This window comes from Bifidobacterium sp. UTCIF-39 (assembly GCF_006408715.1).
GTDB lineage: Bacteria > Actinomycetota > Actinomycetes > Actinomycetales > Bifidobacteriaceae > Galliscardovia > Galliscardovia tissieri.
This window is the reverse complement of the sequence record NZ_JEOG01000015.1, coordinates 1-57,671: the sequence shown is the minus strand read 5'-3', so window position 1 is coordinate 57,671 and position 57,671 is coordinate 1. Positions and strand designations below refer to the sequence as shown.

At 59.6% G+C, this 57,671-nt stretch carries 49 protein-coding genes, 1 tRNA gene, 1 rRNA gene and 1 pseudogene (1 of these 52 running past the window's edge); 16 read left to right on the top strand and 36 right to left on the bottom strand.

Annotated elements, in window-relative coordinates; translation table 11 throughout:
• Positions 1-456, bottom strand: the 5' portion of a protein-coding gene (orn, locus tag EP30_RS07315) for an oligoribonuclease (RefSeq protein WP_140557407.1). Its footprint begins 252 nt before the window's first position; only the first 456 of its 708 coding nucleotides appear in the window; it begins with the start codon at positions 454-456; the stop codon falls past the left edge of the window.
• A 55-nt stretch (positions 457-511) separates the two neighbouring features.
• Positions 512-1,552: a LacI family DNA-binding transcriptional regulator gene (locus EP30_RS07310; protein WP_140557405.1), complete on the bottom strand. Its 1,041-nt coding sequence runs from the start codon at positions 1,550-1,552 to the stop codon at positions 512-514.
• A gap of 530 nt (positions 1,553-2,082) precedes the next feature.
• Here EP30_RS07310 and EP30_RS07305 point away from each other — a divergent pair.
• From EP30_RS07305 to EP30_RS07295, 3 genes are all read left to right on the top strand, one after another.
• On the top strand, positions 2,083-3,840 hold the full coding sequence (locus EP30_RS07305) for a glycoside hydrolase family 13 protein (RefSeq protein WP_140557403.1): 1,758 nt from the start codon (positions 2,083-2,085) through the stop codon (positions 3,838-3,840).
• Positions 3,841-4,008: 168 nt separating this feature from the next.
• Entirely contained in the window at positions 4,009-5,274 is a 1,266-nt protein-coding gene (locus EP30_RS07300) for an MFS transporter (RefSeq protein WP_140557401.1), read from the top strand.
• Between the two features lie 395 nt (positions 5,275-5,669).
• On the top strand, positions 5,670-7,322 hold the full coding sequence (locus EP30_RS07295) for an aryl-sulfate sulfotransferase (RefSeq protein WP_140557398.1): 1,653 nt from the start codon (positions 5,670-5,672) through the stop codon (positions 7,320-7,322).
• Positions 7,323-7,531: 209 nt separating this feature from the next.
• On the opposite strand, the gene EP30_RS07290 is transcribed toward EP30_RS07295, so the two are convergent.
• The 8 genes and pseudogenes from EP30_RS07290 to EP30_RS07255 all read right to left on the bottom strand — a co-directional run bounded on the left by EP30_RS07290 (position 7,532) and on the right by EP30_RS07255 (position 15,372).
• A complete protein-coding gene (locus tag EP30_RS07290; RefSeq protein WP_140557396.1) occupies positions 7,532-7,780 on the bottom strand; it encodes a hypothetical protein in 249 nt (82 codons plus the stop codon).
• A gap of 398 nt (positions 7,781-8,178) precedes the next feature.
• Complete coding sequence (guaB, locus tag EP30_RS07285) at positions 8,179-9,726, bottom strand: IMP dehydrogenase (RefSeq protein WP_140557394.1); 1,548 nt, start codon at positions 9,724-9,726, stop codon at positions 8,179-8,181.
• A 179-nt stretch (positions 9,727-9,905) separates the two neighbouring features.
• Positions 9,906-10,484: a DUF1129 domain-containing protein gene (locus tag EP30_RS07280; RefSeq protein ID WP_140557392.1), complete on the bottom strand. Its 579-nt coding sequence runs from the start codon at positions 10,482-10,484 to the stop codon at positions 9,906-9,908.
• A gap of 2 nt (positions 10,485-10,486) precedes the next feature.
• On the bottom strand, positions 10,487-11,689 hold the full coding sequence (locus EP30_RS07275) for an MraY family glycosyltransferase (protein WP_140557389.1): 1,203 nt from the start codon (positions 11,687-11,689) through the stop codon (positions 10,487-10,489).
• Complete coding sequence (locus EP30_RS07270) at positions 11,686-12,423, bottom strand: L-threonylcarbamoyladenylate synthase (protein ID WP_140557387.1); 738 nt, start codon at positions 12,421-12,423, stop codon at positions 11,686-11,688. The genes EP30_RS07275 and EP30_RS07270 overlap by 4 nt, the downstream gene beginning before the upstream one ends.
• Before the next feature lie 117 nt (positions 12,424-12,540).
• Positions 12,541-13,899 carry a hypothetical protein gene (locus tag EP30_RS07265; protein ID WP_140557385.1) on the bottom strand — a complete coding sequence of 453 codons (1,359 nt, stop codon included), beginning with the start codon at positions 13,897-13,899 and terminating at the stop codon, positions 12,541-12,543.
• Positions 13,896-14,522, bottom strand: a pseudogene (locus tag EP30_RS07260) (ABC transporter ATP-binding protein); the annotation flags it as partial. The gene EP30_RS07265 and the pseudogene EP30_RS07260, both read right to left, overlap by 4 nt.
• Before the next feature lie 121 nt (positions 14,523-14,643).
• Positions 14,644-15,372 (bottom strand): hypothetical protein, encoded by a 729-nt coding sequence (locus EP30_RS07255; protein ID WP_140557382.1) that lies wholly within the window; start codon positions 15,370-15,372, stop codon positions 14,644-14,646.
• A 171-nt stretch (positions 15,373-15,543) separates the two neighbouring features.
• Between EP30_RS07255 and EP30_RS07250 the strand changes: the two genes are divergently transcribed.
• The 3 genes from EP30_RS07250 to EP30_RS07240 all read left to right on the top strand — a co-directional run bounded on the left by EP30_RS07250 (position 15,544) and on the right by EP30_RS07240 (position 18,337).
• Positions 15,544-16,206, top strand: a complete 663-nt coding sequence (locus tag EP30_RS07250) for a response regulator transcription factor (RefSeq protein WP_181160837.1) — start codon at positions 15,544-15,546, stop codon at positions 16,204-16,206.
• Positions 16,207-16,403: 197 nt separating this feature from the next.
• Positions 16,404-17,510 (top strand): histidine kinase, encoded by a 1,107-nt coding sequence (locus EP30_RS07245; protein WP_181160836.1) that lies wholly within the window; start codon positions 16,404-16,406, stop codon positions 17,508-17,510.
• Between the two features lie 227 nt (positions 17,511-17,737).
• Positions 17,738-18,337 carry a sugar O-acetyltransferase gene (locus tag EP30_RS07240; RefSeq protein ID WP_140557424.1) on the top strand — a complete coding sequence of 200 codons (600 nt, stop codon included), beginning with the start codon at positions 17,738-17,740 and terminating at the stop codon, positions 18,335-18,337.
• A gap of 159 nt (positions 18,338-18,496) precedes the next feature.
• On the opposite strand, the gene prmC is transcribed toward EP30_RS07240, so the two are convergent.
• The 16 genes from prmC to EP30_RS07160 form a co-directional block, all read right to left on the bottom strand.
• Positions 18,497-19,411 carry a peptide chain release factor N(5)-glutamine methyltransferase gene (prmC, locus tag EP30_RS07235; RefSeq protein WP_140557376.1) on the bottom strand — a complete coding sequence of 305 codons (915 nt, stop codon included), beginning with the start codon at positions 19,409-19,411 and terminating at the stop codon, positions 18,497-18,499.
• 254 nt (positions 19,412-19,665) lie between these two features.
• A complete protein-coding gene (gene prfA, locus EP30_RS07230; RefSeq protein ID WP_094662987.1) occupies positions 19,666-20,757 on the bottom strand; it encodes a peptide chain release factor 1 in 1,092 nt (363 codons plus the stop codon).
• Positions 20,758-20,903: 146 nt separating this feature from the next.
• On the bottom strand, positions 20,904-21,116 hold the full coding sequence (gene rpmE / locus EP30_RS07225; RefSeq protein WP_093959848.1) for a 50S ribosomal protein L31: 213 nt from the start codon (positions 21,114-21,116) through the stop codon (positions 20,904-20,906).
• A gap of 287 nt (positions 21,117-21,403) precedes the next feature.
• The gene (locus tag EP30_RS07220; protein ID WP_140557373.1) at positions 21,404-22,777 is read right to left on the bottom strand and encodes an aspartate aminotransferase family protein; all 1,374 of its coding nucleotides are present in this window, start codon (positions 22,775-22,777) and stop codon (positions 21,404-21,406) included.
• 307 nt (positions 22,778-23,084) lie between these two features.
• Positions 23,085-24,122: a PotD/PotF family extracellular solute-binding protein gene (locus EP30_RS07215; protein WP_158216838.1), complete on the bottom strand. Its 1,038-nt coding sequence runs from the start codon at positions 24,120-24,122 to the stop codon at positions 23,085-23,087.
• Positions 24,123-24,306: 184 nt separating this feature from the next.
• Positions 24,307-25,281, bottom strand: a complete 975-nt coding sequence (locus EP30_RS07210; RefSeq protein ID WP_140557367.1) for an ABC transporter permease — start codon at positions 25,279-25,281, stop codon at positions 24,307-24,309.
• On the bottom strand, positions 25,278-26,318 hold the full coding sequence (locus EP30_RS07205) for an ABC transporter permease (protein ID WP_140557365.1): 1,041 nt from the start codon (positions 26,316-26,318) through the stop codon (positions 25,278-25,280). The genes EP30_RS07210 and EP30_RS07205 overlap by 4 nt, the downstream gene beginning before the upstream one ends.
• Positions 26,318-27,439 (bottom strand): ABC transporter ATP-binding protein, encoded by a 1,122-nt coding sequence (locus tag EP30_RS07200; RefSeq protein ID WP_140557362.1) that lies wholly within the window; start codon positions 27,437-27,439, stop codon positions 26,318-26,320. The genes EP30_RS07205 and EP30_RS07200 overlap by 1 nt, the downstream gene beginning before the upstream one ends.
• A gap of 239 nt (positions 27,440-27,678) precedes the next feature.
• Positions 27,679-29,298 carry an amidohydrolase gene (locus EP30_RS07195; RefSeq protein ID WP_140557360.1) on the bottom strand — a complete coding sequence of 540 codons (1,620 nt, stop codon included), beginning with the start codon at positions 29,296-29,298 and terminating at the stop codon, positions 27,679-27,681.
• 125 nt (positions 29,299-29,423) lie between these two features.
• A complete protein-coding gene (locus EP30_RS07190) occupies positions 29,424-30,386 on the bottom strand; it encodes a nitrilase-related carbon-nitrogen hydrolase (RefSeq protein WP_140557357.1) in 963 nt (320 codons plus the stop codon).
• 74 nt (positions 30,387-30,460) lie between these two features.
• Entirely contained in the window at positions 30,461-31,504 is a 1,044-nt protein-coding gene (locus tag EP30_RS07185) for an agmatine/peptidylarginine deiminase (protein WP_219846803.1), read from the bottom strand.
• 91 nt (positions 31,505-31,595) lie between these two features.
• Complete coding sequence (locus EP30_RS07180) at positions 31,596-32,396, bottom strand: ABC transporter ATP-binding protein (RefSeq protein WP_140557352.1); 801 nt, start codon at positions 32,394-32,396, stop codon at positions 31,596-31,598.
• The gene (locus EP30_RS07175; RefSeq protein WP_140557350.1) at positions 32,390-33,256 is read right to left on the bottom strand and encodes an ABC transporter ATP-binding protein; all 867 of its coding nucleotides are present in this window, start codon (positions 33,254-33,256) and stop codon (positions 32,390-32,392) included. The genes EP30_RS07180 and EP30_RS07175 overlap by 7 nt, the downstream gene beginning before the upstream one ends.
• Positions 33,256-34,143, bottom strand: a complete 888-nt coding sequence (locus EP30_RS07170; protein ID WP_140557348.1) for an ABC transporter permease — start codon at positions 34,141-34,143, stop codon at positions 33,256-33,258. Before EP30_RS07170 ends, EP30_RS07175 begins: the two co-directional genes overlap by 1 nt.
• Positions 34,140-35,090, bottom strand: a complete 951-nt coding sequence (locus EP30_RS07165) for an ABC transporter permease (protein ID WP_140557346.1) — start codon at positions 35,088-35,090, stop codon at positions 34,140-34,142. Before EP30_RS07165 ends, EP30_RS07170 begins: the two co-directional genes overlap by 4 nt.
• A 47-nt stretch (positions 35,091-35,137) precedes the next feature.
• The gene (locus EP30_RS07160) at positions 35,138-36,640 is read right to left on the bottom strand and encodes an ABC transporter substrate-binding protein (protein WP_158216839.1); all 1,503 of its coding nucleotides are present in this window, start codon (positions 36,638-36,640) and stop codon (positions 35,138-35,140) included.
• Positions 36,641-36,848: 208 nt separating this feature from the next.
• Between EP30_RS07160 and EP30_RS07155 the strand changes: the two genes are divergently transcribed.
• On the top strand, positions 36,849-37,358 hold the full coding sequence (locus tag EP30_RS07155; protein WP_094663016.1) for an Lrp/AsnC family transcriptional regulator: 510 nt from the start codon (positions 36,849-36,851) through the stop codon (positions 37,356-37,358).
• 113 nt (positions 37,359-37,471) lie between these two features.
• Here the strand turns inward: EP30_RS07155 and EP30_RS07150 are convergent, their stop codons facing one another.
• Positions 37,472-38,824, bottom strand: a complete 1,353-nt coding sequence (locus EP30_RS07150) for an NAD-dependent succinate-semialdehyde dehydrogenase (RefSeq protein ID WP_140557342.1) — start codon at positions 38,822-38,824, stop codon at positions 37,472-37,474.
• Between the two features lie 242 nt (positions 38,825-39,066).
• Positions 39,067-40,683, bottom strand: coding sequence for a PucR family transcriptional regulator (locus EP30_RS07145; RefSeq protein WP_140557340.1), 1,617 nt, complete (start codon positions 40,681-40,683; stop codon positions 39,067-39,069).
• A 232-nt stretch (positions 40,684-40,915) separates the two neighbouring features.
• Between EP30_RS07145 and EP30_RS07140 the strand changes: the two genes are divergently transcribed.
• The 6 genes from EP30_RS07140 (at position 40,916) to EP30_RS07115 (ending at position 47,331) form a co-directional block, all read left to right on the top strand.
• Entirely contained in the window at positions 40,916-41,809 is an 894-nt protein-coding gene (locus EP30_RS07140; protein ID WP_219846802.1) for a carbon-nitrogen hydrolase family protein, read from the top strand.
• A 141-nt stretch (positions 41,810-41,950) separates the two neighbouring features.
• On the top strand, positions 41,951-43,345 hold the full coding sequence (locus EP30_RS07135) for an APC family permease (protein WP_140557338.1): 1,395 nt from the start codon (positions 41,951-41,953) through the stop codon (positions 43,343-43,345).
• A 175-nt stretch (positions 43,346-43,520) separates the two neighbouring features.
• Entirely contained in the window at positions 43,521-44,855 is a 1,335-nt protein-coding gene (gene gabT, locus EP30_RS07130; RefSeq protein ID WP_140557335.1) for a 4-aminobutyrate--2-oxoglutarate transaminase, read from the top strand.
• Positions 44,856-44,926: 71 nt separating this feature from the next.
• The gene (locus EP30_RS07125) at positions 44,927-46,066 is read left to right on the top strand and encodes a 4-hydroxybutyrate dehydrogenase (protein ID WP_140557333.1); all 1,140 of its coding nucleotides are present in this window, start codon (positions 44,927-44,929) and stop codon (positions 46,064-46,066) included.
• 191 nt (positions 46,067-46,257) lie between these two features.
• Positions 46,258-46,334: transfer RNA gene (locus EP30_RS07120), tRNA-Ile, on the top strand.
• 196 nt (positions 46,335-46,530) lie between these two features.
• The gene (locus EP30_RS07115) at positions 46,531-47,331 is read left to right on the top strand and encodes a potassium channel family protein (protein WP_181160838.1); all 801 of its coding nucleotides are present in this window, start codon (positions 46,531-46,533) and stop codon (positions 47,329-47,331) included.
• 6 nt (positions 47,332-47,337) lie between these two features.
• On the opposite strand, the gene EP30_RS07110 is transcribed toward EP30_RS07115, so the two are convergent.
• Positions 47,338-48,348: an alpha/beta fold hydrolase gene (locus tag EP30_RS07110; RefSeq protein WP_181160835.1), complete on the bottom strand. Its 1,011-nt coding sequence runs from the start codon at positions 48,346-48,348 to the stop codon at positions 47,338-47,340.
• Between the two features lie 228 nt (positions 48,349-48,576).
• On the opposite strand from EP30_RS07110, the gene EP30_RS07105 reads away from it, so the two are divergent.
• Positions 48,577-48,987, top strand: coding sequence for a peptide deformylase (locus EP30_RS07105; RefSeq protein ID WP_140557329.1), 411 nt, complete (start codon positions 48,577-48,579; stop codon positions 48,985-48,987).
• 50 nt (positions 48,988-49,037) lie between these two features.
• Here the strand turns inward: EP30_RS07105 and EP30_RS07100 are convergent, their stop codons facing one another.
• From EP30_RS07100 to EP30_RS07085, 4 genes are all read right to left on the bottom strand, one after another.
• Complete coding sequence (locus EP30_RS07100) at positions 49,038-49,724, bottom strand: sugar O-acetyltransferase (protein ID WP_258185416.1); 687 nt, start codon at positions 49,722-49,724, stop codon at positions 49,038-49,040.
• 109 nt (positions 49,725-49,833) lie between these two features.
• Positions 49,834-50,493 (bottom strand): phosphatase PAP2 family protein, encoded by a 660-nt coding sequence (locus tag EP30_RS07095; protein WP_140557325.1) that lies wholly within the window; start codon positions 50,491-50,493, stop codon positions 49,834-49,836.
• A 116-nt stretch (positions 50,494-50,609) separates the two neighbouring features.
• Complete coding sequence (locus EP30_RS07090) at positions 50,610-53,132, bottom strand: excinuclease ABC subunit UvrA (RefSeq protein ID WP_140557323.1); 2,523 nt, start codon at positions 53,130-53,132, stop codon at positions 50,610-50,612.
• Between the two features lie 135 nt (positions 53,133-53,267).
• Positions 53,268-53,747 (bottom strand): flavodoxin, encoded by a 480-nt coding sequence (locus EP30_RS07085; protein WP_140557321.1) that lies wholly within the window; start codon positions 53,745-53,747, stop codon positions 53,268-53,270.
• Positions 53,748-54,032: 285 nt separating this feature from the next.
• Between EP30_RS07085 and EP30_RS07080 the strand changes: the two genes are divergently transcribed.
• On the top strand, positions 54,033-54,758 hold the full coding sequence (locus EP30_RS07080; protein WP_140557319.1) for a hypothetical protein: 726 nt from the start codon (positions 54,033-54,035) through the stop codon (positions 54,756-54,758).
• A gap of 26 nt (positions 54,759-54,784) precedes the next feature.
• Here EP30_RS07080 and EP30_RS11145 read toward each other — a convergent pair whose 3' ends face one another.
• Positions 54,785-54,916, bottom strand: coding sequence for a hypothetical protein (locus EP30_RS11145; RefSeq protein ID WP_258185415.1), 132 nt, complete (start codon positions 54,914-54,916; stop codon positions 54,785-54,787).
• Here EP30_RS11145 and EP30_RS07075 point away from each other — a divergent pair.
• Positions 54,915-55,748, top strand: a complete 834-nt coding sequence (locus EP30_RS07075) for a YoaK family protein (protein WP_140557316.1) — start codon at positions 54,915-54,917, stop codon at positions 55,746-55,748. The two genes, EP30_RS11145 and EP30_RS07075, sit on opposite strands and share 2 nt — an antisense overlap.
• A 95-nt stretch (positions 55,749-55,843) precedes the next feature.
• On the opposite strand, the gene EP30_RS07070 is transcribed toward EP30_RS07075, so the two are convergent.
• On the bottom strand, positions 55,844-56,884 hold the full coding sequence (locus tag EP30_RS07070) for a zinc-dependent alcohol dehydrogenase family protein (protein WP_140557314.1): 1,041 nt from the start codon (positions 56,882-56,884) through the stop codon (positions 55,844-55,846).
• Between the two features lie 281 nt (positions 56,885-57,165).
• Positions 57,166-57,282 (bottom strand): 5S ribosomal RNA (rrf, locus tag EP30_RS07065).
• Positions 57,283-57,671: the final 389 nt, after the last annotated feature.

Here is a 57,671-nt window from a genome sequence, read left to right as displayed (position 1 = left end):
GCGGGACAGCTCCTTGAGGGTGCTCACATCGATCACGCGGTAGTGCAGCAGGCTCATCAGGTCGGGCATGTAGCGGTCGAGGAACTTCTTGTCGCTGCCCACGGAGTTGCCGGCGAGATGCGCCTTGCCCTTGGCGGGCAGCCACTGCTTTACGTATTCGACCACCTGACGCTGGGCCTCGTCGAGCGGCAGACCGTTGGCGTTCCATTCGTCGATCAGTCCGGAGCTGGTGTGCATATGACGTACGAAGTCGTTCATCTGGGCGACGGCGGCGTCCGACGGCTTGATGACGAGGTCGATGCCTTCGTCGAGCACGTTGAGGTTGAAGTCGGTGGGCACGACGGATACCTCGCACAGTTCGTCGTGGAAGATATCAAGTCCGGTCATTTCGCAGTCAATCCAGATCATGCGTGATTCGGACGGGTCGAACGTTTCGATGTCGTTATGCGATGCCATATTCAGCCTTTCCCCTATCTATGGAACAGGTAAGCGTACCGCGACCACGGGATTTTCAGTCGTCTTCGGGAGCCGGTCCCGTGGTGCCGCGCAGCACGAGCGACGTGGGCACCACGCCGTACGGATCGGAGAGCGTTTCCCCGCGCATGAGCGCGAGCGCCTTGTTGCCGGCGGAACGTCCAAGTTCGGTGGGGTCCTGATGCACGGTGGTGAGGTCGAGGATCGGGGCGCGGGTGTCGTCGTCGAATCCGATGACCGACATGTCCTCCGGTATCTTCACTCCCACGCGAACCAGTTCGCGCACCAATGCGACGGCGACCTTGTCGTTCTCCACGCAGACCCCGGTCGGACGCGACGGCGAGCCGACCAGCTGGGCGGCGATGCCGGAGTAGGCGTCCATTTGACTGCGCATACCGGTGTAGACGATGGCGGGAACCGTCATGATCTCGTCGTCGGCATAGCCGAGTTCACGCGCGGCGGAAACGAACCCCTGAGAACGGATGCGGGACGAACTGAAGAATGGCGAAGTGTCAGGCTGTTCCACGTAGGCCAGACTGTGGTGTCCCAGCGAATGCAACAGTCGGACGGGCGCATACATGGAGGTGTTGTCATCGATGCGCGCGGTGGCACCGTACCCGTCGTCACTGGGAGTATTGAGTCCCACCACAGGCACGGTGAGTTCCTTGAGCACCTGCTTCTTGGCGTCGTCAAGGTCGAAGGAGAACACGATCACGGCGTCGACGTTCTGATTGCCAGGCAGGGTCTGGAAGAAGTTATCCAGGGACTGTTCGTCCCAGATCACGTAGGGGATCACATCATATCCATGTACGGACAGTGCCTCGTACACACCTTCGAAGGCGTGCGAGTTGAACCATCCACTGATGCGATCGGCCAGCAATACACCCACGCGCATGGTTTTGCCGCTGGCGAGCGATGACGCGCTCTTGGAGAAGGAGAAGTGGAGCTTTTCCGCGGCATCCTCCACTCGTTTACGCGTGGACGGGTTGACCTTGTCCAGTCCGCGCAGTGCACGCGATACGGTGGAGACGGATACGCCAGCCGCTTTGGCCACCTCTGAGATCGTGGTTCGTGCCATAATCGTTCGCCTCCTTATATATATGTCTACCGCCTTCATGGTCATCCACGGATGATGGACCACGGAACGGTCGAAAAGGACGACCGACCATTCGTATGGTATATCACAGACACACGCCCGCCACATCGCGGTCGCATTCACCCTATGGGTACGTTCACATGATCAGTATAACCCATATACAAACGTTTTTGCTCATTTTCATAAAAGCGCTTGCAAGTCATCAAACACTTGTATTTCCAACGATTTCTAGTACTTAGAAATACGACACGCCGATAACGTTTTGACATAGTTAATGCAAACGCTATTATGAATACCAACACAACACCTCATCAACCACGGTGAGGGATGGGATACCACCTAGGCCAACGAGTCAATAGGGAGACAAGGAAGCCTAGGCAATACACGACTTTCAACCGAACGGTCGGTTTGCGCGCATCAAAAGTGCAAGCGCTTTTATAGACCGCTCGGAGAGCGTCAATGGAACAAGCCGGTGCAAACCGACTCGACAATGGGAAACAAAGGAGTATTTCATGGCAGAGAACGCGCTCAACGATCCGGCACTGTGGTGGAAGCAGGCCGTCGTCTATCAGGTCTACCCCCGTTCGTTCAAGGACTCCAAGGGCTCCGGACTCGGACAGATCGCCGGTGTGACCGAGAAGATCGACTACCTCGCCAAGCTCGGCGTCGACGCCATCTGGCTCAGCCCCTTCTACCCCTCCCAGCTCGCCGACGGCGGCTACGACGTGGACGACTACCGCAACGTCGACCCTAAGCTCGGCACCATGGACGACTTCGACGAACTCGCCAAGGCCGCCCACGCCCACAACATCAAGGTGGTCGTCGACATCGTCCCCAACCACAGCTCCAACCTGCACGAATGGTTCCAGGTCGCACTCAAGGCCGCCCCCGGCTCCCCGGAGCGCGACCGCTACATCTTCCGCGACGGCAAGGGCCCCAACGGCGACCAGCCCCCGACCAACTGGGACAACCACTTCGGCGGGCCGGCATGGACCCGCGTCCCCGACGGCCAGTGGTACCTCCACATGTTCACCAAGGAACAGCCCGACTTCAACTGGAAGAACCCCGAAGTGCGCGAGGACTTCATCAAGACCCTGCGCTTCTGGCTCGACCACGGCGCCGACGGATTCCGCGTGGACGTGGCCCACGGCCTGGCCAAGGACCTCGACCGTGACGACCTCGACAACTACGTGGTGTGGTGCACCTCCGACCAGCCCGACGACGGATCCCACCCGGTGATCGACCGTGACGAGGTCCATGAGATCTACCACGAGTGGCGCAAGGTCTTCAACGAGTACAACCCGCCGGCATTCGCCGTGGCCGAGGCCTGGGTGCAGCCCAACCGCCAGTACCTGTACGCCAGCCCCGACGATCTGGGCCAGATCTTCAACTTCGAGTTCGCCAAGAAGGACTGGATCCGCGACGCCATGCACCAGGCCATCGATGAGGGCATCGCCAGCGCCGAGCGCTCCGGCTCCTCCGCCACGTGGGTGATGAGCAACCACGATGTGGTCCGCCACGCCACCCGCTACGGCCTGCCGCAGGTCCCCACCAGCGAATACCACCAGCTGGCCAAGGACTGGGTGCTGCGCGACGGCACCACCTACCCGCTCAACAAGGAACTCGGCACCAAGCGCGCCCGCGCCGCCATCCTCATGGAGATGGCCCTGCCCGGATCCGTCTACGTGTACCAGGGCGAGGAGCTCGGCCTGTTCGAGGTCGCCGACATCCCGTGGGATCGCGTGGAGGACCCGTCCGGCCACCGCACCTCCCAGGCCGCCAGCACCAAGGGCCGTGACGGCTGCCGCGTGCCGCTGCCGTGGGTCGCCGCCGACGCCCCGAAGCTCGCCAACCCGGACGATGAGTTCGGCACCGACGGATCCTTCGGCTTCTCCCCCGCCGACGCCACCGAAGAGCCGCACCTGCCGCAGCCGGCCTGGTACAAGGACTTCGCCGCCGACGTGGAGGACGCCGATCCGGACTCCATGCTGAACCTGTACCGCAAGGTCATCGCACTGCGTCACCAGCTGCAGACCACCGACCTGTCCATCGAATGGCTGCCCGAGGACCGCTCCAGCGGCAAGCCCGACGGCGCCAACGGCTTCACCGGAGGCACGATCGCCTACAAGCGCGCCAACGGCTGGGCCTCCATCACCAACTTCGGTGCGGACCCGGTCGATCTGCCCGCCGGTGAGCTGCTGCTCACCTCCGGCCCGCTGACCGAGGACGGCAAGCTCCCGCAGGACACTTCCGCCTGGGTCCAGCTCTGATCCGCGATCCGGGCCACGGGTGAGCCGGTCAGCCGGCCGACTCACCCACACCAGACTTACCCTTCCCTTCCCTAACGATTGTGCCGGGCGTTTCCCCATCCCCGCCCGGCACAATCCCCATCAACTCTTACCTCTCCACATAACCGATCTCAAAGAGGAGAAAAGAAAATGACCGCAGCAACAGCGACTCCCACGAGTCCCAACAAGACCAATAAGTGGCGGTACACCGCCGGCTTCATGGCCTTCGCCATCCTTTCCGGTGTGGCGTTCTTCGGCACCATGTCCGTGCTCGTGCCGCAGCGCCTGCGCGCTGACCTCGGCATGGGCGCCACCGAGTCGACCGCAGCACTCGGCGCCATCAACTCGGCAGGCTCCATCGCCTCCATCTTCATCGCGCTGTTCATCGGCGCCCTCTCCGACCGCACCGCATCCCGCTGGGGCAAGCGCACCCCGTGGATCTTCACTGGCGCGTTCATCTACGGCATCTGCTTCTGGTCGCTGAGCCGCCCGTCCACCGCCGTGCTGATCGGCGTCTTCTACGTCATCGCCCTTATCGGCCTGAACATGGTGCAGGCTCCTATCTACGCACTGATCTCCGACCGCGTTGAGGAGGAATCCCGTGCAACCGTGTCCGCCGCCATCGGCGGTGGCGGTGTGATCGGCCAGGGTATTGGTACCCTCATCGGCTCCCGCTTCATCGAGAACGTCGAGGTCGGCTTCATCTGCACGGGTCTGTGCGCACTGGCCGCCGGTGTGCTCGCCGTCATCATCGCCCCGCGTGAGCCCTCCTCCAAGGACATGGTGAAGGACACCAGCAAGTCCACCTGGAAGGTCATCGTCGAGTCCCTCACCCCGCCGCTGAAGGATTGCGGCGACTTCTACCGCGCCTTCATCTGCCGCACCTGCCTCATCGTCGCCTACCAGATGATCTTCAGCTACCAGCTGTACATCCTGACCGACCACATCGGCGAATCCACCCAGCAGGCCGCCGTGTCGATGTCCGTGATCTCCGTGCTCACCATGGTCGCCTCCATGATCGCATCGCTGATCTCCGGCCCGATCGCCGACGCCCTCCACCGCCGCAAGGCCCCGATCGCCGTCGCCTGCGCCGTGTTCGCCATCGGTCTGTCCATGCCGTGGATCTTCCCGACCCAGATGGGCATGTTCCTCTTCGGCGGCATCGCCTCCTTCGGTTACGGCATGTACCTGTCCGTCGATCAGGCTCTGAACGTCGACGTGCTGCCGAACAAGGAGACCGCCGGTAAGGACCTCGGCTTCATGAACATCGCCACCTGCGCCGGTCAGGCCATCGGTGTGGCGATCACCTCCAGCATCGTCGCCGCCACCAGCTCCTACAACTTCGTGTTCCCGACCGCCATCGTGATGGCCGCCATCGCCGCCATCTCGGTCCTCGGCATCAAGCGCGTCAAGTAACCCCCAAGGTGTGGTTTCGAGACATCATCGAGGCCACACCCCTTGGCAAAAACCGAACTACTCTCCATCCTCCTTCCCCAATCCCCCATGGTTCACAAGACTGTGGGGGATTTTTCATATGCCGGCACAAGGTCTAGTGATCCGGCAGTCTGACGGCATCACCCACCATCGTCATTCCCAAACCGCGCACACGCCTCATCCCGCAGCGCAGAATCATCCGTAAAGATGATTGCAATCTGCCGTTCATCGTTATTAGAATATTTGGCCTGTTTTTTCACTGTCCTTTCAGGAACGATCCAGACGCAACGAAGCGCCCGATCATACATTGTCAGTGGTTCGGCAGCGATCCAGTCCGAATCACCTTTTCAACAGACTTCCCCCTGAAAGGCCCTGCCATGAAAACCACGGTTCAGACCATATGCAGCGCAATCGTCGTTGCGATCCTGATCGCAACCATGGGCGCAGTGACATTCCTCTCCCCGCACACCGCATCGGCAGGATCCGACGTATCGGCGAAGATCGCCAAGATCTACACCGAGGACTATCAGAACCAGGCGCAGAGCACACTGGACGCCAAAAAGGCACGCGGAGGCTGGACCGTCGACAACATGCTGGTCGAGGAGAACCCGTACGGCACCAACACCACGTCACTGTATGTGTATTTCACCACCGATGACGTCACTCAGGTCTCCTACACGGTGAGCACGCCCGACACCAACTATCCGGACTTCTCCGCCACACCCGCCGGCGGCAACGACTACTCCACCGAACATGAATTCCAGGTCATCGGACTCATTCCCGGCAAGGACAACGACATCACCGTCACGCTCACCTCGCAGAACGGCGAGACCGTCACCCGCACCATTCACAAGAAGGCCGCGGCGACCATCGGCGGCGAACAGGTACAGCTCAATCATTCCGTCACTCAGACCGGTGCCAAAACCGAATACGCCGGCACGATGGGCAATGGCCTGTACGCCGTGCTCGGCAACGACAGCGCCGAGCAGGATCTGGTCTATCTCTACGACGACTACGGCGTGCTGCGCGGTGAGATCCCGATCCTCTACTACCGCGCGCAACGATTCGTGTTCCGTGACGGACTCATGTACTACAGCACGTCCACGCACGACATCGTGGCCATGAATCGTCTCGGCCGCATCGAGAAATTCTACAATCTCGGCGATCAGTACATTCTGCATCACGACTACGTGTTCGACAACAGCGGCAACCTGCTCGTGCTCGCCACCGACATGACCAGCAACACCGTGCAGGATCGCATCGTACGCGTGAACCTTGCCACCGGCAAGACCACACTGCTGGTCGACATGGGCGATCTGCTCGGCGACTACAAGTCCACCACCAAGCATGACGACAATGCCAGGGCCACCTCCACCAACAGCGGTTCGGACGCATGGGACTGGATTCATCTCAACACCATCCAGTACGTGCCCGACGACAACAGCATCATCGTCAGTTCGCGTGAAACATCGTCGATCATCAAGATCGACGACATTGACGGCACGCCCACGCTCAAGTACATCATCGGCGAGAAGACGTTCTGGGATGAGACCGCGTATGCGAACTACAATCTCACGAAGATCGGCGACTTCCCCAGCTCCGGCGGACAGCACACCGTCACGTACGTCAAGGACGATTCCCTGCCCGACGGCCAGTACTACATCTACATGTTCAACAACAACGGCGGCGTGAGCGCCACGAATGACTACGACTGGTCGCAGATCCCCGGCATGGTCACCACGCTCAACAGCAACGCCACCGACGTGCATTCGTACTTCCAGAAGTATCTGGTGGACGAGAATGCCGGCACCTATTCGCTGGTCAGCAGGTTCGAGGTGCCGTTCTCCGGTTACATCAGCAGCGCCGAGGAGTATAAGGACGGCACGATCATCACCGAGTCGGGTATCAAGGGCGTCTGGGGCGTCTACACCACCGACGGCACGCTGCTGCGTAACTACACGATGAAGATCAACTCCGTATTCATCTATCGCGTCTTCAAATACGATTTCCAGGGATTCTGGTTCGCGTGACGTGGGCCGCGGTACGTTACGTGGGCCGTCAGCCCCACATAACCAGTCCTCGAAAACGTTGAAATTTCAACGTTTGTACAACACCGTTACGCGAGCCGCCCGGCCCACGTAACAGCATACGGCCCACGTAACGATGCCCCTCTCCGTAATCTTGAGGCACCCCCTATACTGGAGGAATCATTCAAGCGAAGGAGCCAACCATGGGATTGTCAGATTTTCTGGGAACGCCGAAAAACAATGTCGCCCATCCATACGAAGCCAACGGCCATGCGGTCACCTGTACGCAGTGCGGCGGACGATCGTTCGTCAAAGGCGAGGCGTTGCTCAACACCGCAGGCATGACCTTGCTTGACCTTGATTTCCTCAACCGATCCGCCGACATCCTTGTTTGTGAGGAATGCAGTCACGTCGAGTGGTTCGTCAACCACGTCCGCCAGACCGACCTGTAACAGCATCACGCATAACGTACATTATGTAAGAAACGGACGTGGCTGTGTGCGATTATGACAATACACACGTTCATGCACTTACTCTACGCCCAACCGTATGGCGAAGGATGAGTGAGGGAACGACGACTTCATGAGGCACAGACAGCGCCTCGCATAAGCCGTACAACGCAGTCCGCGTGACGCCGCCGCGTTGCGTCACGTGGGCCGCCCGGTCCGCGTGACGCAACCCGACCCATGTGACGCAACCCGACCCGCGTGACGCCGCGGAAACGTCGCCATATACGGGCATATACGACGATCGCCGTTGGTTCCAGCCAATGATGGACTGGGACCAGCGGCGATCGTTTCGTTTGCGATTCCCCGGTCAGTGCATGATCACGGGAATCAGTGAGCTGAAATCAACGAAATCAGCTGTGGAAGCCGGTGTAGTTCGGGGCCTCCTTGGTCATCACGATGTCGTGCGGGTGGGACTCACGCAGCGCGGCGTCGGTGATGCGGATAAACTTGCCCTTCTCCTTGAGCTCGGCGATGTTGTGGGCACCCACGTAGAACATCGTCTGATGCAGACCACCGACCAGCTCGTACAGCACGTAGTTGAGCGGTCCGCGGTAGGGCACCTGACCTTCGACGCCTTCCGGAACGACCTTGTCGCTGCTGGTAACGTCGGCCTGGAAGTAGCGGTCCTTGGAGTAGGACTTCTTGCCACGCGGAGCCATGGCACCCAGCGAGCCCATGCCGCGGTACAGCTTGTACTGCTTGCCGTGCAGCAGCACCTTCTCACCCGGAGCCTCCTCGCAACCGGCAAGCAGACCGCCGAGCATCACGGAGTCGGCACCGGCCACCAGAGCCTTGCCGATGTCACCGGAGTAGTGGATGCCACCGTCGGCGATGCACGGCACGTTGGCGGCCTTGCAGGCGCGGGCGGCCTCGTACACGGCGGTGAGCTGCGGCACGCCAACGCCAGCCACCACGCGGGTGGTGCAGATGGAGCCGGGGCCCACACCCACCTTGACGGCGTCGACACCGGCATCGATCATAGCCTTGGCACCGTTGTAGGTGGCCACGTTGCCGCCGATGACCTGCACGCCGTTGAAGGCGCTGTCGGCCTTGATGCGACGGATCATGTCGAGGGCCAGACGGGCCTCACCGTTGGCGGTGTCCACCACGAGCACGTCCACACCGGCCTCCATGAGGGCGGTGGCACGCTGCCAGGCGTCGCCGAGGAAGCCGATGCCGGCGGCTACGCGCAGACGACCCTGCTCGTCCTTGGTGGCATCCGGGTACTGTTCGGTCTTCACGAAGTCCTTCACGGTGATCAGGCCGGCGAGCTTGCCGTTCTCATCGATGAGAGGCAGCTTTTCGACCTTGTGCTGGGCGAGAAGACGGTGGGCGTCCTCCTTGGAGATGTCGGCCGGACCGGTGACCAGGTTCTCCTTGGTCATCACGTCGGAGACACGAAGACGGTCGTAGTCGTCGGAGGCGATGAAACGCATGTCACGGTTGGTGATGATGCCGACCAGATGATCGTCGTTGTCGACAACCGGCAGGCCGGACACATGATAGGCGGCGCACAGCTTGTCGAGATCGGCGAGCGTGGCGTCGGGGTGCACGGTCAGCGGGTCGGAGATCATACCGGACTCGCTGCGCTTGACGATATCGACCTGATTCGCCTGATCCTCGATGCTGAGGTTGCGGTGGATCACGCCGATGCCACCGTTACGGGCCATCGCGATGGCCATCTGGGCCTCGGTGACCGTATCCATGGCGGAGGACAGCACCGGGGACTTCATGGTGATGTCACGGGTCAGGCGAGTGGTGGTATCGACCTGAGAGGGGATGACATCAGTTTCATTCGGCAGAAGCAGAACATCGTCATAGGCCAGACCAATCTGCTGGAACGGTGCTGCTACGGGATTGTAAAGGGACTCTTGTTCTACAGAAGTGTTAGAAGCCATAAAGTTACTTTATAGTGCCACGTAGACCTCGGCAAATTCGTGTGTTGTAGCTTTATCATGATTCAAGAAAAAACGCTGTCCGACGTCCGGAATCCGGGCATCAGACAGCGTCTCGCAGCATGGCAAAACCGATCGATCAGATGACGACAGTCATATTGATCACGTCATCAGTCACTTGATCAGTCGTCGTAGTACTCGGTGTTGACGTCATCATCCCGATCACGCTTGGCCGGCGGATCAACGTACGGAACACGTGACGTGGCCGCCGTATGGATCTCCGCACCCAGGATCACGGCCGCACCGATCAGCATAAAGATCGCGCACAGCTTCGGATTGAGCCACGACGCATGCTGTACGCCCATGAGGATTACGACCACGATGGCGATCTTGAAGATCCAGCCCAGCAGAAACCACGTCAGATACGCGGCCGGACGCAGATGCATGCGGCTCAGCACTGCCACCAGCACCGGGTTGGTCAGGCACAGCAGCACCACGGCCACGATGGCCACCAGCGCCGACCATACGCCCAGAATGCCTGAGAACATGTATCCGGCGATGGCGCTGAGCACGGCGAACACCAGCAGGAACATCACGCTCTGGTAGATCGCACGATACATCAGATCCCATACGGTCTCCTCGCCGGCACGACGCGGCTTGGCGAACAGATGACGCTCTTCCTTGCCTGATTCCTGACCTGATTCGGAGTTCGGCGCCGCAGCGGCCCCGGCATTCGTCTCCGTATTCTTCTCCTCCGTCATGTCTAAGCCTTCCCTTCCTTAGGCGTCTGCTCGTCCTCGATCACGGTATCCGTACTGTGTTTCGGTCGCCCGTTCGTCGCGCGGGCGGCGGCCAGTGCCGCGTTCTCCTCGCGGATCTCCGGAATACGCCGGCGAGCGTACGGATACAGCGTAGCCACGGTCAGCAGAATGGTCGCGATCGCGAATCCTGTGGCAACGTACTGCGCCTTGAAGAACAGAATCATAATCGAACCGAATGAAATCAGCGCGGCCCATCCCCACAGGATCAGCACGGCTCCCTGCACGGTATGGCCGATACGCAGCATGCGATGATGCAGATGCATACGGTCGGGGTGCATCGGCGACTGTCCCTTGCTCACGCGGCGCACGATCGCCAGGATCATGTCGAGCACCGGCAGGAACAGCACCAGGATCGGCAGCAGGATCGGCATGAACACCGGCAGGTAGATGCTGGCGTGAATGGTGGTGGGGTCGAGTCGACCGGTCATCACGATCGATGCGCAGGTGACGAGATATCCCAGCAGCATGGAACCGGAATCACCCATGAACAGCTTGGCCGGATGCCAGTTGTGCAGGATGAACCCCACGCAGATGCCCACAAGCGCCACGTCGATCATGGTGGCCATGGATGCGTAGCTGGGCGAATTGCGCGCGATGATATACGAATATATGGCGAACGCGATGCCGCCGATCGCCACGATGCCGGAGGCGAGTCCGTCAAGACCGTCCACGAAGTTCACCGCATTGATCGAGGTGACGATCAGTATGGCCGTGACGGCCATGGATATGCTCGGCGACGTGGCCACAAGCGAACCGAATGGCAGCGAGACGACCTTCAGGCCGCCCCACGCCACGAACACGGATATGATGAGCTGCCCGGAAAGCTTGAGCATCCAGTCGAGATCCCACCGGTCGTCGCATACGCCGAGCAGGCAAATCAGCACCGCGCCCACGGCGATGACCACCGGCTGCAGGTTGTCGTGGAACAGTCCCTCGGTCAGCGACAGCTGGCTGGCAAAGCACATGGATACCAGAAAGCCGAGCATCATGGCCACGCCACCCATGCGCGGGGTGGGCACCTTGTGCACGTCTCGGGCGCGCACCTCGCCCACCGCGCCGAATTCTATGGCGAGATGTCTGACAAGCGGCGTCAACAGAAATGTTGCGCCACCGGCGATGGCCGCGATGAAAAAGTAGATCCTCACGCCGTAATACCTCCGTCGTCGTTCGCGTCGGAATCCGCGAGCGGCGAGGCGGCATTGCGCAGCCGCTGCGATTCGCTGTGCAGCCGCAGCGATCCGTGCAGAGCCTCTCGAATGCGGGACTGCGGTATCACGCCATCGCGGAGGATGGCGATGCCGTCACGCCCGTGCGGGTCCGACGCCACCACTGTACTCGAGAGTGGTCCCGGAGTGGGGCCACCGTCAAGATACAGAGCGATCGCATCGCCGAGATCGGCGGCAGCCTGCTGTGCGGTCTGCGCGGAATCATGACCGGAAAGGTTGGCACTGGATGCCGCGAGCGGACCCGTGGCCCTGAGAATACGCAGGGTGTCCGCCGAATCCGGCACGCGAATGCCCTGTGTGCGCGACGGATGCGACTGCGGGTCCACTCGTACGGTGGCCAGTGCGCAATCATCGCGTGCCACGCAGATCGGCGAGAACGCACCGGGCAGGAATTCGTCGGACAGACGGTCGAGCGGCACGGGCAGATCAAGACCGAGCGCATCGATGTCGTTCACGGATGCGAGCAGCACCTGCAACGACTTGGCACGCGGACGACGCTTGGCCTTGAAGATGCGATCCACGGCGTCCGGATTACGCGGGTCGCAGGCCACGCCGTACACCGTATCCGTGGGCACCACGATCAGTTTCCCCGCCTGCACGAGTTCGGTCGCCAGCGCCAACGACTCCTCGCAGATCGGCATGATTCGCACCATATGAGGCTCCTCCACTACCGGATAACTACCGGATGATCAATTTCAGATGATTTCAGCGATACCGTTCAAGCCTCACCATTGCATCACCGCATACCGACGAAAGCGATCAGGGACAAATCAGGGCAGGTCCTTTTCGGACAGCGTGCAGGTGGTGATCATTGTGGATTTATCCGCGTACCATTGCACGAATTCCGCGTCGGAAAGCCGGTCAAACCGCCCCTGAAATTCGGAGTACACCGGCTTGCCGCTCTCCTCCCCCACACCGACGGGGATCCGGGAACCACCGCTACGGAATGCAATGGACGATTCCAAAGCCATGACAATCTCATCACGTGTCATATCCTCGTCCGAGGATTGCTCATTGACCGGGCATTCCTCCTGCCCGCTCAATCTATATGCCAATGACGAAATAATGACGTTCTGCGACTCATCCACGTTCTCTTCACCAGTGAACATTATGTACGTTGCACGAATATCGGATCGGGAATCAGCGCCATCAATCCGCGACCCAGAGTCTCCTTCGACCACCTGCAATCGTACCGATTCGGGAACGACTGCCAGCGTTCGTTTCATGGCCTGAGACAGCATATCCTCCATAATCGCATCGGCAGGATGCATACAAAGTTCAGCATTCTGTGTCACGGCTTTGCATACTAATCTGGCAGCGTCGCGCCTCACCAGAGGCGCGGAATTGACGATAGAACCCACAACAATAGCTAAGGACAGTATTGTACATAGCCAAGCGGTTGCATCAGTCAATATTCGTTCGCCGTTGAGGTTCCGCCAGGATAGTCTGACTACAGCGCAGGAAAGCAATAGATACAACGCAATGCGCATCAGATTAGTCTGTGCAGTGACAGCCCAGCCCAATGTAGGGAAATCATCCATCCACACCGGCGCAGCCTGCAATGACGACAGACCCGTATTCACCAATACGGTCTGATTGACAAGCACGGGTAGCAGCACAATGAACCCCATGATGGTCGGCACCAATACGACAGCCCACCGAGTGGAAAGCAACGCCCCCAGTGATATCGAGCAAACTGCGACACAGCACAGCACCAGGCAGCTGGATGACAACGACAACACATCTACGCTTCCCCACGAAGCACGATTCGCGACATGGATCGTCAGAGGTAGCAGTCCGATGATAAATCCGGAAACTGCGACGAACACCAGTACCATCATTCGCGGAAGAAAAACACGAGAGTATCCTTGATATGCCATTCTCCCTACAACGACATTACGACCGCTGTGAGCTATACCCAGATATCCTCCGATCATTCCAAGTATCAATATGCCAAACAACATACCTTCTCGACTAACGGTGACAAGAAATGACCATCGCGCAAATCCACCACTTAGATAACGCCAACCAGACATGACATAAGCGAAGGAAATAATAACAATTGCAAGTCCATAAAGACACCACTCACGTTGATTAACCCAATGATATTTCATAAACAGTCTATTCACAATAAGACCTTGTCTTCGCTATTTACACTATCTGATTCGCATTGTTGCACATTGTCAATAACTCCAGATTCACCGGAATATAGACGACCATTCATCAGCATCATGATGTTATCAGCAAATGATCCTAACTCCTCGACCAAATGAGAACTCATCACAATTGCCGATTCTCTACCCATCACAGAGATCACATGGTTCATTTGCCTTCGATGGGATTCGTCCAAGGCCACAGTAGGTTCATCAAGCAACAACACTTTAGGTCTATGAGCCGTGGCGCAAGCGAACCCCAAGCGCTGACGCTGACCTCCGGACAGCGTTTTTGCTCTCACATTGGTCACATCCAGCAAATCGACATTTTTCAAGGCATGATGCACCATAGTTGGCATGTCATCCTCAGCGACGCCATGCGCCCATGCCGCATAGGCCACATTGTCCAAAACCGTAGCGCCACGTATAACATCGAAAGTCTGAGGCAGGTATCCCATCATGGATCGGATTTTTGTCCTTCCCTGCTTATCAGCTATGTTCAATCCGTTAACACAAATCGTCCCAGTTTGAGGACTCCCCATCGTCGCCAGTACGTTCAACAACGTGGTCTTTCCGGAACCATTCGCCCCGACGAGACCGGTAACCCCTAGCGAAATATTGAAATCAGCATGATCGATTACACGACGACGGCCATATGAAATCGAAAGATCATGACCACTGATCATTACTGTGTTTTGCTTCATTATCCAGACTCCTAATTTATGATTTCATTGCAAAGAAATCGCCAATCAAGTTCCTGCTACTCCATCTCCAGTAGCAAATCAACGCAAGTACATACAAAACAGCAACAATCAACATCCAAAGCATTACCAGACCATCCTCACTGACGCCAGTCAACGACAGAGGCGAACATGGTGCTATTGACGGAATGAGGGATAGCACTACATTAAAGACATATAGCATTACAACTATCAACAATCCAAGAATCTTCCCCAATAACGAAATAGCAGCAATCGCGCAAGATAGGAAAAACATCACAGGTATTACATAAACAGAAAAGCGATAATCGGAAATTACCTCAGAGAAAGACGCCGAACCTGTAGCATCCATAGCATCAATACCTGGAACATATTTTCTAGGCAAAATCGACAGCAATCTAACCGGGAGCAATACAGAGCCGATTATCAAAGCTCCAAGTACGACATATGCTGCCAATCCCACAAATCTTACATTTTCCAAAGCAATACCATCTATCCACGGCATAGGCGACGCCAGCATCGCTGCGGATACGATCCCCAGAACGATCGGCAGAAGATTCACGGCCCTCAACCAAAGTTGCACACCGCTCACTGAAATTTGTACGGGCACGCCAATATGCCACCCATAGAAACAAGCCACATATGTCATCGCCATCATTAACGCGATCCACTCCACATGACGGCTCTTCGCCCACACCCAGACACCACTCATATCCTCTTCTCCAGCCATACAAACAATCCCAGCTTTTCTGCAATGACAACAGATGAGTGAAGAAGATGGCAAGGCTTGCCGTGGGAGACACGGCAAGGGGTGATACGGTAGGGCAAATCGGGAATAATGAGGACTCATGAAATCAGCGAGCGCTATTGGCTCAGCAAGTCAGAAGGTATGTCAGGAAACATGCAGCAGAGTCAGACACCGATCAGCGTAGGCATTGTGGACAACGATCCCTGTGCGCTACGCATATTGACTGCGATCGTCGCCACAATCCACAATTGCAGACTGCTGTGGACCTGCAGCACGGGAGCGACCGCGATTCAGCGATGTCTTTCCCGGCAGGGGCGAACGCCCGACGTACTCATCGTGGACATGTCGCTCGACGACATGCCGGGAACCACCGTATGCGAAACCGTAAGAACGATCTCCCGCAATATCACGGTAATCGCGATCACCGCATACTCCGCGCACCGATATCAGGAAGCATCATCCAAAGCCGGCGCATACACGTTGATCACCAAGGATCACCTCAATACGGCTCTCCCCAAAGTCATCCACGATATAGCAAACGGCCTTCCCGCAGACACGATTCCGCACTCCCCCAAACGATCGATCAGCCATGCGACCTCCTCGGAGGAACACCATGACTACGACAAGGCACTATCGGAACGCGAACAGAAAACGCTTGGGCTATATGCCGAAGGCTATTCCACGCGCGATATCGCAACGACCATGAACATCAGCGAATCAACCGTGTATTCCTATCAAAATAGAGCCGTCAGCAAACTGCACGCCCGCAATCTCGCCCATGCGATTGCCTTGGGAGCCAGAAAAGGATTGTGGTAGACATGGCCCACGTTCCCGATAATTCACGCGCACGTGCACACGCACACGCACACGCACACGCACACGCACACGCACACGCACGACGATCTTCATTCAGGCAGGCCCTGCACCGTCTGATATCACGGCATTGGCGCAATTGGCATGTCATCATCTGCATCGCCCTTGCCGTAATGACGGTTGTGGAAACGATCGGATTCATGATTTACGGCATCGTATCTGCCAAACCAGCCGTCGCGCTCTGTCTTACGTCAGCCTTGACCGTGGCATTGCTTCCGCGATTGCCGCGGATCACGCCGTGGTTTTTGCTGATCCTGTATGCATTGGGCGATATTTCAGCACTCACCATGCCCAGCGCCATGTTTTTGAGTGCATTGTTTTCCATCGCATGGCTCACCTATCATTCCGCGTGGCGGGGATTCATCGGCGCACTGATACCGGTGACGGCATCGATGACCGTCATTCTTTCCGAAGGCGGATATATCCCATGGATTATCGCTTCGGCGACCCAATATGCATGTTGGTATTTCTCCTTTATGGGCGTCGGATTATGGGTGCGGAAAACCAGAGCATACGAATTACTGAAAAACCAGCAGCAACAGAGGCGACTGTCGGAGCAGTTGCAGATGCATCTCCACGACTCCGCCGCGAACGACCTGGCGTATGCACTCACGATGATCGATCTGCGAACGTCGAACGGCGATGCCGATCATGCTCAGGATCGGGAGACGCTGCTCACGGTCCGGGATGCCTGCGAGGATGCCTTGCAGCAGGTCCGTAGGGCGATCGACGTGGTCCGGGACAGTGATGGAACAGTCATGGATTTCTCTGATACCGCTACCAATACTGCGACGAATGTCGATTCCTCCGACTGGCTGCATCAGATCCGCATCATGATCGACGACTGCGAACGGCAGCTTCAGGAGCTGGGATTCCGTGGTACCGGCATTGTATCCGGCGAGGGTCATACGACTCCGAGCAACGACTCACGCGATATGATCATCTCGTTCATCCATGAGATCTATGGCAATATCCTCAAGCACGCCGATCCGAAGGAATATCACATCGTCGCCATACAGCCCATGCCGAATGGCGTCGTCATCTCGTCCTCGAACATTCGTCGTCACAAGGGGTTCGGTCCGTCGGCATACGATCAGGGAGGAACTGGACTGCAACGCTATGAGCGCCAATTGGCTCAGGTCGGCGGGACGTTGGACATTCTCGAGGACGACAATGAGTGGTCGATAACGGCGCTGATCCCGTATTGTCAGTCGGGACAACACACAGGCGGATCGCAGATGCTATGATTTAGATCGTTCAAGATAATGCGTACGAACGTACACATTTGCTATGTCGCCATGTCCGACAGGCAGTTGGATGGCAACATGATGCAAACGCCACGACAAGGAAGTGAACGATGAGCGACGAAGCCACGCAGACGAACACGAACGCACAGCCCGAGCCCTCCGCACAGTCCGCATCGAAGTACCCGCCGGTGGAGTTGCGCACCCCGCGTGCCAGCGAGCGCGAGGAGATGCTGAACGGCAAGCTGTACGATGCCTCCGATCCTGAACTGGACGCGTTGCGCCGCAAGGCCGGCAATCTATGCACCAGGTTCAACGGCCTGTCTCGCGACGACACCAAGACTCGCACGGCCGTTCTTGACGAGCTGCTGCCCGGTCATGGCGACAACCTCGATGTGATGGGACCGGTGTTCTTCGACTACGGTTGCCACACCACGATCGGTGATCGCGTGTTTGCGAATTTCAACTTCACCGTGCTGGATTGCGCGCCGGTGACGATCGGCAACGATGTGCTGTTCGGACCGAATGTGTCGCTGCTGCCGCCGATGCATCCGCTGCGCTGGCAGGATCGTAATGTGCGTACGCGCGAGGATGGCACGACATACGACTATGAGTACGGTCGGCCGATCGTCATCGGTTCGAACTGCTGGTTCGGCGGCAACGTGACCGTGCTGGGCGGTGTGACCATCGGTGACGGGTGCGTGATCGGCGCAGGTGCCGTGGTGACGAAGGACATTCCGGCAAATTCGGTGGCGGTGGGCAATCCGGCGCGTGTGATCAAGACGATCTCCGACGCGGATGCCGCGGAACTGCAGGAGTACGCGCAGTAGCAGGAATACGCGCCGCAGTGAAGTATGCACGGCAGCAGGAATACGTGCGGCAGTGGCCTGACTGCACATTCGTCAATGCCGTCAATACATGCATGAACCCCCGTTCGGTGTTGGCCGACGAGGGTTCTGCATGTTCGCGTTGGTGTTATTTCGCCGCCGCTATTTCGCCATTTTCAAGGCGAACAGGTAGCGCGGTCGACCGGTGAGATCGTTGCCGGTTCGAGCCTCGCCGAATCCGTGCGTCAGCACGTACTCACACAGCGCATCGCCCTGGCTGATGTCATGTTCCATCACCAGTGCGCCACCGTCGCGCAATAGTGTCGCCGAGCGGTCGATGATGCGTTCGGGGATGCGCAGTCCGTCCGCCGATCCTCCGTACAGTGCGAGTTCGGGATCATGGTCGCGCACTTCGGGCTGTTCGGGGATCTCGGATTCGGGGATGTACGGCGGGTTCGTGATCACCAGATCGATGCTGCCGTCGAGATCACGCAACGTTTCGTCCGCAGTGGCGTCGCCGAGTACGAGATGATAGCGGTCCGCCACATCGGGATGGTCATGGATGACGCGCTGTCGATTGCGTTCCGTCCACGTATATGTGGTTTCACTGAGTTCCACGGCCCATACGTTACTCTCCGGCGCCTCGACCGCCACCGACAGACCGATGATGCCGCTGCCGGCACACAGATCGACCACACGAGGATGCTGCACGTCGACCGTCGCCAGCCAATCCAGCCCGGCCTGTACCACGATCTCGGTCTCCGGACGCGGGATGAACACGCCGGGACCGACCTCGACCTCAAGATATCGGAAGGGCGCGGTGCCGACGATGTACTGCAATGGCTCGCGTGCGGCACGTCGTTCGATCATGACACGGTATGCGGCACGGTCGAACGACAGCGGCAGATCACGACCCATCAGCATGATCATGTCGAGATCACGCAACGATATTCCGGCCGCGTGCGCCATCAGCAGTTTGGCATTATGCTCGGGCGTATTCACTCCGGCTCGACGCAGAACGTCGGACGCGCTGCGCACCAAACGCGCGGTATCAGCCGTCTCACTCGAAAACGTCATGCTTCCAGAACCCCACCAGCAGAAACCGCATTATCAAACCCACCATCAGAAACTTCACCCGCAGGTGCCTCATCCGCAGGTGTCACACCAGCCGAAGCCACACCAGCCGAAGCCACACCATCACCATTCGAGACACTATCCACCATGCAGCCACCCCCTCTTCTTAGTGTGATCACACTAAAAAACAGACCCCTTGGAATTTCAAGGATTTCAGCCTGTTCAGCCAGTTAGTGTGATCACACTAAGGAAGTTGCTTACTGCTTGTCAGCCTGGGCGAGGCGTGCGGCCTCGTCGGCCTGGATGTCGGAGTCGATCACGGCCTGCAGGTCGCCGTCGAGCACCTGGTCAAGGTTGTACGCCTTGTAGTTCGTACGATGATCGACGATGCGGTTCTCCGGGAAGTTGTATGTGCGGATGCGTTCGGAACGATCCAGCGAGCGCACCTGCGAGTGACGCATGTCGGCGGCCTCGGCGGCCTCCTGCTCGTGCTTCATGGCCAGCAGTCGGGACTTGAGCACGCGCAGCGCGGCGGCACGGTTCTGGATCTGCGACTTCTCGTCCTGCATACTCACCACGATGCCCGTGGGGATGTGCGTCATGCGCACGGCGGAGTACGTGGTATTCACGGACTGTCCGCCAGGGCCGGAGCTCATGAAGATGTCGATCTTGAGGTCCTTCGGATCGATTTCGATCTCGTCGTCATCGTCGTCGGCTTCGGGGAACACGATCACGCCGGCCGCGGACGTCTGGATGCGCCCCTGCGATTCGGTGACGGGGATGCGCTGCACGCGATGCACGCCGCCCTCGTACTTGAGCGAGGCCCATACGCCGTCGGCGGGGGCCACGGTTCCCTTGGCACGAATGGCGATCTGCACGTCCTTCACGCCGCCAAGCTCGGTGCCGTTCTGGCTCTGGATCTCGCACGACCATCCGCGGCGTTCCGCATAACGCGTGTACATGCGCAGCAGATCGCCGGCGAACAGTGCGGCCTCTTCGCCGCCGGCACCGGCCTTGATCTCCATGATCGTGTCACGGGCGTCGTCCGGATCGCGCGGAATCAGTGCGGTACGCAGCTTTTCGCGTGCCTCGGGAAGTTCACTCTCCAGCTTCTTCGCCTCGTCGGCGAAGTCGGGGTCTTCGGAGGCCATTTCCTTGGCGGCCTCATAGTCGTCGTTGATCGTCATGTACCGCTGGTATGCGGAGACGATCACGCTCAGCTCGGCATGGCGACGACCGAGTTTGCGCATTTTCTCGGGGTCGGACGCCACTTCGGGCTGGCTCATTTCCTGTTCGATCTTGTGGTATTCGTCAACCGCGGTCTTCGCCGCCGGGAATTCTTCCGCCATGTTCGCTTTCCGTTCTCTGTGCAGGTCGTGTCTGCGGTTCCAATCGTGGTCAACCTGCCGTGGTCAAACCTTGTTCAAGCATACAAAAACGCCAGTCCCGCGGATGGGCCGAAAGGGCCCGGACGGGACTGGCGTTGCAACGTCTGCTACTTGGCCTTCTTGCCGTAACGACGCTCGAAGCGAGCCACGCGACCACCGGTGTCCAGAATCTTCTGCTTGCCGGTGTAGAACGGGTGGCACTTGGCGCACACGTCGGCCGTGATGTGGCCGGAGGTGATGGTCGAACGGGTCACGAAGGTGTTGCCGCACGAGCACACGACCTCAGTGGGCACGTATTCGGGATGAATACCCTGCTGCATGATTACTCCTAGGATCTATTTCAGGACCGGGTCGCCGTACCCCAATGGCATGACGTGAACCGGAACCTATGGGATTATACGCGCAAGTCTGGATTACGACAAGCCGGCATGACGACGGCACGATAACGGTACGATAGCGGCACGATAACGGCATGAAAAACGCCCCGGCAGGGATTCGAACCCCGTCGAGGCGCTGCAATTCTCATTAATCCGGCCCGAGGCGGCGGAGAGAGAGGAGATCCAGTCGCTTCGGGCAAGTGTGTGATATGGGCCGTATGGCCCGACCGTCACTCGGCGAGGTCGTGGGCCATTTCCTCGAAGGCGGCGAGGTAGGTGTCGCAGGCCTTCTCGTCGTGGGCGACGGACAGGGTCCATTCCTCCTCGCGACCGGGGGCCATGTAGACGCCGCGGTTGGCCTGATACAGCCATGCGAGCTGGTTCAGCGCCGCGTTCTGGCCCTTGCGGAAGCTCACGTAGTCGGTGATCTTGTGCGGGGAGAAGGTGACGCAGCCCTTGGCCCCGAAGCCCTGGGCGTAGCCGGGGAAGTCGTACTTCTTGATGATCGCGCTGCAGCCGTCCATCAGGCGCTGGTTCATCTTGTCGAGGTGTTCATATGCGTCGGGCGTCAGCACCTTTTCCAGGCTGGCACGGGCGGCGGCCATCGACAGCGGATTGCCGGAGAAGGTACCGACCTGGTAGACGGAACCGTCCTCGACCACGCTCATGACCTCATCGTTGCCGCCGATGGCGCCGGAGGGCAGACCACCGGCGAGCGACTTGGCGATGGTGACCATGTCGGGGGTCACGCCGAACAGCTTGGTGGCGCCGCCAGGGCCCACGGTCAGGCCGGTCTTGACCTCGTCGAAGATCAGGACGATGCCGTGCTTCTTCGTCACCTCGCGCACACCCTCAAGGTATCCGGGCTCGGGCGGCACGATCGACATGTTCATCAGGCAGGCTTCCATGATGAGGCAGGCGGGTGCCTCACCGGCGGATTCCATCTCCTCGATGCGGTGCTCCAGCGCATCAAGATCGTTGAACGGCACCGGCACGGTCAGTTCGACGGTGGCCTTCGGGATGCCCGCGCCGTAGGGCAGGGACTTCAGGTGGTAGCGGTCGCCGATGTTGTTGTAGTCCTCGGAGATGGAGATCATCACGGCGTCGTGATGGCCGTGGTAGGAGCCGAAGATCTTCATGATGTGGTCGCGGTGCGTGTAGGCGCGGGCGATGCGGATGGCGTCCATGGTGGACTCCGAACCGGAGTTGTTGAAACGCCACTTCGGCAGTCCGAAACGTTCGGTCAGCTCCTCGGCGACCACCACGTCATCCCAGTCGGGCATGGCGAAGTGCGATCCCTTGGAGAAGCGGTCATTGACGGCCTCGGCGATGATCGGGTTGGCGTGGCCCTGCAGCATGGCGCCGAATCCGTTGTTGAAATCGTAGTATTCGTTGCCGTCGACGTCCCACATCTTGGCGCCCTGGCCGCGATCCACATAGATCGGCCACGGATCGCGCAGCTGGTAGGAGGACGCAACGCCGTTGCACAGGTGCTTGCGCGCGCGTTCGTACATGTCACGGGACTTGCCGAGCTTGGCGTTGAGCTTCTCACCTTCCTTCTCGGTGAGTTCCTTGATTCGGGTTTCATCGATCGTCGTTGTCATGGCCAACTCCTTTACTGCGTTTTCCCTAATGCTTATAGAAAACCACCTATTTATTTCGCAGTTATTAACTAATTTATCTACGATTTACATAGCAATATCGTCGTAATGACGACGACAACGACACGACAACGCCGTGACGATACCGATACCGTGACAACGCCGCGACAATGCCGTCCGAGACAACGAAAAAGCCTCCCCGGTGCGGGGAGGCTTGTCAATGACGGCAACGAGACCAACACCGGCAGATGCCGGATGACACCAACCTATGTCAGACAGTGCCAAACAATGCCGGACACTATCAACGACGTCAGCTACGGAAATCCTCGAACATCATGGTGTAGTTGTCGTTGAGCTTGTTCGAGCAGCGCTTTTCCAGGATCGCGTGCTTGAGTTCGTCGGCGGACGGCACGATCACGTTCTTGTCGCGCATGTCCTCGGGCAGCAGTTCGTCTCCGCCATCCAGCACGCTGCCGGCGCCGGCGCTCTGCTCCACCGCGGTCTTGTTCTGCGGGTCGAGCATCCAGTTGATGAACGTCTTGGCCTGATCGATGTTCGTCGCGCCGCGCGATATCGCCACATTGTCGACGAACTTGTTCGCTCCGTCGGACGGGAACACGAACCGCAGGTCGGGATTGCTCGACATGGCCTGATAGGCGTCGTAGCTCCACGCCATACCGACCTTCTGCTCACCGGACGCCAGACGATCGGCCACGCCCTCCGAACTCAGCACGCCCACCTTCGATTTATACGACTGCAGCAGATCGCTGGCGTTCTGATAGTCCTGCGGTTTGGTGGCGCACTGGTCGCTGCCGACCGCGCGCAACGCGGCGTTCACGATCTCAATCTGATCGTTGAGCAGCTGCGTCTTGCCCCACGACGCCTTGGGATGGAAGAAATCATTCCACGACGTCGGCGCATCGGACTGCGGAATCGCCTTCGCGTTGTACACGATGCCCGTGTAGCTCACGATGTACGGGATGGAGTACTGCATCGTCTTGTCGTAGTAGGGATTGCGGAACTCCTGCTTGATGTTCTTCGCATTGGGCAGCGAGTTCACATCGAACTTCATGAGCAGCCCCTCGTACTTGAGTTGCTCGACCATATAGTCGCTCGGCATGACGATGTCATACCCCTCGCCACCGGTGGACTGCAGCTTGGCCTCAAGGGCCTCGTTGCTGTCGAAGGTGTCGACGCTGAGCGTGATGCCCGTGTCCTGCTCGAACGCCTTGATCACATCGTCGGGCATATAGCCGGCCCATGTGTAGATGTGCAGTTCGCCGCCGTGCGCCTCATGATATGGTCCCGTCGCCTCGGCCGTGCCGCCGCTGACTGATACGTCACTCACGCCGCCGGAGCAACCGGCCAATCCGAACACCAGACCGGAGCATAATGCCGCTGCGAAAACCTTTACACAGGAACGCGCGATCTTCGAAATTCGAAATTGTCTGCGCGAAGTATCCGAATCCGACAACGTTCCGTTCATCGCACACGTATTCATAGGCATGATCATGATTCCCCTCCCCTACTTGCTACTTGCTCTTGCGGTTCGTCAGCACCGTGGACGTGACCGTGATGACGATCGCCAGCAACAGCAGCAGCGTGGCGACCACGTTGATGCTCGGGTTCACGCCCTTGCGGATCAGCGAGAAGATGTAGATCGGTAGCGTGGTGGTGCCGGCGGTGGTGAGGAAGTTCGAGATCATGAAGTCGTCCATGGACACGACGAACGCCATCAGCGCGCCGGAGATCACGCCCGGCGTGAGCAGCGGCAGCGTCACGCGCGTCACCGTGGTGAAACCGGATGCGCCCAGATCCTCAGCGGCCTCGAAGCACGCCCTGTCGAGCGTTTGCAGTCGTGCGCGGATCGGCATGACCACAAACGGAATGCAGAACGTGGTGTGTGCCAGAACCAGCGGCACGTATCCGGGAGCCATACCGATCAGTCGGATGAACGCCATGGTGGCGACACCGAGCACGATTTCCGGGATCAGCATGGACGCGTTGATCAGTGCGGTGGCGAGCGCCGAACCGGCTCGGGACATGTGGTCGATGGCCAGCACGTAGAGCACGCCGAGCAGCGTGGACAGCACGGTGGCGATCAGCGCGACGATCAGCGATGTTTCGGTGGCTTTGATGATCGCGCCGTTGGTGAACACCTCGCCGTACCAGCGAAACGAGAAACCTTCCCACAGCAGGGCCTGACGGCCGCCGTTGAACGAGAAGAACACGACGATCACCATCGGCACGTACAGGAACGCGAGCACGAAGACGCTGAGGAATCCGACGGCCGGGAACCGTTTCAGCGAATTGTCGCGGTTGCCGGAGCGACGGGTGCTGAGCGGCCGGTCGGGTTTCTTCTCCTCCAGCCAGTCCGGCATCTGCGCGCCGGAATCGGCACCGCCCGCCGCACGCTCGGCCTGGGTTCGGGCGACCAGGGCACCGAACTCGTCACTGTCGGAATACTTCACGGCCTTGGGATCGACATCATCATGCAACATGCTCATAGCGTCATACCCGCCTTTCGAGAAGCCTTGCCGCCGAGTACGGTCGCCAGGAACGCACCAAGCAGGGTGATGGACAGAATCACTGTGGACAGCGCCGCGCCGAACGGCCAGTTACGGGCCTCGGCGAACTGCGAGGCGATGAGGTTGCCCACCATGAGTACGCGTCCGCCGCCGAGCAGCACGGGCTGCACGTAGGAGCCGAACGCAGGGATGAAGCACAGTGCCACGCCGCTCATCACGCCGGGCATGGCGGCGCGCAGGATCACACGACGCATCACGGTGAGCTTGTGGGCGCCCAGATCGTAGGCCGCCTCGACGAGACGGAAATCAAAGCCGGACAGTGCGGAATACATCGGCAGGATGGCAAACGGCAGGAACGTGTAGATCAGGCCGATCACCGAGGCGAACGACGTGTACAGCAGCTGCTGCTTGCCGATTCCCAGCAGGTTGGCGGCCCAGTTGATCGGTCCGTTTTCGTTGAGGATGAGCATCCACGCGTAAGTGCGCACCAGCAGGTTGGTCCAGAACGGGATGGTGACCAGCAGGACGAGAATCTGCTGGACTTTCGCGCTTTTCATCGACATCCACAGAGCGATGGGAAACGCGAGCGCCACACATACGGCGGTGGTGAGCAGCGCCTGCCACAGGGATGTGCCGAAGACCTCGAGGTATCGGGTGTCGAAGAACCGATTACCGAAGAAGTCGTGGCGGAAGAGCAGTTTTTCGTAGGCGTCGGTGGCGAACTGGAACTTCACGCCACCGCCCATGTCGGGGCGGCTCATGAACGAGAACGCCACGATCACGCACATCGGGCCGAGGGTGAACAGCAGTCCGATGAGAATGGACGGAATGGCGTAGGCGCGGTGGAGCAGACCAGGTTTCACGGCGTGCGGGGAACCGAACCAGCGGTGCCATGCGGATTCCGTGGGCGCGGTGGCGGTCGCGGTGGTCACGGTCGCGGTGTTGTCCGATGTCGTCTTCTGGTCAATTGGCGGCTTGTCGCTCTTGGTGTTGGAATCGGATTCGTTGCCGGTCATTATCGTTCCACCACCCTCATATGTTCGGCCTCCACGTGCACGCTCACCGTGGCTCCCTGATAGAGGACGCTGGTGTCGAACGGCGGTGAGACGCGAACGAGCAGCAGCGTGCCGTCGCCCAGTCGCACGTGACAACGCACGTCGGCGCCCATGAATACGACGGTTTCCACGGTTCCCTGCAGTGCGGTGTCGTCCGGCGCGGCCAGATTGATGCGTTCGGGGCGCACGGCGGCGCAGATCTCGGCACCGTCGGCCAGATCGGAGATGTCCTGCTTGACGTGGAACGGCACGCCTTCGACGGTGATCACGCCGTCACTGCTCTTGACCGCGTCGAGGAAGTTGATGTCGCCGATGAAGTCGGCTACGAACCGGTTGGATGGCTCGTTGTAGATCTGTTCCGGCGTGCCCACCTGTTCGGGACGCCCCTTGGAGAAGACGGCGATGCGGTCGCCCATCGAGAGGGCCTCCTCCTGATCGTGGGTGACGAAGATGAACGTGATGCCGGTCTCACGCTGGATGCGCTTGAGCTCCACCTGCATCTGACGACGCAGCTTGAAGTCGAGTGCGGACAGGGATTCGTCGAGCAGCAGCACCTTGGGACGCTTGGCGAGCGAACGGGCCAATGCCACGCGCTGCTGCTGGCCGCCGGACATCTGGCTGGGTTTGCGGCCGCCGAAATCGCCAAGGTGCACAAGGTCGAGCATCTCCTGCACGGTTCTGGCGATCTCGTCCTTGGGCTTCTTCTCCATCTCCAGACCGAACGCCACGTTTTGCGCGACGGTCATGTGCGGGAACAGCGCGTAGCTTTGGAACACGGTGTTCACCGGTCGATCGTAGGGAGGCAGAGGATCGATGCGCTGGTCGCCGAGGTAGATTTCGCCGGCGTCCAGACTTTCCAGGCCGGCGATCGACCGCAGCAACGTGGTCTTGCCGCAACCGGACGGGCCGAGCAGGATAAAGAACTCGCCCTTGTGGATTGCCAGACTCACGTCGTCGATGGCATGGACCTCCTTGCCTTCCGCCGATATGAACGTCTTCTTCGCATGATTAATCGTCAGACCGGATTCACGCAGCTCGACCTCCGGGTCGCGAGCTACCACCACCTTCTGCGCAGCACTCATCGCGCCTCCCTTGTTGGTTCACATCACGAAGCCTATACAAGGGGACTGTGGTTTCAGTAAGGTAAACAAGACATTGCGACTGATTTCGAGGATTTACATACGGCAGACGGCAGAAACCGTATTAGCATGTGTATTTTGTGGCGGAAATCGTATGATATAGGCACGCCGAGGGAGGGTCCAAGATTCGAACCCTCCTTGTCTCATTCTTGCGCATCAGACGTAACGTGTCATGACACCGGTCATGCCGAGTACACCACGTCGCCGTCCACCACCGTGCCGAGAATCGGCATCGTGCCGATCTCCTCGGGAGTGAGCGCATAGGGGTCCGCTCCGAACACGGTCAGGTCCGCCGTATACCCCGGGGCCAGCTGTCCGGATGTCGCGCTCTCCCCACGAGCCACAGCGCATGAACGGGTGTATCCGTCGAGCAGCTGCGGAACGGTCAGCGACTCATCCGGCACCACCGGGCCCAGATCAGGACGATCAAACGGACGACGCAGCACGCCATCGGCGATGGTGAACCTCGGATCGTAGGGAGCCACCGGCCAATCGGAACCGATGGCCAGCACGGCACCGCCGTCGACCAGACTACGCGTACGGAACGCATACCCCTCACGAGGTTCGCCAAGCTTGCGGGACCAGTTGTCGGTATGGTCCGCCAACAAGAAGCGCGTGCAATGCAATGGCATCATGCTCAAAAACAGCGGGCTGGATGCCACCGTACACACCACGTCATCATCCATCATCTCCAAATGTTCGATCGAATGCGAACCATGCGAACCACCGTTGACATCCCCCAGTTCGTCCAGCAACGCGGACACCACACGCACATGAGTGAGCACACCCTCATCGCCAATCGCATGCGCCACCGTATCGATACGCGCCTCGATCAGATTGCGCATCAGATTCCGGTAGGCATCCAGATCGGTCCACGCACCGAAGTCGCTGTCTCCGTGCACGTCCGGCTTCTGCAGCCATGCCGTGCCGCCATCGATACTGCCATCCATGAACAGTTTCACGCCGGTGACCGCCCAACGACGACCGTGACGCCCGATCAGCTCCTGCAGGTAGGAGATGTCGGAACCCATGGCCTGTCGCGCCACCGGATGGATCCGCAGTTTGATACCAAGATCAGTGGTCTCTTCGGCCTTGGCAAGCAGCGCAAGATCCTCCGCGCTCATATCCATCACATGGGCACCGGTCAGGCCAGTGGACGCCATACCGTTCAGCACGTCAACGATACGCTGGACCTTCTGCGCCTCCGTCAACGGCGGCATTACGGCATAGATCAGATCCTTTGCCTCAAACTCCAGAACATGACCGGTGGGCGTCCCATCCGGATAGCAGGCGATGCACGCCGACGAATTCGGAAAATCAACAGGGCCGGAAATACCGGCGGCCTTGAGCACGGCAGGAGACACCAGCAGCGAATGCATGTCTGCCAGAGCGATCACGCACGGGCGCTCGCCGATAATCGAGGCAAACGGTTCGAACACGATTGGGCCTCCATGGTATAGGGTCGGGTCCAATCCCCATGCGTACACCCACTCCTCTGCGGGAACCGTAGCCGCATAATCCGCAAGACGACGCTGGGCCTCCTGCATGGAGACCGATCCGGTCAAGTCCACGCCGAGGGCGTCGGAAGTTGCGCCGGAAATGGGATGGCTGTGGGAGTCCGTAAGCCCCGGTGTGATCACGCCACCGCCGAAATCGACGATCGTCACGTCGTCTCGCTGACGCAGGTCATCGACCGAGCCGACCGCGGTAATCGTGGAGCCATCCACCAGCACGGCGTTGGCGTTGCGGTCATCGGTAGCGGTCATGGAATGGACGGCGTCGGCCACGAATAATGTCGACATGATGGTTCTCCTTGCTTATTCGTCGAAATTGGTTCGTATTGATTCGAAACGGTTACGGTTATGCGGCGATTGGAAACGCGGACGATGGCAGGACCTGCACACAGGACTATGCGGTTACTATGCGGTTAGGCGCCGAGTCCTTCACGACGCAGCAAACGCCCGTAGGATTCGGGACGGCGCGTCTTATAGAACGGAAACAGTGTGATCCAGTCGTCACGTTGCGCCAGATCAAGATGGGCCACCAACACGGCGTCACGATCACGCGGCGCCTGCACGAGCACGCGACCGAACGGGTCGGAGATGAACGACGATCCATAGAACGTGACCTTGCCCTCGTTCCCGTATCGGTTCGGCACCACCATGAACGTGCCGTTGGCAATGCCGTTGGCGCGAATCGTCTGCTCCCACAACGGCTCGGTGTCGAAATCCGGATAGTCCGGTTCGGATCCGATGGCCGTGGGATACGAGAGGATCTGCGCACCCTGCATGCCGTACATACGAGCGGTTTCGGGGAACCACTCATCCCAGCAGGTGGGCAGCCCCAGACGCGGCTCACCTTCGATAGGCAGCGTCACCACCGGATATGGGTTCTCAGCGGTATTGTCATCTGCCGGTCCGGGGGCGAAATATTCGTCCTCGTAGTATCCGGTGGTGATGGGGATATGCATTTTGCGAGTGCGCTGGACCAGCGTGCCGTCAGGAGCCACGAGTACGGCGGTGTTGTACCCGCGTTCGGAATCGGCACCGGTTTTCTCGAACACGGATCCTGCGATATACACGTTGTGTGCACGGGCCTGTTCGCGGAAGAACGTTATGCTCGGACCGTCTTCAAGACTTTCCGCCATGGCCGATCGGGCCGATGGATCAGGACGTACGTCAGCCATGTAGCGCAGCATGGTCAGCTCCTGCAGGAACACGATGCGCGCCCCGGCGAGCGAGGCCTGAATGATTCCAGCCGCTAGGACGGACCGGTGTTCTTCCGGGTCTTCATGCCATTTTGTTTGCACCAGGCCCACGCCCACGACGTTGGGTTCACGTTCGACGCGAGGGCAAAGGCTGGGCAGGTTTTCCGCCGTATACAGATCCATGATGAGCTCCTTTCAACGTTATTCGAATACTGAATGCTGGTTGCCGATACAGCCGATTGGCATTGGGACTGCGACTAGTCGATCGCCGGCTGCTGCTGGGTGATGCAGTGAATGCCTCCGCCGCGGTCAAACAGCGGTTTGGCGTATATCGGCTCCACGTGACGGCCCGGATACGCCTGTTCCAGTACGGCGAGCGCCTTGTCGTCGTTGGGATCGTGGAAGGTGCAGGCAACCACGACACCATTGGCCGCATAATGATTGATGTAGCTGAAGTCCGTAGGAGTGCCGTCCATCTCATACCCCTGTTGCGGCGCCGGTACGGGGATGACGGTGAATTGACGCCCGGTCGCGTCACGGGCTTCGGACAGCACACGTTCGATCTGGCGCGAGACCTCATAATCGGGGTGATTCCGGTTCTGCTGATCATGGAACAGCACGACGCCGGGCAGTGGCATGCATGCGACGATGTCCACATGCCCGCGCGTGCCGAATTCGCCGTAGTCCCGGGTCAAGCCGCGTGGCAACCAGATGACCTTCTCCACGCCAAGCTTGTGATGCAGTTCCCGTTCGATGCCCTCACGCGTCTTGCCGGGATTGCGATGCGGGTCCAACGCCACGGTTTCAGTGAGGATTGCGGTGCCTTGACCGTCCACGTGGAAGCCGCCGCCTTCGAACACATAGGAGCTGCTGATCGCATCAACGCCGGCCGCATGTGCCACGCGTTTGGCGAGTAGCTCGTCCTTGTCCCAGGTGGACCACTGCTGTTGCCCCCAACCGTTGAATACCCAGTCGACGGCTTTGAGAGTGCCCCTGACGATTGGAGTAGACGATGTATCGGAGCCGTGTTCGATGACGAATGTGGGGCCGCTGTCACGCATCCAGCAGTCGTTCAGAGGACACGAGTGGAGCGTCACGTCATCATCCAGCACGCCCGCGGCGACCGTTTCCAATGCGGGATCGACCATCATCGACACTGGTTCATACCGCGCGATGACGTTCGCCACCGAAGACCATGTGCCGATGGCCTCGTCCCGCGACTGCGCGGTGCTGCCCAGCACATAGCCTTCGGTCGGGAACGACATCCATGTGCGTTCGTGCCGACTTGTTTCCGCAGGCATTACATAGGTCATTGCTGCCACCTTCCGGTTCCGATTTGCTCCGGATTGCTTGAGTTGTTTTCCGGGTTTTACACGTTGGCTCGAATGCTCGTCATCGCGCCAGCTTGGGTGCGGCCGCCAGCAGTTCACGCGTGTAGTCGTTGCGAGGATGCGAGAACATCTCGGACACCGGTCCGGATTCGACGAGTTTGCCGTTATGCATCACCACGGCCGAATCGCATAGATAGCGCACCAGATCAAGGTTGTGGGTCACGGTGAGGATCGTCAGTCCGGTCCGGGCACGCAGGTCCTTGAGTACGTCGAGGATCTGCGCCTGCACCACCACGTCCAACGCGCTGGTTGGCTCGTCGGCCACCAGCAGCTTGGGGTTGAACGCCAGCGCGCGGGCGATGGCGATACGCTGCTTCTGTCCGCCGGACAGATCCTTCGGATAAGCATCGGCCGTATCATGCGGCATGGCGACCATGTCAAGCAGTTCGTTGACGCGATCGGGGATGGCGTCAACATCGACGATTCGATGGACACGCAGCACTTCGGCGATGGTCTGGCCGGCCGTCATCATGGGGTCGAGCGCGGTTCCCGGATCCTGGAACACCATCTGCATGGATTTGCGCAGATCGGAGTATGCACCCATGTTGAGAATGGTGCCCTGATAGCGCACGTTGCCCGAATCAATGGGATTCAGCCCCATGATGGCACGCAGCAACGAGGATTTCCCTGATCCGGATTCGCCGACAATGCCCACGGATCCCCCGGCGGGCACATCGAATGACACGTGGTCCACGGCGGTGAATCGAGTGTCCGGCTTATGCCGCAGACGATCCAACAGGGTCGGCTTGTCACCGTACTTGATCACCAGGTTCTCGATGCGCAGAATCAGCGGATTCAGCATGACGCACTTCCATCCTTTGTTGCGCCGTCATCGCCCATATGCCGCATGCGATAGTCGAGATCGGCGTCAAGTAGTTTCTTCGTGTACTCCTGCTGCGGATGATGGATGATGTCCTGAGTGGACCCCTGTTCCACGATCCGTCCGTACTGCATGACGATCACCTGATCGCAAATCTCGGAGATCACCGCCAGATCATGACTGACGAAGATCAGGGACAGGTTGTCACGTTTCGCAATATCCTTCAGCAGCTTGAGAATCTGCGCCTGAACACGCACATCCAATGCCGTGGTCGGTTCGTCACAGAACAGGATCGCCGGTTCGGCGGCGAGCGCTGCGGCAATCATAATGCGCTGTCGCAGGCCGCCTGACAGTTCGAACGGCCATACGTTCATCTTGTCCTTCGCATCCGCGATACCAACCTTGCCCATGAGGTCGATCGCGTGCGCGCGGCAGGCGTCCCATGAGTCTTGCGGATGATGCATCTGCCATGTTTTGGCGACGAATCGCCCTACGCGCATCGTGGGGTTGAGGCTGGTGGCCGGCTCCTGGAAGATCATGGCCGCGTCAGCCTTCGTCACCGGTTCCACATATGTCATATCGCCGGTGGTGTGCAGAGACGACGGCAGGATGCCGACAATCGCTTTCAAGGTCAGGCTTTTGCCACTGCCGGATTCACCGACGATGCCCAGTCGTTCGCCACGGGCCAGCGTGAAACTGGAGTCGTGGACGAGCACGTCTCCGTAGTCGTTGGCAATCGACAGGTCAGTGACCTTGAGTACCGGACGAGCGCCCGGCACGGTCTTCGCCGTCGTCTCGTCAGTTGTTGCCGCCGTCGTTGCGGTCGCTGTCGTCGCAGTCATCAGTGCACCATCCTGTCCTGCAGGGCGTCGCCGATGAGGGCGAGGCCGAATGCGAATACCGTCAATGTGAGTCCCGGAATCACGACGAGCCAAGGTGCGAGTCCGAGGAACTTCTGACCGGAGGAAATCAGTGATCCCCATTCGGGGGTCGGCGGCTGAATGCCGAATCCAAGGAAGCTGAACGCGGCGAGCGCCACCACGGAGAACACGAGATCGGATGTGAGGTAGATGGCCACTTGTCGAATGACGTTCGGCGCGATGTGCCGGAACAGGATGCGTTCGGTGGAGAATCCGGACGTCCGTGCCGCCATGATGAACTGGGATTCCTTGATGCGCATGACTTCGGTGCGGGTGAGTCTTGCGTAGATCACCCAGCCGACGATCGTGAAGCTGACGATCAGCGACGGCACGCCTGCGCCGAGCACGAACACGAGGACGATCATGAGCACGTACTGCGGGAACGCCTGCAGCAGGTCACCCACACGAAGGATGATCGTGTCCCAGGTCTTGCCGAAATATCCAGCGATGAGGCCGAGAATCGTGCCCAGTACGCAGGGGAGCACGGTACATACGAGGGTAACCGGCAGGTCGATCGCGGCAGCGCGCATCACGCGGCTGAACAGGTCACGGCCGAGTTCATCGGTGCCGAACAGATGCGCCGCATTGGGCTGCTGCAACACCGCGGTAAAGTCCTGTTCGATCGGATCGTACGGGGTCCAGATCAGGCTGACGATGGCGGCCGCCACGAATACGACAACGATTGCGAGACCAACGACGAGCTTGCCCGTCGACGGCCTGCGACGGCGACGACTGTGGACCGTTGACAGACGGGATGCGACGGATGATGCGGCAGCCGGTGCTGCTGTTGCTTTGACTGAGGCGGTCATGATTCGATCCTCACTCTCGGGTCAATAACGGATGTGATGATGTCGGCCACCAGATAGATAACGACGATGGCGATGGCGAATACGAAGGTGTAGCCCTGTACGAGAGGGAAGTCTCGCTGGCTGGCCGCTGTGACCAACCCCTGTCCGATGCCGGGCAGGCTGAACGCGACTTCGACGACGGTGGTGCCGAATAATGCGTACCCGGCCTGGGACGCAGCGACCACCACAAGCGGGCCAGCCGCATTGCGCAGAATGAAACTACCGGTCAGGTTCCAACCCGTGAACCCCAGTGTGCGGGCGGCGAGTACATAGTCGGAGTTGCGTACGTCAAGCAGTGTGGCCCTGAGACTACGGGTCATGGGTGCGGTGAGCGATATGGCCACGGTGAGTATGGGCAGGATCATCGCCCGGATGTGGTCGGATATGCCATCACCGATACCGGCGACGGGGAACGCCCGTGTGGGAAGCGCCACGTAGCTGATGAGCATGATGGCGATCCAGAAGCTCGGCAGTCCGATGCCCACCACGCACAGGATGCGCACGATCTGGTCGGCAAGTCCGTCGGGCTTCTGCACGGACAGCATGGCCAGCAATACGGACAGCAGCAGAGCCACAAGAATGCCACCCACGGCGATGCTCAGCGTGATCGGCAACTGCTGTGCGATCTGCGTGCTCACGGTCTTGCCGGTTTTGAACGATGTGCCGAAATTACCGTGCAGCACGTTGATCACGTAATCGACGTATCGAATGAGGAACGGTCTGTCCAACCCCATCTGCGAACGCACGTGGGCCACGTCCTCGTCACTGGCACGCGGTCCGGTCACCAGTCGTGCCGGATCGCCCGGAGTCAGATCAAGCAGCAGCGTAGTCACCAGCAGGATACCCAGTATCAGTGGGATCAACGTCAGCAGTCGTGTGACGATAAAACGATATCGGTTCTTGGTCATGGTCTCGTCTCACTTCGTTTCGGTTCGTGATCCGACAGTCATACAGGTCAGTGCGAGAGGGTGTCGTAGTAGTAGCAGCTCCATGGCTGCACCTCCAATCCCTTGATGTCCGGTTGTTTCGCGACGATCACCTTGTTGGCGTTGAGCACCACGTATGGCACTTCGTCTGACAGGTAGTCGTCGATCTGTTGCACGATCTGCTGTTTGGCCGCGGTATCGGCGCTTTCCTTGTACGAGGCGATAAGACCGGCGAGAGTATTGGTGTCCATCTGGGCATACAGCATCTTGGTGCTTACCACATAGGACGGTGCATCAATCAGGTCCGGGGAATTCGCATTAGTGGCGAAGGTGCTCATGTCGAACGTGCCGGCCGACAGGGATGACGACCATGTGCCGCCGTCCACGGATTTCAGTTCGACATTGATGCCTACCTTCTTCAGATCTGATTGGATGATTTGCACCACGGCGGCCGAGATGCCGGACGTCGGGTAGGTCAGTGTGATCGATTCCGGAATATCCACGCCCTTGAGCAACTGCTTGGCCTTGTCGATGTCCTGACGGTAGTACCCGCCTGTGGTCTTGGGCGAGCCTTCCAGATTCGGAGGCAACGAACTGTTCGGCAGTTCTCCGAATCCATAGAAACCGTATCGTTGCAGGGATTCGTAGTCGATCGCGTAGGCAATGGCCTGACGCACGCTTTTGTTCGCCAGGAACGCGTTCTGTGTATTGAGAACCAAGGTGGGAGTCTGGTGGGCCGGAACCTTGGCGATGTAGCTTGAGTCGAGCAGTTTGGCGGTGATGGAGTCCAGCTGGTTTACAAGGTCGATCTGACCGGCTTTGAGCTGCAATGCCACGGAGTTGGAATCGGGTGTATAGGAGTTGATCACCCGATCGGCTTTCGGATATCCCTTCCTGTAGTAATGGGGGTTCTTGTTCAGCACGATATCGCCGTCGGTGCTCCACGATTCCACGGCGAATGCCCCGGCTCCCACCGGATGTTGGTAGAACTCCTTAGCCGTCTTGCCACCGTAATCCTTGGGGATCACGCCGGCCACGGCATACGAAAGGAACGCGGGGATGGAGCTGTCCGGCTGGGAAAGATTGAAGACGATGGTGTGATCGTCTTCAACCGTCGCCGACGCGATGGACGAATAGTTGGCGCCATAGTTCGGGCCGGACTTCCACACCGACAGGCTGAACGCCACATCGTCGGCGGTCACGGGCTTGCCATTGCTGAATGCGGCATCGGGATTGAGCTTGATCGTCAGCTGGGTGTCATTGTCGTTGTATTGCCATGATTGAGCGATTCCCGGCTGGAGTTCCTTGCCTTCGTTGCCCACGCGGATCAGCGGTTCCATCACCGCGGTGGAGATGGCGTAATCCTCATTCAGCAGTTCCTGATCGAGCGTGAAACCGTCAAACACCTCGGTACGACCGATATGGATCTGATTGGCGGAGTCCGCGGACCCCGAGCCGTCCCCGCACGCGGCAGTGCCGAACACCAGTGCCGCAGTCAGAGCGAGCGCTCCGATCTTCTGCATTGCCCCCATGATCATATCCTTCCTAATTCGTCCACACATATTGTTTTGGAAGATATTCACAAAGAGTAAGGGCATAAAATTTCGAAATCTTAAGTAAAGTTACGCTTTTTAGTTCGATTTACATTGTCGATATCTATAATTCACAGAGATAACATCATCATCTTCGGGAAACCACAACGAAAACGCATTGTAACGGCTTTTCCTATAGTCTTGCAGTATGAAGAAAAAGCAATCCACAGTCCCTTCGGGCAACGGAAACGAATCACAGCCCACTCGCGAAGGCACACTTGACGACGTCAACAAGAAGATCGTGGCCCTGCTGCAGGAAGATGGACGCCGATCATATGTGTCGATCGGTAAGGAGATCGGACTGTCGGAGGCGGCGGTGCGATTGCGCGTACAGAAGATGCTCGACGACGACGTGATGCAGATCGTCGCCGTGACCAATCCGATGGAGATGGGCTTCCGACGTCAGGCCATGGTGGGCATCACCGTGAACGGCGATATTGAATATGTGGCGCAGAAGCTCAAGGACATCCGACAGATCGACTACATCATCATCACCGCCGGACGGTTCGACATCCTGGCCGAGGTGTTCGCCGAGGACGACGAAAGCATGCTCGAGCTGGTCAACCGTCAGATCCGCAAGATCGACGGCATTGACCGTACCGAGCTGTTCACCTACATGCGCTTGGAATCCCAGCGCTACGACTGGGGCGTGCGGTAGGCGGTAGACACGGAGTCGATACCAATACAGGTACACATATGTAAGACGCCGAGATTTCAGCCTCGGCGTCTTACATTTTTTAATCAAACTGGAACGCACAGAACCAACTCGAACTAGAACCGGCCCACCGCGTTGGTGCAGACGAGCTTGAGGTTCACGAACTCGCCCATGCCGAGCGAGCCGAGTTCACGGCCGAATCCGGAGTTCTTCACACCGCCGAACGGCAGTTCGCACGAGTCGGCACCGACCTCGTTGATGTAGGTCATGCCGGTCTCCAGCTCATCGGCGATGCGCTCGCCCTGTTCCTCGTCGGTGGTGAACACGTAGGAGCCGAGGCCGAACGACGTGTCATTGGCGAGCGCCACGGCCTCCTCCTCGCTGGACACCCGGTAGAACTGGGCGACCGGTCCGAAGAATTCCTCGTAGCGCACGGGGGAATCTTCGGGGATGTTCGTGAGAATGGTGGGTTTGAAGAACGCTCCGTCGTTCTTGCCGTCGCCGTATTCGAGGGTGGCGCCGGCTTCCACGGCGCGGGAGACCTGTCCGGCGAGGCGTTCGGCGGCGGCCTTGGAGCACAGCGGGGCGAGTTCCACGGTCGCCGACGCCTTCTTGAACTTGTCGAGGAATTCGTCGTACAGGGAGTCGATCACGATGAATCGCTTGGATCCGTTGCATACCTGGCCGCAGTTCTCGTAGCGTCCGGCCACGGCGGCTTCGACCACGGCGTCCATGTTGTTCGTGCTGAACAGGATGAACGGATCGCTGCCGCCGAGCTCGCACACCACTTTCTTGAGTGCCTTGCCGGCTTCGGATGCGACCGCGGTGCCGGCACGTTCGGATCCGGTGAGGGAGACGCCACGCACGCGCGGGTCGGCGATGATGTCGGCGGCCTGTTCGTTGGTGGCGTACACCTTGGAGTACGCACCTTCCGGGAAGCCGGCGTCGAGGAAGATCCGCTCCATGGCTTCGGCGGACTTGGGGCATAGCGGCGCATGCTTGAGGATGATCGTGTTGCCGAGCATGAGGTTGGGGCCGGCGAAGCGCGCCACCTGATAGTACGGGTAGTTCCACGGCATGATGCCGAGCAGCGGTCCGACGGACTTGTGGCGGATCACCGCCGAGCCTTCCGCCTCGCGCTTGATCGGCGTATCAGCCATGAACGTTGGACCGTTGTCCGCGTAGTACCGGTAGATGGCGGAGGAGAATTCCACTTCCACGCGGCATTCGTCGAGTTTCTTGCCCATTTCATGATTGATGATCTCGGCGAGTTCATCTTCGCGTTCAAGATACAGGTCGGCTACTTTGCGCAGCAGTTCCGCGCGCTCTTCGGCGATGGACGTCTTGCCCCAGGTGGCGTAGGCCTTCTGCGCCTTGTCCACGGTTGCGGCGATCTGTTCGTCGGTGAACGTTTCGTAGGTCTCCTCGACTTCGCCGGTGGCCGGGTTCGTTACCGCATACATGCTCATGTCGACTCCTTTCACGCCATGACGCACGTCATGATGACCACGCCATAACGAGTGATTCGCGATTCGTTGCTGGAATCCAGTTGTATGCTCGCTTGGTTTCGATTTCGTTATCGTTATACGAGATTTATTTTCTTATTCGAAACAATATGGCGATTGACATTCGTAAACCGAATATCAATCGCCGTGTTGAGAGCAAACCAATCGTTGATCGAAATCGAACCGCCGACCGGCCCAAACCGCCCTTACCCCTTTTCGGGGAAACGGGTGAATTTGCAGGCGAACCAGAGTTCGGCGGTTGTCTGCGGGTCGGTGAGGTCCACGGATAGCGTCTTGGCGATCTGAGTCATGTATTTGGTCACCGTATGGCGGTGGATACCCAGCGTTCGGGACACCTCCTCGGTTTTGCCGCGGCACTGCAGCCAGGTGCGCAGTACGTCCACGGCATGCAGACTCATGCCGTCCGGCTCATCCCAGTCGTCGGGCTGCGCGGACGCTGGGGAACCGTCACGTCCACCGTGCGGCCCCACGGACAGATTGAACACCAGCGACGATATCGGGGCAAGCTTCAGATCGGCGAAGGCGCGCATTCTCGACGGCTCCACCATGCCCTCCAATGATCCCGCGCCTTCACGCTGCCCGTATCGCAATGACTGCAGACCCGACGTCATGGCCTCGGACGCCGCCTGATACGCCTCATGCCGAGCTCTTGGCAGATCCCTCCAGATGCATCCCGACGACAATCCGACGATCACACGGGAGTCACGGAGCAGACTCTCCACCCACTCCCCCGCGTTCGACTGCGAGACCACCACCCATAGGTCGTTCTCGATCATGCCGAACACCGCGGGATTCATGTTCTTGGCCAAGGATTTGCGGAACGGTTCGAATAGGCGCTGCGCAGCCTCCAACGCCTCCTGCTCTCCGGTGACGCGCAGCACGGTCAAGGGTTCGGCCGGCATGCCATCCCACAGATCGGAGGCGTACGGACGCACGAGTTCGGCACCACCCTCCAGACACTGCCGCATCATGGCCGCACGCAATCGGCCCAGTGCGCGATTCGCGTCGGCCGAACCGCTGATGGCCAGCGACAGCAACGCCGCCGCCTGCGCAACCAACGGATGGTCAAGCGTACCTTTTTCGCCACGATGTCCGGCGACCAGATACCCCAGGGTCTGACCGGTCGGCGACGCGATGTGAAACGCGGCGATGTCATAGCCGCGCATGGCCACGAACTTCGCCTCGCCAAGCACACTGAACGTCAACGCATCACCAAGAGCGCTCATTTCGACAGGCAGGAACCGATGCGACGATTCGATCACCGTTCCGGCCGGATTCAGCAACGCCGACCAGCCACCGATCAGTTCGGCGGTCTTCGACACGATCGTGCTCACCGGATCGAGCGTATGCACCGAACGCAGCAACTGCTGCTGATTGCGGTACAGCCTGGCGAACCCCTGCTGCTTGTCGTCGGCGATACCGCGGGAGATGGTTTTCGTGATCGCGATGAACGACACCTCCAACGGCACGGAGAACAGCGGGATCTCACTCGCCTCGCACTGCCGGACCAGCCATTCGGGAATGGCCGCATGATGCACGCCCACACCGAATCCAATGCCACGGATGCCGCATTTCGCCAGCCGGTCCGCATACAAACGAAAATCCTCCCCCGGATCATCCTCGGGCATAAGCAATCCGGTGAGCAGCAACAGCTCGCCGCCTTCCAGATATGGCGTAGGATCGGCGGATTCCGAGGAATGTACCCACGAGATCGGCGTATCCAAACATCCCGCAGCGCCCTCCACCACAAGGGAAAGATGTAGGGATCGTTGTTCCAGCAAGGCATTCACGGTGATCGACATGTCTTCACCATACGCCGAAAACCGTTATCAAAGACAATTCGTCCACGATTTTCGACTATTTACTCCGTATTGTCCATAACATTCTGTTGCAACCGGTCATATCTTTGGGAACCAACGACGAACACAGACGTCGGAACACCCCCGTCGGGACTGACGAATCCCAGCAGCGAGAACGATTTTCCCCGTTCCACGCAATCGATTCAACCCCCGACCCCAACCTAAGGAGAAGGCAATGACCGAGCTCAGCGCACTGACCATCGCCATGGCTCAGTACAGCCAGCTGCCGACCGGCAAGCCCTTCGGCAGGTTCGCGAATTCCGTCCGGCACATCGTAGACGTTCATTCCACCGCAGGCGCTCGCCCCGAACTCGTGATCTTTCCTGAAATGCACCTGTTCGGCACCGGTGACCTGCCACAGGATCAGGCGCGGCGCAGCGAAATCGCCGCCGCCACCGATTTTCACGACGAACTGACCGAGAACCTCAAGGCGCTCGCCCGGGAACTCGACATCTGGCTCATCCCCGGAACCGTTCCCGAACAGGATGGGCACGGCGGAATCTTCAACACCGCCCCCGTGTTCTCCCCGGCTGGCGAACTGACGGCCACCTACCGCAAGATCTGCCCGTGGCGCCCGTTCGAACAGTACACGCCCGGCGATTCGTTCACCGTATTCGACATCCCCGGCAAGGGACGGATCGGACTGACGATCTGCTACGACGCCTGGTTCCCCGAGATCTCCCGTCAGGTGGCATGGCTCGGCGCCGACATGATCGTCAATCTGGTACGCACCACCACGCCGGACCGCCGTCAGGAACTGGTGCTGGCCCGCGCCAACGCCATCGTCAACCAGACGTTCCTGGCCAGCATCAACGCGGCGGCCCCGCAGGGCGTCGGCGAATCCGTGCTGGTGGACCCGGAAGGCAACGTCATCCGACAGATCACCGGCAGTCAGGAGGGACTGATCACCGCCACCGTGCAACTCGATCAGGTCCGGCGCATTCACCAGACCGGCACCAGCGGCACCAACAAGGTGTGGGAGCAGTTCCACCCCGGCGACACCCCGGTTCCCTTACCGCTCTATGAAGGCCGAATCGACCCGGAACGTTGGAGCGCACCGGTCGACTAAGTCGGCCAAAACACCTAAACCCGGTCATTACTCCACAGCAAGCCCGCAATTCTCATTCTTCAATTCCATCTCTCATTCCCATATCCCGATCGCAGTATTCGCCGCAGCGAACCGCTCGCACAATATAGAGAGGACATCGCCATGACCACGCAGACCATTGCCGGCACGGCCATAGAGGCCACACCGGTGACAGCCACCGTATCCACACCCCAACTCCAGCGCACCATGGGACTGCGTTCCATCGTGCTGCTCGGACTGGCCTACATGTGCCCGATCATCGTACTCGGCACGTTCGGCGTGATCTCCGCCACCTCGCGCGGTGCCACGGCCATGAGCTACGCCGCAGCCACGATCGCCATGCTGTTCACCGCCGGAAGCTACGGCCGCATGGCTGTGCTCCACCCGGAGGCCGGCAGCGCCTACACGTATGTCGGCAAGACAATCAGCCGCAAACTCGGGTTCCTTGTCGGCTGGGCGGTGCTACTCGACTACATGTTCCTGCCCATGGTGGTGTGGCTGATCGGAGCGTCCTATCTGTCCGCACGATTCCCCGCCGTTCCCATCTGGGCATGGGTGCTTGGATTCATCGTGATCACCACCGGCATCAACATCGTTGGCCTGAGCGTGGCCGACAAGGTCAATTTTGCCCTTATGACCTTCCAGGCGCTGGTCATCATCACCTTCGTGAGCCTGTCCATCCACTCCGTGGTCGACGGCGGCAGCGCGACCGCTCTGATCAGCACCGATCCGTTCATCGGACAGGGATCCTCACTGTCCGCGGTCGTGGCCGGCGGTGCCATCGCAGCCTACTCGTTCCTCGGATTCGACGCGGTGACCACGCTGAGCGAGGAGACCCGCGACCCGAAGAAGACCATGCCTCGCGCCATCCTGCTCGTCGCCGGCGTCGGCGGTCTGATCTTCATCGCCGTCGCATACTTCACCCAGCTGGTGCACCCCGGCGGCGTGTTCATCGACGAGTCCTCCGCGGCCTATGAGATCGCCGCGCAGATCGGCGGCAACCTGTTCACCTCCGTGTTCATCGCCGGCCTGTGCTTCGGCCAGTTCACGTCCGGCATCGCCACTCAGGCCAGTGCCTCCCGACTGCTCTACGTGATGGGCCGCGACGGCGTACTGCCGAAGAGGTTCTTCGGACGACTCAGCGCCAGGTTCGACACCCCCGTGCTCTCCATCCTGCTCGTGGCCGCCATCGGTCTGATCGCCATGTTCCTTGACGTGGCCACATCCACATCGTTCGTGAACTTCGGAGCCTTCACCTCCTTCACCCTTGTGAACGTCTGCGTGATCGTCGCCTATCTCAAGGCGAACGCCAAACAGCGGAGGGAGGACTTCCCCGGAGGCGCGATCCGCAACATCCTGCTGCCGATCCTCGGCGCGCTGTTCTGCCTGTATCTGCTCGTGCACCTCGACATCCACGCACTGGTCCTCGGACTGTCGTGGCTGGCGATCGGCGTGGTGATCCTCGCCGTGCTCACCGGCGGATTCAAGCACAACCCGCCGGAATACACCCACGACTGACAGCCGACAGGCATCAGCGGGCATAGGCAAACACCACTGCAGCAAACACCACACTTGGGTCGCCGCATACCCGGCAAAACCGTACGGCGACCCACCAATCCACACCAATCCAAATTCCAACAACCAAGACAACCAATCAACACCCGGTTTTCATCATCCAGAGAAAGGAATCATCATGTCCGTCCCTCAGGTAGCACGCAAGCTCATCACCGCCATCCCCGGACCCAAGTCCCAGGCGCTTGAAGAGGAGCACCACAAGTACGTGAGCGCCGGCGTCGGCCAGGGCATGCCCGTGTTCGCCGAATCCGCCTCCGGTGCCACCATCACCGACGTGGACGGCAACCGCTTCATCGATCTGGCCTCCGGCATCGCCGTCACCGGTGTGGGCAACTGCGCCCCCGAAGTGGTCAAGGCCGTGCAGGACGAGGTCGCCAAGCTCACCCACACGAACTTCGCCACCACGCCGTACGCCAACTACATCGAAGTGTGCAAGAAGCTCGCCGAGCACACGCCTGGCGACTTCCCGAAGAAGAGCGTGCTGGTCAACTCCGGTGCCGAAGCCGTTGAGAACGCCGTCAAGATCGCCCGCAAGTACACCGGCCGTTCCGCAGTCGTGGTGATGGAGAACGCCTTCCACGGCCGCACCAACCTGACCATGGCCATGACCACCAAGTCGATGCCGTACAAGCGCGGCTTCGGTGCCTTCGCCCCCGACATCTACCGCGTGCCGTTCAGCTACCCGCTGCGTGACGAGTTCGGCACCGACGGTGCGGCCGCCGCCAAGGCCGCCGCCGCGAAGATCGAACTGCTGGTGGGACACGAGAATGTGGCCGCGGTGATCGCCGAGCCGATCCAGGGCGAGGGCGGATTCATCGTCCCGGCCCCCGGCTTCCTGTCCGGACTGGCCGACTGGGCGCACGACAACGGCGTGCTGTACATTTCCGATGAGATTCAGGCCGGCTTCTGCCGCTCCGGCAAGTGGTTCGCCTGCGAGTACGACGGCGTGGTCCCGGATCTGATCACCACGGCCAAGGCGCTGGGCGGCGGCATGCCGATCGCCGCGGTCACCGGCCGCGCCGAGATCATGGACAGCGTGCAGCCCGGCGGCATCGGCGGCACCTACGGCGGCAACCCGGTCTCCTGCGCCTCCGCGCTGGCGGCCGTCAAGCTCATGGAGGACAAGGACCTGCCCGCCCGCGCCGCGCACATCGGCGAGGTGGCCGACGCCGCTCTGAAGCCGCTGGTCGACGAGCTCGATACCGTGGCCGAGGTCCGTGGTCATGGTGCCATGATCGGCATCGAATTCGTCAAGCCCGGCTCGATGGAACCGAACAAGGAGCTCGTGGGTCGCATCACCAAGCGCACCATCCAGGAGGGCCTGATCATGCTCACCTGCGGCATCTATGGCAATGTGATCCGTCTGCTGCCCACGCTCACCATCACCGATGAGGAACTCACCGAGGCGCTCGACGTGCTCAAGGAGATCATCGTCGAGGAAAGCGCCAAGTAGGTGATCCCCCAACGCTTCCATCCATCAGTTCAGCGCACTATCTATCAGTTCAGCGTACTAAGGACATCATCATGAAGTTGCTTACCGTGGGACCGAAGGACATCTTCCAATTCCCCACCGTCAAGGATTTCGCCGACGCGTTCGATCTCGGACCGAAGGATCTGGTCGTCAGCATCGCAATGATTCACGACAAGTTCCTCAAGCCGTACCTCAACGGCGCGAACGTGCTGCTCGTCGACAAGTACGGCAAGCAGGAGCCCACCGACGTGATGATCGACGAGATCATCGCCGACGCCGGCAAGTTCGACTACGATCGCATCGTCGCCATCGGCGGCGGCGCGGTGATGGACATGTCGAAGGTGGTGGCTGTGGCGAACGGTGCCAGCATCGACGACGTGATCGATCATCTTCCCGATTTCAAGCGCACGGTCGATCTGGTGCTCATCCCCACCACGTGCGGCACCGGCAGCGAAGTCACCGAGATCGCCGCCATCAACCGCACTCGCCTGGGGTGCAAGGCCGGCATCGCCAGCCCCGAGATGTTCGCCGATCATGCCGTGCTCATCCCCGAACTGCTGTATGGCCTGCCCGACCACGTGTTCATGACCAGCTCGCTTGACGCACTCGTGCACTCGGTGGAATCCACGCTCTCCCCGAACTCCACGCCGTACACCAAGCTGTTCGGCTACGAGGCCATGAAGACCATCCTCAACGGGTACAAGGCCATCGTGGCGGCCGGCGCTCCGGGCAGTGATGAGCGTCGCGCCAAGCGCAACGAACTCATGAACGACTTCCTGATCGCATCCGACTACGCGGGCATCAGCTTCGACACCGGCGGGTGCGCGGCCGTGCACGCGCTGAGCTACCAGCTGGGTGGCAAGTACCACGTGCCGCACGGCGAATCCAACTACGCGATGTTCACTGGCGTGCTGCGCAACTACATGGAGATCAAGTCCGACGGCGAGATCGCCAAGCTCAACGCCGTCCTCGCCGACGTGCTCGGTTGCGACGTGGCCGATGTGTACGACGAGATGGAGAATCTGATCAACCAGCTACTGCCCAAGAAGGCGCTGCACGAGTATGGTGTGACCCGCGAGGATCTGCCCGAGTTCACCGAACGTGTGATGACCACGCAGGAGCGTCTGATGCGCAACAACTTCGTACCGCTTGACGCCGACCGCGTGCGCAAGATCTTCGAGGAGCTGTACTGATCGGAACATTGCCGACCAGTCGTTGACCGGATCGCCGAGCAGCGCGATATCAGCGATACGAATGATGGGTCTCAAGCCATCGGGTTTGAGACCCATCATTCGTTGATACGTCATGGATTGCGTCACGCCGACGACACGTTCTATTCCAATACACCCACCTTGCTATTATGGAAAAGTTGCCTCGGCAACGTGGGGCTGTAGCTCAGTCGGTTAGAGCAGCGAACTCATAATTCGTCGGTCCAGGGTTCAAGCCCCTGCGGCCCCACCACCTTCACTTCACATTCCACGCGATTCCGCAATACGCCGCGCGATTCCTCAATACGCAATGCATTCCATCCGCATACCCCATCCATCTGGGTTACTCTGGAATCATGAATCCGTCAGAGCCGACGACGAAGTCGAATATTCCGCCGCGATCCCCACAGCCTCCGCAGCCCCCACATCCACGCCATCCCCGCCGCCGCATCACGCTCGACCAGTGGCGACGCTGGACCGAATGGCCCATGACCGGTGCCGCCGTGGTCTTTCTGATCGCCTACTCGTATCAGGTGCTCGCACGACCTGCCAGCACGCTGCTCACCGAAGGCATCATGAACGTGATCTGGGTGCTGTTCGTGGTGGACTACGTCGTGTCGCTCATCCTGTCCGACAATCGTCAGTTCTGGTTCTTCCGGCATCTGTTCGACCTCGCCACCGTGGTGCTGCCGATGCTGCGACCGTTGCGACTGCTTCGTCTGTTCATGGTGCTCAAGGTGCTCAACCGCACGTCCGGCATGGCGTTGCGCGGCCGGATCGCCATCTACGTGGTGGGCGCGGTCGCCATGATGATCTATGTGGGCGCGCTTACCGTGTACGACGTGGAGCACTACTCCCCCGACCGGCAGATCGACGACTTCGGCGACGCCGTATGGTGGGCGTTCGTGACGGTGACTACGGTCGGCTACGGCGACTATGCGCCCGTGACCTGGCAGGGGCGTCTGGTCGCGGCGGCACTCATGCTCGGCGGCATCACACTGATCGGTGTGGTATCGGCCATGGTGGCGTCGTGGATCATGGAACGCGTACAGGTCGGCAATCAGAAGATGTTCACTCAGAATCTGGAAGCCCATATCGAAGCGAATCTGGAAGCGCAACTGAGTCGTGAACTCAACGAGGACGCCAGGGCCGACGCCGCCCGCGACGCCCAGTTGGAGGCCAAGATCGACGCGCTATCCGCCCAGATCGCGTTGCTCACCGCCGAACGAAACGCACATAAGCCCTCGTAGGTACGGTCAACGGCAGCCGGTGACATCCTCGCCAAACGAGATCATCTCCCGCATCGCCTGCGCCCACGCCCTACTCGTGGGAATATGCCCACTACGATCAAGCCTCACATACCGCACGTTGGAACGGCGAGCAGCGAGCGCGGACAGTTCGTCGGGCAGCACGTATCGTTCGGCATCCCCCTGCAGATAGAGGATGGGCATGTCGAGATGTTCGGCGAGCGCCCACAGGTCGATGTTCTCCATGGAGTCCCAGAGCGTGTGGAATCGGCGGGAGAGGCGACCGTATGGCAGTGTTCCCATGGCCGCGCCGATCAGGTCAATCGGATGGTAGTCGCCGGATGTGATCAGTCGCAGCAACCAGCGATGAAACATGGCGTCGTTATAGAACATGGCGCCTTTGCCCCGATAATGGCAGCAGTCCGTATACGCGCCGGCCAGTCGTTCCACATAGGCGGCGTAGGGATCGTATCGGCCGCTGTTCCTCAGTCGCAGTATTCGTTGTCGTTCACGATCGGTCAGATACGGTTCGCATGCTGTGCGGAAATGTTCGGTGGCTTCGCGCATGCTCATGATCGGTCCGAGGTTGATCACGCCGGCGATGTCCGTTTCCCGGGCGGCGGCCACCTGCATGGTCAGATAGGTGCCGAACGAATAGCCGTTGAGCAGGATCGGACTGTTCGGGAATCGACGGCGCATCTCATCGGTCAAGTCGATGGCCATGCGCGCGAACGTCTCCACACTGATGTCGGCGGGGATGTCGTGCAACCGTCGGGCGTTCTTGCCGCAACCGTACTGATCCCACCATACGAGTGTGAACCGGCTGGACAGTTCCGGATAGAAGCCGCGGTAGGCGAGTCCGTAGATGAATGGCGCCCACGGTCCGCCGTGAAACATGATCATGACTGGCGCGTCGCCTCCGGGGCCTTCCACGGAGATCTTCTGCGGCACTCCCCCGAGCATCACTGTGTGCCGTGCGCTGATCGCCGGCTGCCATCGTCCGAGACCGGCATGTTTCATTCCCGTCGCCATCTGCGGCAATACCCGTTGCGGTTCCGATAGCCTCTGTACCGACGTCCGTGTCGATGCCTCGGATGTTTTCCTGCCTGTCATATCTGTATTGTGCGTCGGCCGCACTCGGCAGGGCGTTGATCTTGCCGCAAGCTGGAACGGTCAACGGTCCGGTTGTGACAACCGTCACCAACCGGACCGTCAGCACATATCGTCACCATCCATCAAGGAGCTCCTATGCGTCGACCGATCATGACTTCCGCGGCCTTCCTGTCGCAACCGTCCGCTCTCGCCACCAGAAACGATGGCAAGGTGGCTCAGGATCTGCTGGATACGCTTGCCGCGCACGCCAACGAATGCGTAGGCATGGCGGCCAACATGATCGGCATCGCCAAGCAGGTGATCGTGTTCGACGACAACGGTACCGCCCGGGCCATGTTCAATCCTCGGATCACCGCCCAGTCGGAACCGTACAGGACCCGCGAGGGCTGCCTGTCGCTGATCGGCGAGCGCGAGACCACACGGTATCGTCGCATCACGGTCTCGTTCGACGATATGACGTTCGCGCATCGGTCCGAGGATTTCGCCGGCTGGACGGCACAGATCATCCAGCATGAGATCGATCACTGCAACGGCATCGTGATCTGATCGCACGAAAGCGGTCACGGCCCGTCATCGCTTTCGTGTCGGTAGAGCGTCTACTCGGCTGAGCCTTCCGCCGATTTCTCGGACGGCTCAGCTTCCATCACCTTGTCGAACGGCGGCTTGAATCGACGGTCGCGCCAGTAGTATTCGTCGTCGTGTTCGTTGATGTCACGAACCACCGTGCATGGCGTACCGAACGCGACCACGTTGGCGGGAATGTCCTTGGTGACGAGACTGTTCGCGCCGATCACGGTGTTGTCGCCGATGGTCACGCCCGGCATGACCGTCACATTCGCGCCGATCCACACGTTCCTGCCGATGTGGATGGGGAACGAATACTGTGCGCCCTTGAGTCGCAGATCGGGGCGGACCGGATGCCCCGTGGCCACAAGCGTCACGTTCGGTCCGAGCATCGTATAATCGCCGATGAAGATCTCACCGTCGTCCACGAGGGTGAGGTTGAAGTTGGCGTAGCAGTGCGCGCCCCAGTAGGTGTTGCACCCCCAGTTGGCGTATACCGGGCATTCGAGATAGAGATCCTCACCGGTTTCACCGAAGAATTCGGCCATGAGTTCGGCTTTGCGTTTCTGATTGCTCATCGGCGTGGCGTTGAGTTCCATCTGCAGATCGCGCTGCGCCGCCTGTACCGGGAAGAATCGAGGATCGGTGGGCAGGTAGACGTCACCGCCGAGCATCTCGGCAAAATGTTCGCGCATTTCCGCTTTTTCTTCAGCGTTCATCAACATCCTCGTTTCATCATGTCGTTTCACAGTGGTGTTTCACGACGTCGTCTCATTGCCATCATGATCACGCCAACCATGGTACGACAGAGCGAGCCGATTACCGATTTCAACGATACCGGCGGCGTTTGCCCACGTCGATGAACAGGTACCACAGGGCGTAGGAGATCGCGGGACACACCAGTAGCGAAGTGAGCACGTCGGTGGGGAAATGCAGGCCGAGCACCAGTCGGGAGAATCCGACGACGACCACCAGCAGAATGCCGATCGCCACGACCGCGTGTCGGATGCGTCGCTTCATGCCGCGCGTCATCAGCACGCCCATGGTGGCCACCATGACCGCGCCGGCGGTGTGCCCACTGGGGAAACTCGGATCACCAGGCAATAGTGACGAGCCGGCGGACGTGGAAGGACGCGGACGTTCCACCACCTGCTTCACCCCGGTCACATACGCGGTGGGGCTGACGGACACCACCAGATTCCGCACCACATTGCGCACCGACCGGCTGCTGCGGTACGCCACGTACGCGAGCGCCGCCATAATGATCACGCATCCGATGCCGGAGAACGCCCATGCCAGTATCGTGGAGATCACGTCGAATCCGACGGGCAAATCACGCAACGACTGCAGAAACTCCGTCTCCTCCAGCATCGTTTCCGCCGAATCACGCAGTCCGGTGCCGATGGCCGGCATGATCGCGCATAGTATGGCTACCGCGGGCACCAGAATCGTGCTGCGCGAGTTTCGCCACAGCGTTCTCCAGACCATTCGAAATGTTCGTTTTCCCAATGTTTTCATTCGCACGGGGAGCCATTATTCCCCATGCGCACTGAGATGCTACCAAGATTCATCAGACCATACAGCAACCACACACGTTGTTCGATTCACCGGTCAGTGCGCAAATATTCCGCAAGATACCTGCCGGTGATGCTGTCCTTGGATTCCGCGATATGGTCAGGCGTTCCGGTCGCCACGATCCGGCCACCGGCCGCACCGCCGCCCGGCCCCATGTCGATCACATGGTCCGCGTTGGCGATCACATCGAGATCATGCTCGATGACCACCACGGTGGCGCCATGATCCACCAGACCATCGAATACGCCAAGCAGCACCTGCACGTCCAGCGGATGCAAACCGATCGTCGGCTCGTCGAACACGAACACGGCATCCGACTGCGCACGACCCATCTCACTGGCGAGCTTGAGCCGCTGCGCCTCGCCGCCGGACAATGCCGGCGTCGGCTCGCCAAGCGTCAGGTAGCCGAGACCGAGATCGTGGAGCACGCCAAGCTTCGCATGCACCTTGCGCAGATCACCCGTGACGCGCATCGCCTCGTCCACGCTCATCGACATGAGCTGGGGCAGGGTCAGCAGCGTGCCATCCTTGGACCGGCGATGGATACGCCCGGCCTCAACCGAATATCGCGATCCACGGCAGTCGGGGCAGTCGATGTCCACGTCGGGCAGAAACTGCACGTCAAGACTGATCTGACCGGTGCCGTCACAGGTCGGGCAACGCAACCGTCCGGTGTTGTAGGAGAAATCGCCGGCCTTGTACCCGGCGGACTTGGCCTCCTCACCACGGGCGAAGGCACGGCGAAGCTCATCATGGACACCGGCGTAGGTGGCCACCGTGGACCGCACATTGGCGCCGATCGGCGTGGCATCGATCAGATTCGCCCGGTTGATGCCCTCCGCATCGATCGCGCGCACATGACCGGGCAACGGCATACCGTCGGCCATCGCCTTCAACGCCGGAATCAGCGTTTCCAGCACCATGGTCGTCTTGCCAGAGCCGGACACGCCCGTCACCACGGTCAGCCGGCCCTGTGGAATATCCACCGACAACGGTCTGACCGTATGCAATGGACCGGTATCCATATGAATGCGCCCATGGTCGAACATCCGACCGTCTGCCACACATTCCCGGATCCGTCTCGCAGCCCCTTCGCGCAGGAACGGCGCAATGCGACTGGCTGGATTCGCTTCCACATCAGCCACCGTTCCCTGTGCGATCACATGACCGCCGTCGGCACCGGCGACCGGTCCCATTTCGATGAGGTGATCGGCGGCTTTGAGTACGCGGACATCGTGATCGACCACGACCACGGAATTGCCGTCGGCCACCAGATCGTCCATCACGCCGAGCAGGCCGTCCACGTTCGACGGGTGCAGTCCGATGGACGGCTCGTCAAGCACATACAGCACGCCCGTGGTGCGATTGCGTACGGCACGGGCAAGCTGCACACGCTGGCGTTCGCCCGTGGATAGCGTGGAGCCGGCACGGTCAAGCGACAGGTAGCCCAATCCCAGTTCCAGCAGCCGTTTCGCCACGTCGAGGAAGGATTCGCAGATGTTCGTCGCCATCGGTCGCATGTCCTCGTCCAACGATTCCGGCACGCCCTTCACCCAGTCGACCGCCTCATCCAACGTCATGGCGGTTGCCTGTGCCAGATTCAGATCGCGCACCTGCGGATCGCGGGCCCGTTCGGAAAGCCGCGTACTCTGGCAATCCGGGCACGGGCTTTCCTTGAGGAACCGTGCCACCCGTTTCAGCCCCTTCTCGTCCTTGGCTTTGGCGAGCGCGTTCTCCACCGTGTACACCGCGTTGTAATACGTGAAGTCGAGTTCGGCGAAATCGTCACCCTTCTTCGGCTTGTACAGAATATGTTTTTTGATGGCGGGACCATTGAACACGATGTCGCGTTCCTTGTCGGTGAGGTCGTGGAACGGCACGTTCGTGCGCACGCCCATGGCCCCGCAGACCTGTTTCATAAGATCCCACATCAGCGATCCCCATGGCAGGACCGCCCCGTCGTCGATGCTTTTCGACTCGTCCGGCACCAATGCCGCCCGGTTCACTTCTCGGACGATGCCGGTGCCGGAGCAGGTGGGGCACGCTCCGCCGGAGTTGAAGGCGAGACTTTCCGCACCCGGACCGAAGAACGTCCTGCCGCATCCTGTGCAGACGATCGGCTGCTCGGCGGCCACGTTCAGTGTCGGCTCGTTTCGTGTGCCGCAGTGGGGACAGGAGTGTGAGCCGACACGGGAGAACAGCAGTCGCAGACTGTTGAGCAGTTCGGTCATGGTGCCGAATGTGGAGCGGATGCCCGGTACGCTGGGACGCTGATGCAACGCCAGCGCGGCGGGCACATGCAACACGTCGTCCACCTGAGCGCGCCCGGCCTGGGTGAGGCGACGTCGGGTATATGTGGACAGTGCCTCCAAATACCGTCGTGAGCCTTCCGCATACAGCACGCCCAACGCCAGTGAGGACTTGCCCGATCCGGATACGCCGGCGATGCCGACGAGTTCACCCAGGGGAACGTCAATGTCGACGTTCTTGAGATTGTGTACGCGGGCTCCTCGTATTTCGATTGCCGATGGACGATGCCCGTCTCGTGTCATGCCGAATCCCCTCCCTGCCGCTTGTAGCGTGCACGACGGCGACTGTGATCAACAGACCACGTTGGATACCGCAGATCGCGTTGGATGCCGCAATATCGCACGCCATGAATCAGTATAGGAAGGGCGAGGTCATGCCTACAGGTTCAGGCCGCCCACCCACTTGGCGAGCGCGGTTTCGCTCTCGTTCGCGGCAATGCGACGTCCATCCACCCAGTTGGCGTTCGGCGCGGAGTCGTGCAACTGCACACCGTCCGCTCCACGCGTGCTGGATCCGGAGGTGGCGAAGGTCACGATGGTCTTGCCGGACCAATCCTGGCTTTCCAGGAACGTGCGCACCACGCGGGGCGCGGTCTCCCACCACAGCGGGTATCCGATGAATACCACGTCGTAGTCGCTCACGTCGATCGGATCGGCCAGTTCGGGACGCAGGGACCGATCATGATGTTCCACGCTTGACCGGCTTGACGAGTCACGCCAGTCAAGATCCGCGGCGGTATACGACTGGGCGGGCACGATTTCCGTGATATCAGCACCGATCGCCGACGCCAGTCGTTTGGCCACCTTGCGTGTGGTGCCCGTGGCGGAGAAATAAGTGACAAGAATGCGCTTGCTCATGGCAGGTCTCCTTCCAATGTTGCCGTTTGCGATCATCAACAATCGTCGTACCGTCCATCGTGCCGACTTCGAGTGCTCGAAGTCAACATCGCAGTCGTCGTGGCTTCGCCGTCAGCGCAATACCCGATCATTGCATCCAGTGGACATTCAGAAAACCTCCGGTATTTACATTCCGAATATCGAGTACCCCTTTCGTTCCCCCGAAGACACCCTTATGACAGCCACAGTTCAATGAAGACATCACGCCAAGTCCACACGTTTGATCATTCATCAAGGAGCAACATCATGGTCGAAATCACACCCAACGATTCCAAGAATCCTCAGCAAACAGTGCAGTCCGACTCCCAAACGCAAGCCTTGCCCCATGGCGCGCAACCGCAGGTGGAATCCGAGCAGCAGGTCCCTGCCCAAGCTCCGGTTCAGGATTCCGCACAGTCGGTGCAATCTCAGCCGCAGTCCTACGTCCAGCCACACTCCTATGCGGCCACATCCCCGGTGATGTCTACGGCATCACAGCAGCCCACAAACCAGCAGATGCAACCGCAGCAGCCCTGTGCCACACAGTCCGGCACGCAACAGCCCGTCAATCCCGCACAGAACCCGTTCGCTCCGAACAATCCCCAGACGGCCCAGTCATCACAGCCATTCCAGTCGTCCGACGGACTTCTCCACCCACAAAACGTCTCCCAGCAGACCACTACGAGTCCGCTTCCCAGCAAATCCGCAATCCGCACCCTCGGCAAGAAGACGTGGGGCATCATCGTCGGCGTCTCCCTACTGTGTGGTCTGATCGGCGGTGCCGTGAGCGCCGGTATCGTAACCGCACTGACCAACGACAACGATCGTTCTGGCTATAGCCGCATGCAGGCTCCCGGCTACGGCGGCAACTTCCCGCGGAACGGCTTCAGTCAGGGCGACGGCAACAGCACGGATTCCTACGGCACCGGTTCGGATTCCGGCAATTCCAATTCCAGCAGCTACATCAACCTATCCGGATCCGATCTCATCTAATCTGATTCAGATCAGATGACGGTCAATCAACCAGCATTGCCATTGCCACAGGCATTACCAGTCCGGTCAGCAGTGTCATCACTCGTTTCGATATGATCGGTATCATCGATGGCGTCAATCATCGTTTCACGATTTTTCAAAAGGTGATTCCCCATCATGACATCGCATTTTGCCGAAGCGGGACGCACACTGATTCCTCGGAACAATGACCGGTACGGTCTGCTGTCCCCCGCGCTGGTGATCCTCACGTTCGTCGCCGGACTGGTGGACGCGCTGAGTTATCTGGCGATGGGACGCGTATTCGTGGCCAACGTGACCGGCAACATCGTCTTTCTGGGATTCTCCATCGCCCACGCCCAGGGCTTCGTCTGGTGGACATCCACGCTGGCGCTGCTGGCGTTCATCGTGGGCGCGCTCATCGGAGGCCGTATCATCCGCAGATTCGGCGACAATCACGCCAAACATCTGCTGGTGGCGACCGGCGTGCAGACGATATTCGTGATCGCCGCGCTGATCGGCATCTATCTGCTGAACCATTTCTCATCCGAACCGACGATGGGCGGTACCACAGCCGCCGCTGCCGCGCGGGCGACGCCGAGTCTGAATTTTCCCACGGCCAGTCATATCGATCTTCACATCATCATGCTCATTGTGCTGTTGGCACCGGCCATGGGCATTCAGAACTCCACCGCGCGCAAGCTGTCGGTACCCGATCTGCCCACCACGGTGATGACGATGACCCTGACCGGCATTGTGGCCGACACCTCGGCCCGCGGTCATGAGCATTCCAAACTCGGTCGTCGTGCGGTGGCGATGACGGCATTGGCCCTCGGCGCGTTGACGGGCGCACTGTTGCAGACGCACGGTCATGAGGATGTGATCCTCATCGTGATGATCGTCTGCCTGCTGCTGGTCATCGCAATGATGCTGCCACACATCCGCTCCAACGCCTCATGGACAATCGCCGAAAAGAGTCCAGTTGCCAAGTAACATAACGGCCACGTCACATATGTTGCCATAATGTGACGTGGCCGTTGTTTTCCATTGCATGTGATTGCGTTTAGCAACGAATCATCGGCGAATGATCAGAACCGGATCAGCGCCTTGATGACCTTTCGCTGGTCCATCGCCTCGTAGGCGTCCTGAATATGATCGATGTCATACTCGCCGGTGAACACCCGACCGGGGTTGATGTCACCGTTGAGCACGGCGTCGAGCAGGCCGTTGAGATCATAATGACGCACCGGCGCCGGACCGCCCTTGATGCCGATGTTGCCGTAGAACGTGCCTTCGGCGCTGATCTCCACATCGTGTGGCAGACCAACGCGGCCGATCACCGCACCGCGACGGGCCAGACCGATGGCGGTATCGAACGACTGCTTGGAGCCGACACACTCGAGCACCGCGTCCGCGCCATAGCCGTCGGTCATGTCCAGCACCTTGTCGATGGCGGCCTGATCACGTTCAGGCACGATATCGGTGGCACCGAACTCGCGAGCCAACGCGGCACGATCCTCATGACGGCTCATCGCGATGATCCTGGACGCGCCCAGCATCTTGGCGGCGATCACACCGCACAGGCCAACGGCACCGTCACCCATCACCACCGCGGTATCGCCCGGCTTGACCTCAGCGGACACTGCAGCATGATAGCCGGTGGACATCACGTCGGAAATGGTCAGCAGCGACGCCAGCTGCGCGTCGGAATAGTCGGACGGACTTCCCGGCACCTTGACGACGGTACCGTCAGCCTCGGGCACGCGCAGATACTCAGCCTGGCATGCGGAGAAATAGCCGCCGTGGGGGCACACGGATTCGAATCCGGCCTTGCACACCGGACACTTGCCGCAGCTGAACGGGAACGGCACCACCACAAAATCGCCAACCTGCACGGACTGTACGGAGGAACCGACCTGCTCCACCACGCCGATGGATTCGTGGCCGGTCTGGCCGCCGACGGTCTGCGGAGTCAACCCGCGGAAGAACCACAGATCAGATCCGCATACGCAGGCGCGGACCACGCGAATCACGATGTCATCATCCTGCTCCAACTGCGGCTTGGGCAGTTCCTTCACGGCCATACGGCCGGGTGCCTCGAATACGGCTGCCTTCATCATGTCGGTCATGCGAACTCCTTTGTCATGGTTGTCATGGTGTATTCGGTTGTCATGCGGACCGGACCATCACGCCGCCACAAGTGTCGAATTGCCGTCGCACTGGCATAATGTCCGTTTCGACTTCCGTTGCTCTTTACGCTACGCACTTCAAGCGCTCGAAGTAAACCACGCGACACGCCCATGCCTGCGCTCTGGGTTATTGGGTTATAGGCCAACGGTTGTTGCTGACTGTAATCCTGAAAAACAAAAAAACGCTTGTCAACTTCGACAAGCGTTTTATTAACGAGTAAATGCTGCGGCGTGCTACTCTCCCACACCCTACCGAGTGCAGTACCATCGCCGTGCCAAGCCTTAGCTTCTGGGTTCGGAATGGATCCAGGCGTTTCCCTTGGGCCATGACCGCAGCAAGAAATAAGATACACTAACCTTTCTAGATTACCAAATATCGGCGTGTCGCGCTTATTCCTAGGCGCTGGCTCGATTGCTCAGTTGCTCCGTGATTATCCAGACGCACTGATCGTCGTATCCCATGATGAGTGGTTTCTTCGCGCGGCCGGATTCTCCGTTGAAGGGTAAAAGAAAAAAAAGGTTGTTCCGCCACTTCGATTCAGTGTCGGCAACAGCCTGTATTTCGTATATCTGGGTGTATCGACTGCGTATGTGCTTTCATGGCCACGCATCGTGGTAATGCCGCTTCATCAACGCCAATTGCGCAAGTGCGATTTCGTTCCCTGTAGCCATCTCGATCATCGTTAGATGAGAATCAGGGAGAATAAAAAGAGGTCCGATGGCGTTA

What these genes read in the sequence shown, in the direction of transcription:
- EP30_RS07295 (WP_140557398.1), top strand. Translation starts at nt 5,670, where the DNA reads ATGAAAACCACGGTTCAGACCATATGCAGCGCAATCGTCGTTGCGATC.
- EP30_RS07170 (WP_140557348.1), bottom strand. Translation starts at nt 34,143, where the DNA reads ATGACCGCCTCAGTCAAAGCAACAGCAGCACCGGCTGCCGCATCATCC.
- EP30_RS07205 (WP_140557365.1), bottom strand. Translation starts at nt 26,318, where the DNA reads ATGACCGGCAACGAATCCGATTCCAACACCAAGAGCGACAAGCCGCCA.
- EP30_RS07280 (WP_140557392.1), bottom strand. Translation starts at nt 10,484, where the DNA reads ATGACGGAGGAGAAGAATACGGAGACGAATGCCGGGGCCGCTGCGGCG.
- EP30_RS07240 (WP_140557424.1), top strand. Translation starts at nt 17,738, where the DNA reads ATGCTGAACGGCAAGCTGTACGATGCCTCCGATCCTGAACTGGACGCG.
- EP30_RS07155 (WP_094663016.1), top strand. Translation starts at nt 36,849, where the DNA reads ATGAAGAAAAAGCAATCCACAGTCCCTTCGGGCAACGGAAACGAATCA.
- EP30_RS07210 (WP_140557367.1), bottom strand. Translation starts at nt 25,281, where the DNA reads ATGAGCATGTTGCATGATGATGTCGATCCCAAGGCCGTGAAGTATTCC.
- EP30_RS07145 (WP_140557340.1), bottom strand. Translation starts at nt 40,683, where the DNA reads ATGTCGATCACCGTGAATGCCTTGCTGGAACAACGATCCCTACATCTT.
- EP30_RS07220 (WP_140557373.1), bottom strand. Translation starts at nt 22,777, where the DNA reads ATGACAACGACGATCGATGAAACCCGAATCAAGGAACTCACCGAGAAG.
- EP30_RS07310 (WP_140557405.1), bottom strand. Translation starts at nt 1,552, where the DNA reads ATGGCACGAACCACGATCTCAGAGGTGGCCAAAGCGGCTGGCGTATCC.
- EP30_RS07175 (WP_140557350.1), bottom strand. Translation starts at nt 33,256, where the DNA reads ATGACTGCGACGACAGCGACCGCAACGACGGCGGCAACAACTGACGAG.
- EP30_RS07245 (WP_181160836.1), top strand. Translation starts at nt 16,404, where the DNA reads ATGATTTACGGCATCGTATCTGCCAAACCAGCCGTCGCGCTCTGTCTT.
- EP30_RS07200 (WP_140557362.1), bottom strand. Translation starts at nt 27,439, where the DNA reads ATGAGTGCTGCGCAGAAGGTGGTGGTAGCTCGCGACCCGGAGGTCGAG.
- EP30_RS07080 (WP_140557319.1), top strand. Translation starts at nt 54,033, where the DNA reads ATGGTCGAAATCACACCCAACGATTCCAAGAATCCTCAGCAAACAGTG.
- prmC (WP_140557376.1), bottom strand. Translation starts at nt 19,411, where the DNA reads ATGACGTTTTCGAGTGAGACGGCTGATACCGCGCGTTTGGTGCGCAGC.
- EP30_RS07270 (WP_140557387.1), bottom strand. Translation starts at nt 12,423, where the DNA reads ATGGTGCGAATCATGCCGATCTGCGAGGAGTCGTTGGCGCTGGCGACC.
- guaB (WP_140557394.1), bottom strand. Translation starts at nt 9,726, where the DNA reads ATGGCTTCTAACACTTCTGTAGAACAAGAGTCCCTTTACAATCCCGTA.
- prfA (WP_094662987.1), bottom strand. Translation starts at nt 20,757, where the DNA reads ATGGCGGAAGAATTCCCGGCGGCGAAGACCGCGGTTGACGAATACCAC.
- EP30_RS07165 (WP_140557346.1), bottom strand. Translation starts at nt 35,090, where the DNA reads ATGACCAAGAACCGATATCGTTTTATCGTCACACGACTGCTGACGTTG.
- EP30_RS07180 (WP_140557352.1), bottom strand. Translation starts at nt 32,396, where the DNA reads ATGCTGAATCCGCTGATTCTGCGCATCGAGAACCTGGTGATCAAGTAC.
- EP30_RS07190 (WP_140557357.1), bottom strand. Translation starts at nt 30,386, where the DNA reads ATGGATCTGTATACGGCGGAAAACCTGCCCAGCCTTTGCCCTCGCGTC.
- EP30_RS07250 (WP_181160837.1), top strand. Translation starts at nt 15,544, where the DNA reads ATGCAGCAGAGTCAGACACCGATCAGCGTAGGCATTGTGGACAACGAT.
- EP30_RS07095 (WP_140557325.1), bottom strand. Translation starts at nt 50,493, where the DNA reads ATGGTCTGGAGAACGCTGTGGCGAAACTCGCGCAGCACGATTCTGGTG.
- EP30_RS07140 (WP_219846802.1), top strand. Translation starts at nt 40,916, where the DNA reads ATGACCGAGCTCAGCGCACTGACCATCGCCATGGCTCAGTACAGCCAG.
- EP30_RS07195 (WP_140557360.1), bottom strand. Translation starts at nt 29,298, where the DNA reads ATGTCGACATTATTCGTGGCCGACGCCGTCCATTCCATGACCGCTACC.
- EP30_RS07105 (WP_140557329.1), top strand. Translation starts at nt 48,577, where the DNA reads ATGCGTCGACCGATCATGACTTCCGCGGCCTTCCTGTCGCAACCGTCC.
- EP30_RS07160 (WP_158216839.1), bottom strand. Translation starts at nt 36,640, where the DNA reads ATGGGGGCAATGCAGAAGATCGGAGCGCTCGCTCTGACTGCGGCACTG.
- EP30_RS07125 (WP_140557333.1), top strand. Translation starts at nt 44,927, where the DNA reads ATGAAGTTGCTTACCGTGGGACCGAAGGACATCTTCCAATTCCCCACC.
- EP30_RS07075 (WP_140557316.1), top strand. Translation starts at nt 54,915, where the DNA reads ATGACATCGCATTTTGCCGAAGCGGGACGCACACTGATTCCTCGGAAC.
- EP30_RS07135 (WP_140557338.1), top strand. Translation starts at nt 41,951, where the DNA reads ATGACCACGCAGACCATTGCCGGCACGGCCATAGAGGCCACACCGGTG.
- rpmE (WP_093959848.1), bottom strand. Translation starts at nt 21,116, where the DNA reads ATGCAGCAGGGTATTCATCCCGAATACGTGCCCACTGAGGTCGTGTGC.
- EP30_RS07070 (WP_140557314.1), bottom strand. Translation starts at nt 56,884, where the DNA reads ATGACCGACATGATGAAGGCAGCCGTATTCGAGGCACCCGGCCGTATG.
- EP30_RS11145 (WP_258185415.1), bottom strand. Translation starts at nt 54,916, where the DNA reads ATGATGGGGAATCACCTTTTGAAAAATCGTGAAACGATGATTGACGCC.
- EP30_RS07100 (WP_258185416.1), bottom strand. Translation starts at nt 49,724, where the DNA reads ATGAACGCTGAAGAAAAAGCGGAAATGCGCGAACATTTTGCCGAGATG.
- EP30_RS07185 (WP_219846803.1), bottom strand. Translation starts at nt 31,504, where the DNA reads ATGCCTGCGGAAACAAGTCGGCACGAACGCACATGGATGTCGTTCCCG.
- EP30_RS07300 (WP_140557401.1), top strand. Translation starts at nt 4,009, where the DNA reads ATGACCGCAGCAACAGCGACTCCCACGAGTCCCAACAAGACCAATAAG.
- EP30_RS07110 (WP_181160835.1), bottom strand. Translation starts at nt 48,348, where the DNA reads ATGAAACATGCCGGTCTCGGACGATGGCAGCCGGCGATCAGCGCACGG.
- gabT (WP_140557335.1), top strand. Translation starts at nt 43,521, where the DNA reads ATGTCCGTCCCTCAGGTAGCACGCAAGCTCATCACCGCCATCCCCGGA.
- EP30_RS07255 (WP_140557382.1), bottom strand. Translation starts at nt 15,372, where the DNA reads ATGGCTGGAGAAGAGGATATGAGTGGTGTCTGGGTGTGGGCGAAGAGC.
- EP30_RS07085 (WP_140557321.1), bottom strand. Translation starts at nt 53,747, where the DNA reads ATGAGCAAGCGCATTCTTGTCACTTATTTCTCCGCCACGGGCACCACA.
- EP30_RS07090 (WP_140557323.1), bottom strand. Translation starts at nt 53,132, where the DNA reads ATGACACGAGACGGGCATCGTCCATCGGCAATCGAAATACGAGGAGCC.
- EP30_RS07150 (WP_140557342.1), bottom strand. Translation starts at nt 38,824, where the DNA reads ATGAGCATGTATGCGGTAACGAACCCGGCCACCGGCGAAGTCGAGGAG.
- EP30_RS07305 (WP_140557403.1), top strand. Translation starts at nt 2,083, where the DNA reads ATGGCAGAGAACGCGCTCAACGATCCGGCACTGTGGTGGAAGCAGGCC.